Source organism: Flavobacterium sp. ov086 (assembly GCF_900187965.1).
Taxonomy (GTDB): domain Bacteria; phylum Bacteroidota; class Bacteroidia; order Flavobacteriales; family Flavobacteriaceae; genus Flavobacterium.
This window is the reverse complement of the sequence record NZ_FZNL01000002.1, coordinates 1-57,671: the sequence shown is the minus strand read 5'-3', so window position 1 is coordinate 57,671 and position 57,671 is coordinate 1. Positions and strand designations below refer to the sequence as shown.

The window sequence follows — 57,671 nt, the reverse complement described above, 5'->3', positions numbered from 1 at the left end:
AATAGTCGAATAAATACTGTAAACGGTCAAACTCAAAATAATCACAAGGAAAAAACTCAATAAGCGAACCAGATTATTCTGTGAGGCATATTCTCTTTCCTGAACTTTTATTGCTCCTTGCTGTGACTCAATAACGACTTGCTGCTGATCTACTTTATCCATTTGGTTTTCGATAATTTCGGCGTTATTTTGATCGATAACTATCGTATTTAGGATATTATTTTTAGAAATGGGTTCTTTATTATACATTTTCAGAGCCAGTTTCAATGCTTCGTTTCCTCCTGTTGGATACAAAATAGTTCCATTTAAAACACCACTTTTTACTAATTCTATACCACCATTCACAGAATTCAATCCGTCAACTCCTAAAAACTTAATTTTCTTTTCTAACCCTAAGGTTTTCGCAGTTTCCCACGCGCTTAAAGCCATACGGTCATTATGGGCAAAAATATATTCAATGTCTGGGTTTTGTAAAAGAATTGCTTTTAATGGTGCTTTAACTGATTCTCCCTCCCAATCGCCATGAATAGTGTTCTCTACTTTGAAACGTTTGTTTTCATTGATGATCTGATCAAATCCAAGGCTTCTTTCATAAGCAGGTGAAGAGCCGTTTGCTCCGGTAATTTCAATAATTTTACCGGAACCTTTGCTGTGCGAAATAATATAACGAGCTGCAATTCTCCCAATTTCAATATTATCAGCACCTAAATAAGCAGTATAATTTTCGCCTTCAATTTTTCGATCCACAACAAGAACAGGAATTCCGGCTTTAATCGATTTTTCGACCACCGCCGTTAAAGGTTTAGATTGAATTGGAGATACAATAATAACGTCTACTTTATTAGAAATAAATCTTTCGATGTCTTCTATTTGCTTCTCGATATTATTGTTCGCATCCTTAATAGTCAAATCAACTTCTGGTCTTAAGGAAGCTTCAATTTTTATAGAACTGTTCATTTGCTTGCGCCAATCGTCAGTCGTCATAGCCTGCGAAAATCCGACTTTAATTTTATCTCCCTGTTTTTGTTTACAAGAACTTAAACTTAATGATACTAAAATAAGCAGCAAAAAATATTTTACAAATTTGTACATGAAATAGCAAATTTAAATAAATGAAAATGAGTTTAGAAAACGCCTTCCCGAACCGAGTAACTTGCCAAAATAATTAGGAAGGATTATTTTGTAATGACAAGCAAAAAGAAGGATATATAATTGTAAAGATAAAATTAAACTTTTATTTTCAAGAATTTTTACATTGAAAATAAGGCGTTTTTTAGAATTTTAAATGTGTAAACATAATTAAGCCTTAAAACCTCTAAAGCCTTACCAGGATTTAAAAAATTTATAAGCCCTTTTCTCCGCATAAGAATATGTTGAATTACGCAATGGAAAAGCACAATGTCCTCCATATCGCGGAGTTTCAAGATAAACATATTCGCTGTCTTGTGCTATAGCTCTGGGATAACACCTTTCGCCTAAAAAAGGATCATCAAGAGAATTAATAATCAAAACAGGAGTGGTAATGTCTTTAAGTGAAAATTCAGGAGAAACACGCTGGTAGTAGTCATCTCTACTCGCAAATCCGTGTAACGGTGCGGTAAAATAATGATCAACTTCATCAAAAGAAGTAATTTTATCAATCTGATCACTATTTATAAAATCAGGAAACTGTGCTGCTTTGTGTTTCAGCTTTCTTTTAATATCGATTGTAAAATTCTTTAAATAAACTCTGTTAAAGCCCTGTTTTAATACTTCTGCACTTGTAGCAATATGAGTTGGTGCCGAAATCGAGACAGCTGCCTTTATACGTTTATCGATTTTTGTCCATCCTAAATAATTCAAAAGCTGAACACCTCCCATTGAATATCCAATTAAATAAACATCTTCGAATCCTTTTTTTAAAGCAAACTGCACTACTTCATCCAGATCATCAACTGCACCATGATGATAAAGTCTGGGAAGACGGTTCATTTCGCCTCCACAAGTACGATTGTTCCATGCAAAAACCGAAAAACCTTTCTGCTGAAAATAAGCCGCGCAGCTATTATTGTATGTTCTGCGGGAATCTCCTTCTAAACCATGACATAGAATGACTGCTTTTTTGGAGTCGTTTAGAATAAAATCGACATTGATAAAATCTCCGTCACTTAACTCAATTTTTTCTCTTGTGTATCCAGGAGCATCAAACCTTTTAAACAAAGCAGCGTAAATCGTAGAAACATGCCTGTTGCGATAAATAATAGAAGGGAAATCATATTCTGATTGTTCAATTATAGGCATGATAAAAAGGTTTTTGGTGCGTATACAAATTTAAGAAATCAATCAATAAGTAATTTTAAAACTATCTTTTTTATTTCATTTTTATGAATCATTACTAAAAAGAAGTTTACCACAAAGCTTAAGTCATTATAATCGGCATTATTTTGCCTTTTACTAAAATAACAGAAACAAAAAAATCCAAATCCCAATCGTGAAATTGGAATTTGGATTTTTTAATATTGAAATTTATCGGGTATTTAGTCTAAAATAAAACTAACACTTACGTTTGCTGTAACTTCGATTTCACCAATTGCTAAAGTTTCGTTTGAAGCTCCTGCTGAATCCATTGCCATAGATTTCATAGCAGCATACATTGGTTGTGGGTGATAAACCTGAGTATTATCAGAAATTGTATAAGCTTTACCAACTTTTTGTCCCAAAACCGAAACGTAATCTTCTGCTTTTAATTTAGCATCTTTAATAGCCAATTTACGAGCTTCTGTTTCAAGTTGCGCTAATTTAGAAGTTTCAAAAGAAACTCTATCGATACGATTGATTCCTTGTTGAACCAAACCTTCCATTAATTCATCGTACTTAGTTAAATCTTTTAATACAATTTCTACAGTTTGAGTAGCATTGTAACTGGTTTTCTTTTTTTCGTAATCGTATTGTGGATTAAGAGCAACTTGTTTCGTTTTAAAATCTGCTGTTGGAACATTCATTTTTTTAATGAATTTTAAAACAGCATCCATTTTTTCGTCATTTTGCTTTTTGACATCTTTAGCATTATTCCCTTTTGTTTCAACAGTTGCTGAAATACAAACCTGATCAGGTGCTACTTTTACTTTTCCTTCACCATTTACATTGATTTGAGGAATTTGTTTGGTTTCTTGAGCGTAAGACATAGTCATAAACATGATTGTTAAAAATAATACTACTTTCTTCATTTTTGTTATATTTAAGTTATTTGATAATGACTTTTCAAAAGTTGTGCCATTATTTAGAGCTTTCCCAATTTTGCCATTACAAAAAGTATAAAAATAGGAATAGCTAAAAGAATAACCATTAAAGTATGATCAACAAATAATGAAGGTTCTTTTAACAATGTTATCAAATAACCGCCCATAGCACCTCCAAAATGTGCTGTATGTCCAATATTATCATTTTTGGCACGCATTCCGTAAATCGAATATAATAAATATAAAATTCCAAATAAATATGCCGGTATTGGTATCACAAAGAAAATTCCTAGCATCATATCCGGCTGAAGCAATATTGCAGAGTATAAAACTCCTGTAACAGCTCCCGAAGCTCCAACGGCACGATAGCTATAATCATTTTTATGAAATAGCATTGTTAACAGACTTCCAAAGATTAAACTTCCAAAATAAACCAGAACGAAAGAGAAAGTTCCAAGCCATTGTATTACAACCGGCGCAAAAAACCAAAGCGTCATCATATTAAAGATCAAATGTATCATATCTACATGCAAAAACCCCGAAGAAAGCATTCTGATTTGTTCTCCTGAGCGGATACTTCCTACATGAAATTCGTATTTTCTAAAAAAAGAAAGATCGTTAAAACCTTTGTAACTTATCAAAACATTGGCAACTATAATTCCAATTAAAATGGTATTCATAAAAAACATTTATTGTGAATTGTAAATATAGTCATTCTTAAACATATGTTAGCGTCCATCCAAAATATCAGTGGTTATCCATTTTTAATTTATATTTGTAAAAAAAAATTACATGCAATTTCTCGTTTATATACTAGCCTATCCACTTCTATGGCTTATCTCTATACTTCCGTTTCGATTGTTTTATTGGTTTTCTGATTTCGTATATTTTCTAATTTACCGAGTTGTAGGCTACCGCAAAAAAGTGGTTCGCGAAAACTTAACCCTTACTTTACCACATTTAAGCGATGCTGAACGAAAAGAGATCGAAAAGAAATTCTACAAACATATGTGCGATATGTTTCTGGAAATGATTAAAACTATGAGCATGTCGCCTCAGGAAATGGAAAAAAGATTTAAAGTCACCAATCTTGATCTTATAAACGAATATGCCAAAAAAGGGAAAAGTGTTATTCTGGTAGCTTCTCACTATGCGAGTTATGAATGGCTTTTGACTATTAATACGAAAATTGATTTTCAGGGAATTGCTGTTTACAAAAAAGTTGCCAATCCATACTTTGATAAGTTGGTTCGAAAAATTCGTTCAAAATATGATACGGAATTAGTTGAAACTAGAAAAGCAATTCCGACAATGGCTCAAAATCAGCGTGACGGAATTTTAAGCATGTATGGTTTAGCAAGTGATCAATCACCAAAACTAGACCGAATTTTTCATTCGATGAAATTCATGGGAATCGAAGTTCCCGTACATACCGGTGCCGAAATGCTAGCTAAAAAATATGATTTAAGTGTAGTTTTTGTAAAAGTCAAAAAAGTAAGCCGCGGTTACTACGAAGCCACAATTATACCAATTGCAGACAATCCTAAAGAATACGAAAATTTTGACATTACCGAAAAGTATTTAAGAGAAGTTGAAAAACAAATTTACGAAGCTCCTGAATTTTATTTATGGACGCATAAAAGATGGAAACATCGTATTCAATAATAACTCAACTGCAAAAAATAAAGTCCAAAAAAGCAACATTCTTTTTTGGACTTTTTATTTATATTTGGAATAAATTTAGCGTGCCATAGGTACGTAATAGTTACCTTTTTGTTGCATACCTACAGCACGTCAATGAATTTTGAACCTATAATGACTACCTATATTTAGTGTCTAAAGGCACAAATTGCAGACTTTCAACCTTGGATTGCATTTATAATAAAAAACCTCTTCCATTAATTTGAAAGAGGTTCTTTATGTTTGAATTGCTAAAAATTAAATTCCTGCAATTGCTTTTATTTCATCAATAATTCGAAGAGCCAAAACATCTGCTTTTTCCTGAGAAGGAGCTTCAGTATAGATTCGGATAATTGGTTCTGTGTTCGATTTTCTTAAATGTACCCATTCTGTAGCAAAATCAATTTTCACACCGTCAATAGTTGTAATATCTTCGTTTTTATACTTTTCAGTCATTGCTACTAAAATTGCATCAACATCAATTTGTGGTGTTAATTCAATTTTGTTTTTGCTCATATAATATTCAGGATACGAAGCTCTCAATGCCGAAACTGACATTTTTTTATTTGCTAAATGCGTCAAAAATAAAGCAACTCCTACCAAACTATCTCTTCCATAATGAGATTCCGGATAAATAATTCCTCCGTTACCTTCACCACCAATAATAGCGTTGTTTTTTTTCATTAATTCAACAACATTCACTTCTCCAACTGCACTGGCTTCATATTTCCCACCGTGAGCAACAGTTACATCACGCAAAGCACGAGACGATGACATGTTTGAAACTGTGTTTCCTGGAGTTTTACTCAAAACATAATCGGCGCAAGCCACCAAAGTATACTCTTCACCAAACATTTCTCCGTCTTCGCAAATAAAAGCCAAACGATCAACATCCGGATCAACAACAACTCCAAGGTGCGCTTTTTCTTTAACAACCAATTCAGAGATGTCTGTTAAATGTTCTTTTAAAGGTTCTGGATTGTGAGGGAAATGTCCGTTTGGTTCACAATATAATTTTACTACTTCAACGCCCATTAATTCTAATAATCTTGGAATAATAATTCCTCCAGAAGAATTTACACCATCCACAACAACTTTAAATTTCGCCGCCTTTACAGCTTCAACATCTACTAAAGGTAAATTTAAAACCTCGTCGATATGAATATCCATATATGCATCATTTATCGTGATTTCGCCCAAACTATCCACATCTGAGAAATCAAAAGCTTCAGCATCAGCAATTTCAAGGATTTTTGCACCTTCTGCCCCGCTTAAAAACTCTCCTTTTTCATTTAGCAATTTCAAAGCATTCCATTGCTTTGGATTGTGAGAAGCAGTCAAAATAATTCCGCCATCAGCTTTTTCCAAAGGCACAGCAACTTCAACAGTTGGTGTAGTAGAAAGCCCTAGATCAATTACATTAATTCCTAAACCTACTAAAGTATTTACGACAAGATTGTGAATCATTGGTCCTGAGATTCTGGCGTCACGACCAATTACAACAGTTAATTTTTCTTTTGAAGTATTGTTTTTCAGAAAAGTACCATATGCCGATGCAAATTTTACAGCATCAACTGGAGTCAGGTTATCTCCTACTTTTCCACCGATTGTTCCTCGTATACCTGAAATTGATTTTATTAAAGTCATTTTTGTGAGTTATAGTTACCAGTTACAAATATAAAAAAGTTACTGAGGTTCTAAGTTGCTAAGTTGCTAAGAATTTTTAAAAAAGTTGCTGAGTCACTAAGTTACTATCCCGAGGCTTCGGGACTAAGATTCTATAATGTCTTATAAACAAGTGGTTAAGTGGCTAAAAGACTAAGCTCATGGGATTTAATAACATTAACTTTAGAAGCCATATCATTCAATAAAACGATATGAAAAAGTTTTCATACTTTTACAAGAGAGAACTTAGTCCCGAAGCCTCGGGGTAGTCCCAAAGCTTAGGCATAATAACTAAAAAACTTAACAACATAGTATCTCAGATACTTAGCACCTCTAAAAAAAGAACCCTAGAACCTCACAAAAAATGAACTTCCTAGCCCATATATATCTTTCTGGTGAAAATGATCTGATTAAAATTGGCAATTTTATGGCCGATGGAATTCGGGGAAAACAATTTGAGCATTTTCCTGAGGATGTCCAAAAAGGAATCATTCTTCATCGTTTTATTGATACTTATACAGATTCACATGATGTTTTTAGACAAAGTACCAAGCGTTTACATGACAAATACCATCATTATGCCGGTGTAATTGTAGATATTCTCTACGATCACTTTTTAGCCAAAAACTGGGAAAAATATTCTGATGAAAAACTGGATCGTTTCGTTAACCGATTTTACAGAGCTTTGCATGAAAATTATCCAATTCTAACAGAAAGAACACAGGATTTAATGCCAACTATGATTCGCGAAAACTGGCTTTGGAGTTATCATAGTGTAGACGGCATTCAGCATATTTTAACTCAAATGGACCGAAGATCAAAAAATCAATCCAAAATGCAGTTTGCAACTCAGGAACTCAAAGAGTTTTATTCGGAATTTGAAAGTGAGTTTGGTCTTTTCTTTGAAGATATAAAACAGCAAGCCAATCAAAAATTACTTTCTCTATAAAATCTGTAAGATTCTATACCTTAAAATACCACATTACTTTTTATGAAAAAAATCACCCTTTTATTCAGCTTTATTTCTCTTTATTGTTCTGCTCAGGAAGTTGTTAAACCAACAGGTTTAGTCGCAACAAAAGCGATGGTCGTTTCTGCACGTCAGGAAGCTTCAAAAATTGGCGCTGACATTATGAAGAAAGGCGGAAATGCTTTTGACGCTATGGTTGCCACCGAATTGGCTTTGGCAGTTGCTTATCCGTATGCCGGAAATATTGGCGGCGGCGGATTTATGGTCTACCGAAAAGCAAATGGCGAAGTTGGTTCATTAGATTATCGCGAAAAAGCTCCATTGGCAGCAACAAAAGATATGTTTCTGGATAAAGACGGAAATGTAATAAAAGGAAAAAGCACCGAAACTGCGTTAGCAATTGGTATTCCCGGAACTGTAGCCGGAGTTTTTGCGGTTCATAAAAAATTAGGTTCCTTACCAATGTCCGAAATTTTGAAACCTGTTATCGCTCTTGCCGAAAGAGGTGTAATTGTAACTCAAAAACAACAAAAACAACTCGAAAATTATTATGATGCTATTGTCAAAGCAAATGGGCCAAACACGCTTATGGCGGGGAAATTCAAGGAAAATGACACGATTAAATATCCCGCTTTGGCAAGCACTTTGAAACGCATTCTAAAAAACGGAAAAGATGAATTCTATAAGGGTAAAACGGCTAAAATTTTAGTTGATTATCTGCAAAAAAGAGGTGGAATTATCACGCTTAAAGATTTAGCAACTTATGAAGCGAAATGGAGAAAACCGCTACAATTTAATTATAAAGATTTAAAAATAACTTCAATGTCGCCTCCAAGCAGCGGTGGAATCTGTCTGGCACAAATCATGAAAATGATTGCTCCTTATGATTTATCAAAAATGGGACATAATTCTGAAGAATCGATCCAGGTAATTGTTGAAGCAGAAAGAAGAGCTTATGCCGACAGAAGTCAGTTTCTAGGTGATCCTGATTTTGTAAAAATTCCGATCAACGCTCTATTAACCGATTCCTATTTAAAAGACAGAATGTCAAGTTTTGATGTAAACAAAGCCAGTTTATCATCGGATATAAAAGAAGGAAAAGTAACGTATAACGAAAGCACCGAAACTACACATTATTCGATTGTAGATGCACAAGGAAATGCTGTTGCGGCAACAACGACAATAAATGACGGTTTTGGGTCTAAATATTATTGTGATGAATTGGGTTTCTTTTTAAACAACGAAATGGATGATTTTAGTGCAAAACCAGGATCTCCAAATATGTTTGGTTTAGTAGGAAATGAGGCTAACAGTATTGCTCCAAAAAAGAGAATGTTAAGTTCAATGACTCCAACGATTGTAGAGAAAAACGGAAATCTGTTTATGGTTGTTGGTTCTCCCGGAGGTTCTACTATTATTACTTCTGTTTTACAGGCAATTCTAAATGTTTACGAGTACAATTTAAGCATGCAGGAAGCCGTAAATGCACCACGTTTTCACCATCAATGGCTCCCGGATTTAATTACTTTTGAGCCAAATGCTTTTGACACTACTACTATTGATAAACTAAAAGCAAAAGGATATTTAATCAACGAAAAAACAACTCCTGTAATTGGAAAATTGGATTGTATTTTGGTTTTACCAAACAAAAGTCTTGAAGGTGGCGCCGATTTTCGCGGAGACGATACAGCAGTTGGTTTTTAAATTAAAAACAGATTTTTCTGTAAAAACAACACAAAATTAAATGCTATGAGCTAAATTTGTAGTTTCCCTAACTCTTTACAAACAGAATGCTAAAAAAATATTTTAGAAAACTAGAAAGCATCATCGCTTTAGGACAGTCATTGATGACGCCAAAGCAATTTATTTTTTTATCAAGTGTTTTAATTGGTATTTCTTGTTCTTTGGCAGTAATCGTTTTAAAAACTTTTGCCCATAGTGTTTTCTCTTTTGCGACGTACATCAACGGAATCTTAAAATTAAGTTTCATCAACAGTATTTTGCCAATTATTGGTATTGTACTTACTGTTTTTGTTGTAAAAAGGGTCCTAAACGGAACTATAGAAAAAGGAACTTCACAAATTCTTTATGCCGTTGCTAAAAAAGCAAGTATCATCCCGAAAAAACAAATGTACGCGCAAATCGTAACGAGTTCCTTAACCGTTGGCCTGGGAGGTTCTGCAGGTCTTGAAAGCCCTATTGTAGTTACAGGAGCCGCTTTTGGATCCAATTTTGCTCAAAATTATAAATTACCATATAAAGACAGAACTTTGTTGATTGGCTGTGGTGTTGCAGCAGGAATTTCAGCCGCTTTTAACGCTCCAATTGCCGGAGTTCTATTTGCTATTGAAGTTTTGTTGGTCGATGTAAGTATCTCGGCATTTACTCCAATCATGATTTCAGCAGCAACCGGAGCTTTGGTTTCTGCAATTGTTCTGGATGAAACGATTTTATTATCCTTCAAAAAACAAGAAGCTTTTAATTATCATAACATTCCATTTTATGTTCTTCTGGGAATTTTGACCGGATTTATAGCCGTATATTATGCAAGAAACTTTCAAAGAGTTGAGCATTATTTTGCTAATCTGAAAATGGGAGCCTACAAAAAAGCCTTAATTGGTTCTTCATTATTAGCATTGCTGATTTTCATTTTTCCAACGCTTTTTGGGGAAGGTTACGAAAGCATCAAAACACTATCTGAATCAGATCCGGGAAAAATCTTAGACAATACTTTGTTTGGAGATTTCAGAAACAATCAATGGGTTTTATTACTCTTTGTGGGTTGTACTATGATGGTAAAAGTATTTGCTTCGGGGCTAACTATCGGAAGTGGCGGAAACGGAGGTAACTTTGCTCCTTCCCTATTTTTAGGATCTTATTTGGGATACTTCTTCTCGAAATTTATCACACTAATTGGTTTAGCAAAATTGCCCATAAGTAACTTTACAATGGTAGGAATGGCTGGAATTTTGAGCGGATTATTTCACGCGCCGCTAACAGCAATCTTCTTAATTGCCGAAATCACTGGCGGTTACAGTTTGATGATTCCGCTTATGATTGTATCTTCAATAAGTTTTGCGATTTCTAAACGTTTCGAAAAATATTCTCTGGATGTAAAAGGTCTGGCTAAAAAAGGACATGCTTTTACAAGCAATAAAGATTCAAACATTCTGTCTACATTAGATATTGATACTATCATTCAATGCGATTATTTAACGGTACACCCTGATGATAATTTAAGCAAATTAGTTGATTTGATTTCACATTCTAATCAAGTCGTTTTTGCGGTTGTAAACAACGAAAAAGAACTGGTTGGTATCGTTCATTTTAATGATATCCGCGAAATTATTTTCAACTCTTATCGTGTAAAATATACTATAATCAAAGATGTCATGAAAGCTCCGGCTGCCACTATTTCTTCTTTTGACAGTATGGAAATTGTAATGAGCAAATTCGAAAAATCAAAAACGGCTTTTCTTCCGGTTATCCGAAATGATAAATATTACGGTTTCATTTCCAAATCTATAGCACTTGAAGCCTATAGAACCAAACTGCGTTCTATGACAATTGAGTAAGCTTAATATCGGATAAGTTAAAAATTAGAGTTATCCGATATTAAGAAGTATCTTTGTGGGATTATGTGGAATATAGACCTAACATACAGAGAAGAATTTCAATCGACATTTGATCGATTGTACCAAAAAAGGCTTGATTTGCAAAATAGCAGACCATTGCCCAATATCGCTTTACACAAAATTCGCGAGAGCTTATCTTTAGAATGGACCTACAATTCAAACAGTATCGAAGGAAATACCATGAGTTTACGTGAAACCCAAATGGTTATTCAGGAAGGAATTACGATTAAAGGAAAATCGCTTCGGGAACATTTTGAAACGCACAATCACGACAAAGCAATTGATTATTTGTATTCGATTGTTGATACTAATTATAGCCTGAGAAGTATCGATATTTTATCGATTCACGGATTGGTTTTACGTTCTATCGAAGATGATTTTGCAGGACGTTTACGAAACGGTGGCGTACGTATTTCAGGCGCTAATTTTATGCCTCCAAATGCCAATAAAGTTTCAGATTATCTCGATGAATTAATTGAGTTTATCAATACAAATCCGTTAGGTTTAAACGATATTGAACTGGCAACAATTTACCATCATAAACTAGTTTGGATTCATCCTTTTTTTGACGGAAACGGTCGTACGGTTCGTTTAAGCATGAATTTAATTTTGATGCGTTGTGGTTTTCCTCCGGCTATAATCCTTAAAAATGATAGAAAAAAGTATTATGAAGCACTCAATCAGGCTAATAATGGTAATTATCAAAAGTTAACGCTTTTGATGTGTCAGGCTTTAGAACGAACGCTCAATATTTACTTAAATGCAATGCCGGGAAGCAGTTATGATTTCCAACCTATTATAGATATTGTAAGTGAACCTAGTGCTCCATACGGTCAGGAATATGTTAGTTTACTTGCCAGAACAGGTAAAATAGACGCTTATAAAGAAGGTCGAAACTGGTATACAACCAAAGAAGCAATTGAAGAATATATGGCAACAAGAAAAAGAAAACGCTAACTTAGGTTAGCGTTTTTTGTTACTATTTGTAACATAAAGTTTTGTTCTCTAGTACTAAAAGAACAAATCAAAGTGGTAACTTTGCGTTTTGCTCAAATTATGTTAGAAAAAGACAATACTATTGAAGTTCTTGGTGCAAGGGTTCATAATCTGAAAAATATCGATATTTCCATTCCTCGTGAAAAACTGGTTGTAATTACCGGTCTTTCGGGTTCGGGGAAATCATCTTTGGCGTTTGATACCATTTATGCCGAAGGACAGCGTCGTTATGTGGAAACTTTCTCTGCTTATGCGAGACAGTTTCTTGGCGGTTTAGAACGTCCTGATGTCGACAAAATTGACGGACTTTCGCCTGTTATCGCAATTGAACAAAAAACAACCAGTAAAAGTCCGCGTTCTACCGTTGGGACTATTACTGAAATATATGATTTCCTAAGACTTCTTTACGCTCGTGGTGCCGATGCTTACAGTTACAACACCGGCGAGAAAATGGTTTCTTATTCTGATGATCAGATTAAAGATTTGATCATACAGGATTTTAACGGAAAACGAATCAATATTCTCGCTCCGATTATTAGAGCCAGAAAAGGTCATTATGCCGAGTTATTCCAACAAATTACCAAGCAAGGTTTCCTGAAAGTTCGTGTAAATGGCGAAGTTCAGGATTTGGTTTCGGGAATGAAACTCGATCGTTACAAAACTCACGACATCGAAATTGTAGTTGACCGAATGCTGATTGAAAATACCGAAGACAATCAAAAACGATTGGCAGAAAGTATTAATACAGCAATGCATCATGGCGAAAATGTCTTGATGATTTTAGATCAGGATACCAATGAAGTACGTTATTTCAGTAGAAATTTAATGTGTCCTACAACCGGAATTTCATATCAAAATCCGGAACCTAATTTATTCTCTTTCAACTCCCCAAAAGGAGCTTGCCCGCATTGTAATGGATTAGGAACAGTTCACGAAATCAATGTCAAAAAGATCATTCCGAATCCCAAATTATCGATTAAAGCCGGAGGTTTTGCTCCGCTTGGTGAATATAAATCGTCTTGGATTTTTAAACAATTAGAAGTTATTGGAGAAAAATTCAGTTTCAAACTGACAGATCCAATCGAGAAGATTCCGGAAGAAGCCATGAACATGATTTTGCATGGCGGAAAAGAAAAATTCACCGTAAACTCAAAAGATTTAGGCGTTACGCGCGATTATAAAATTGATTTTGAAGGAATTTCGCATTTCATCAAAAATCAATATGACGAAAGTGCATCAACAACTATAAAACGTTGGGCAAAAGACTTCATGGACGAAATTAATTGTCCGGTTTGTGAAGGTTCTCGTTTGAAAAAAGAAGCGCAGTTTTTTAGAGTTAATGGAAAAAATATCACTGAATTGTGTGATATGGATATTTCAGATCTAACGACTTGGTTTCAGGATTTAAATGCACATTTAACAGACAAACAACTTTTGATTGCATCAGAAGTCGTAAAAGAAATAAAAGACCGTTTGAACTTCCTGATGAATGTTGGTTTGAATTATTTGGCTTTAAGCCGAAGTTCAAAATCACTTTCGGGAGGTGAAGCACAGCGTATTCGATTGGCAACCCAAATAGGTTCACAATTGGTGGGTGTTTTATATATCCTTGATGAACCAAGTATTGGTTTGCACCAAAGAGATAACGAAAAACTGATTCATTCTTTGGAACAATTACGTGATATAGGGAACTCGGTTATCGTGGTAGAACATGATAAAGATATGATCGAGCGTGCCGATTATGTTATTGATATTGGTCCGAAAGCAGGTAAATATGGCGGAGAAATCATTAGTATTGGAACTCCGGCAGAAACTCTAAAATCGAACACCATTACCGCTCAATATTTGAATGGTACAATGAAATTAGAGATTCCGAAAGAGCGTCGTAAAGGAAACGGAAAGTTCTTAAAGCTGTCTGGAGCAACTGGAAACAACTTAAAAAATGTTTCGATCGAATTGCCTTTAGGACAATTGATTTGCGTTACGGGAGTTTCAGGAAGTGGAAAATCGACTTTGATCAACGAAACCCTCTATCCTATTTTGAACGCTTATTATTTTAATGGCGTAAAAAAACCACAGCCTTATAAAAAGATTGAAGGTCTGGAACATATTGACAAAGTAATTGATATCGACCAAAGCCCGATTGGAAGAACGCCACGTTCGAATCCAGCAACTTATACAGAAGTTTTTACCGAAATAAGAAACTTGTTTACGATGACTTCTGAAAGTATGATTCGTGGTTACAAAGCAGGACGTTTTAGCTTCAATGTAAAAGGCGGACGTTGCGAAACCTGTGAAGGTTCTGGTGTTAGAACTATCGAAATGAACTTTTTACCGGATGTTTATGTTGAATGCGAAACGTGTCAGGGAAAACGTTTTAACAGAGAAACTTTAGAGATTCGTTACAAAGGAAAATCAATTTCGGATGTATTGAATATGACGGTTGATGAAGCGGTTCCGTTTTTTGAAATGATTCCGAAGATTTATAGAAAAGTAAAAACGATTCAGGATGTTGGCTTAGGATATATCACACTTGGGCAGCAAAGTACAACGCTTTCCGGTGGTGAAGCGCAACGTATAAAACTTGCCGGAGAATTATCTAAAAAAGATACCGGAAATACGTTTTATATCTTAGATGAACCTACAACCGGATTGCATTTTGAAGACATTCGTGTTTTAATGGATGTGATTAATAAATTGGTAGATAAAGGAAATACAATCCTGGTTATCGAACATAATATGGACGTGATTAAACTAGCTGATTATATTATAGATATTGGTCCCGAAGGCGGAAAAGGCGGCGGACAATTAATCGCCAAAGGAACTCCTGAAGAAGTAGCTAAAAATAAAAAAAGCTATACAGCGAAGTTTTTGAAAAAAGAATTAGAGAATTAGAATCATGATATCTTTGCCAAAGTTTTAAAACTTTGACAAAGATTTACTTAATTTCTAAGTAGTCAAATATCCATGTTTGATTAAATCATTTTTCTCATTAATCTTAATTTTTATACCATCTTTTATTAAGAAAATTTTGTCTGCAATTTCCATCGCATCTTGATAATAATGATCCGTCAGAATTATTCCTTTTGCATCTTTTAAAGTATTTAAAAAATCTTTAATTATTTCTACAAATAATGGCTCAACCATTGAGAAAGGTTCATCTAATAATAAAAACTTGTGATTTAAATTGCCTAGTAAAATAATTTCTAGATACCTTCTTTCACCCATAGACAAATGCCCAATTTTTCGATTCTGAATGGAGTTTATTCGAGGAGCATAAAATACTTTATCTTGTTTATTAGCATCGCTAAAATACATCAAGATTATTTCTGAAACTTTAAGATTCTTGGGTAAAAAATTATTTTGCGGCAAGTACCCAATTCTATTATCTAAAATAACATTATTATCTTTAATTAATTCTCCATCAATTCTAACTTCAATGCTGTCGGGAATTATAGTTCCATAAATAAGTTTTAGAAAAGTTGATTTACCACTCCCGTTTCTTCCAAAAATAACATTTATCTCACCTGTACTAATTTCTAAAGACAAATCTTTCAGAATTTGCTTTCCTCTAAAAGATTTATTTAAATTTTTAATTTCTAAAAAGCTCATGTTATTTCACTAAATAATAAATTGCAAAAACAAAAATTGATATAAAAACATTAAAAAATAAAACCGTCATATTCAATCTTAGCTCAGTAAATCCTAAATTATGATAGAAATAATATTCATTGCTATAAAAATATTTAAAACTTAAAATCCCAAAAAAAGTACCAATAGTTGCAAAAATAAAAGGTATATAGATATAATTAAAAAATAAAATACCTAAAACGAAAGAGTAAATAAAATTGAATAAATTAACATCCCAAAAATATTTAAATATAACTTTCAGCATTTATTTTACTCTATTAAAAATATACAATTGACTTTGCGAATTGCTAATCAAGGAAAAAGAACTCGGATGCTCCTTTAAGTTCCCATAGAAAAGCTCCATCTTTATTTTATCAGAATTAATAAAATCTAGTAATCCTAAGATCTTTACTTCATGACCATTTTTAACAACTGTCATATCAATCCATACAGGTTGTTTATTAAAATCTGTAATAAAACTAAACGTTGGAGAAGCGTTAGCATTTTGAAACATTACTGCCAAATTATCTTCACTAAATTCTATAGAATTAATACTAGCAAACTCTTCACTATTTATCCATCGTCCTACCAATTTTATTTCTTGTGAATAGATATAGCAATCACAAAATACGAAGATCATACTTAAAAAGAAAATTTCCTTTATTTTAATTTTCATAATAACTCATTTTATAACAGAAGCACAACTATAAATAAATCTATAGTTGTGCTAAATTACTTTTTACAAATTAAATCGGTTGACAGCGCATGCTAAACAACCAACAAACAAACCCGGCAAAATCACTGTCCACATTACTAGGGCCAACAGCAGATTCTAAATCTATAGTTTCACTTTTATCAAAAGCAATTAATTCAGTCTGAACTGTTTTACTTTCTTCAGAAACAAGATATTGAACATTTTCTTTAGTATTTGCATTTGATACACTTACAAATGCCATCAATGCAATAGCAGAATAAATTATTTTTTTCATTTTGGATTATTTAAAGATTAATAATTAAAAACTACATAAAATATCACGACAATTTTAACGTAAGACAAATATTACTTATTTTCTTGAAATTAAAAATGTGAATATAAAGCACATTATGTGTTTTTGCGAATATTAACAAAATAAAACTTATATTTATTTAAATTTAATGCAATCATAAAAGCCTAAAATATATCATGATAAAACTAAAATTAAAAGCCAAACGAAAGGAAAAAAAATTATCTCAAGAAGAATTTGCTGAACTATTATTTATGGATCAATCACAATATAATAGGAGAGAAAACGGACAAATTAAAATATCAGATGACGAATGGAAAAGAATGGCAATTATATTAAACGTTAAGATCGATCAAATTTTTGAATCCGATAATACGACATATAGCAATAATCACGAACACAAGGAAAAAGATAATTCTAAAGCTACTACATTGAAAATCAAAATTAAAATAAATCCAAATCAAGTAAATGAGATCTCTAATAAATTGAATCAATTATTAAAACTTTTTGAAAAAAAAGGCACATAAAATTATCTAGTATTAATATGCAATGATTTTGCAACAGTTGATTGACTATTAATAAAAATATAAATTTCTTGAAAAGTCAAGCTTTAATAATTGACTTAGTGAATTTCTAGAAAATACCGTTAGTCATTCCAATTTACCAATCTCCTGATAATGAATCTCAAACCAAAAACATCGCTAAAGAAATGTTACATTTAAATTAATAAATCCTCATTTCGGTAACAATTCTCAAAAAAAGCAGTAATTTAGTACGCCCTTTTTGTCAAAGTTTTTGATTTTGACAAATTTTTCAGGGGATAAAAACAAAAGTTCAATTGAAAACTGGTACCTAGCCCTGAAGTGTCGGGAAACATCATTTTGTGGCGGTCCCGAGGCTTCGGAAGCAAAAAATATAGCGGACAGCAGGACACGAGCGATAGCGAACTGACGAAGTAAATAGCTCCTTCAACTACGCTCAGGATTACAATAATAAAAACGACACAGCTAGAAATAAAAATATAAATAATTAAAATACCTAAAATGAGATTAGAAGATTTTGATAATGATGAGGACAAAGTAATTCAGGACCGTTTGAAACAAAAAACGTGGAATGAAATTAGAACAAATGACAGCTGGGCGATTTTTAAAATCATGGCTGAATTTGTAAATGGATATGAAAGCATGGGACGTATTGGTCCGTGTGTATCGATTTTTGGTTCGGCGAGAACAAAACCAGATGATAAATATTATTTATTAGCTGAAAAAATTGCCTATAAAATCAGTAAGGCAGGTTACGGTGTAATCACAGGAGGTGGTCCCGGAATTATGGAAGCTGGAAATAAAGGTGCACATTTAGGCGGCGGAACTTCGGTTGGATTAAATATCGAATTGCCATTTGAACAACATTTTAACCCTTATATTGATCACGATAAAAACCTGAATTTCGATTATTTCTTTGTGAGAAAAGTAATGTTCGTTAAGTATTCGCAAGGTTTTGTGGTTATGCCTGGAGGTTTTGGAACCTTAGATGAAATGTTTGAGGCAATTACTTTGATTCAGACTAAGAAAATTGGGAAATTCCCAATTATTCTGGTTGGTGTTGAATTTTGGTCTGGATTAATTGACTGGGTAAAAACGGTTTTGGTTGAAAAAATGCACACGGTAAGCCCTGAAGATTTGAACTTATTTAAAATAGTAGACACTGAAGATGAAGTAGTTGACGTTCTAGATAAATTCTATAAAAAATACGATTTAAGTCCAAATTTCTAACTTTTAAGTTATATCGTAATTTAAGTTAATGTAACTTTAATAAAAAGGAAAATAATTGCTTAAATGAATAAATAACGTTAAGTATCACAAAAATTGAAAGCTGTTTTTTAAAACAGCTTTTTTTATGCTATTTTTACATAAAACCAAAACAATTATATGCTCGTAATTTAAGTTATATTCACAAATATCCGAACTATCCTTGAAACCAATTTATAGAATTACATTATTTGTTTTAGTTTTATTAAGCCCGATAAAACAGTACGCACAACACCAGTCTAAGATGGAGGTGGCGGTTAATCTCGAACTTAAAACGCTGAATGTAAAACAGGATATTACGTATTACAATACTTCAAACGATACCTTGAGTTCGATCGTTCTAAACGATTGGAATAATGCTTTCTCAGACAAAAACACACCGCTTGCAAAACGCTTTTCGGATGAATTTTACAGGGGTTTTCATCTGGCTAAACCCGCAGAAAGAGGAAATACTACGATTATAAATCTGATGGATGCCGATAATATGGCACTCGAATGGGAAAGAACTACAAAAAATCCTGATTTTATCGTGGTGAAACTAAGTCATAAATTGCGTCCGGGCGAAAAAATAGATTTACACATTACCTATATTTCTAAAATTCCGAGTAATAAATTCACCCGTTATGGCTTTGATCAAAATGGCGGAATGAATTTAAAAAACTGGTTTTTAAGTCCTGCGAGATTTGAAAACCATAGTTTTATAAAAAACAACAATTTCAATTTAGAGGATATTGCCAATGCAGCTACTAATTATGAGGTCGAAGTAAAAATTCCAACAAATTATTCTATTACAACCGATTTAAATTCGGTTTCAAAAGATACTTCGAATACTACTTTTAGCTCTTATCTCTTTACCGGAAACAACAGAACAGATTTTAACTTTTTTATCGAAAAACAAAACAGTTTCAGAAGTTATACTAATGGCATTGTAGAAGTCCTTTCGGATTTAAAAACAAAAAAACTCGACGAGATTCAAAGAGCACTTATCATTAATAGAGTTTCTAATTTTGCAGATGAGTTTATTGGGAAATATCCTCACGAGAGAATAATGGTTTCTCAGGCTGATTATGACAGGAATCCTTTTTATGGATTAAACCAATTACCGTCGTTTATAAGTCCGTTTTCTGATGATTTTATATTCGAGATTACTTTTTTGAAAACATATCTGAACAATTATCTAAAGAATAGTTTGCGTCTTGATCCCCGAAAAGACAATTGGGTTTATGACGGAATCCAGATTTATGCCATGATGAAATACATGGAAGAAAATCATTTGGATCAAAAGATGCTTGGTCGTCTTTCTGAGATGAAACTCTTTGACAGTTATAACATTACAAATCTGACTTTTAACGAGCAATACAGCTATTACTATATGTTAATGGCGAGAAAAAATCTGGATCAACCGCTTGGTGATCCAAAAAATACTTTAATAAAATTCAACGAACAAATTGCAAGTAAATATCGCGCAGGTTTAAGTTTAAGCTATCTGGACGATTATTTAAATCATAATATAGTTCCTAAAAGTGTGCAGGAATTCTATAATCTGAACAAAAATGAGCAAACGAATCGATATGACTTTGAAAAAATATTAACCAAAAATAGCGCAAAAGACATTAGTTGGTTTTTTAATACGATTATAGATTCTCGCGATATTATCGATTATAAATTTACGAATGTCTCGAGAACTAAAGACAGCGTACAGTTTAAGATAAAAAATAAAACAGATAATTTTGTTCCGATACCGATTTATGGACTTAAAAAAAATGATGTTGTATTTAAAAAATGGATTGAACCTAAAAACAATGATTCGATTTATGAATTTGATCGAAAAAATGCAGATAAAATAGTTATAAACTACGATAATGAAGTTCCGGAATACAACCAGAGAAACAACTGGAAATCATTGAAAAGCTTAGTCATAACGAATCGTCCGATAAAATTTAATTTTGCCAAAGATTTAGAAGATCCATATTACAATCAGATTTTATACATTCCTACGCTTACTTATAACTTATACGATGGTTTGACGCCTGGGGTTCGTTTTCATAATAAAACGATTCTGGACAAACCGTTTACATTTGATATAAATCCGGCTTATTCTATAAATGCGGGAACATTTTCTGGTTCTTCGGCATTTTCGTGGAGTGAATATTATAGAAATAGCACCTTGTATAATGTGAGATATTCGATAAGTCAAAATTATTTTCACTACGCACCAGATGCTACTTATTTGAGATTAAACCCAATGGTTCAGTTTCGAATTCGTGAAGAAAACTTTAGAGACAATAGAAAACAGTTGATTATGTTTCGTCAGGTTATTGTAAATCGTGAAGCGAGTAAATATATAACGGATAATTCTAAACCAAATTATTCTATTTTCAATGCACGTTATTCTAATACAAAAACCGAATTAATTAATCATTTTAGTTTTATGACAGACTTTCAGTTTGCCGGAGATTTTGGGAAACTGGCCGGCGAAATTGAATACCGAAGATTATTCGAAAACAATCATAAATTAAATTTAAGATTCTACGCCGGAAGCTTTTTATACAATACGACGAACTCAGATTATTTTAGTTTTGGTTTAGACAGACCAACAGATTATTTATTTGATTATAATTTTTATGGAAGATCTGAAAGTACTGGTTTCTTTAGTCAGCAATTTGTGATGGCTGAAGGTGGTTTTAAGTCAAAAATTGTTCCCGGATATGCCGATCAATGGATGACAACTTTGAATGCCAGTTATTCGATCTGGAATTGGATTGAATTGTATGGCGATATAGGTTTTATGAAAAATAAACATCAAAGCGAGCGCTTTGTTTATGATAGCGGCTTACGTTTAAATCTGGTTCCTGACTACTTTGAACTCTATTTTCCGGTTTATTCGAATAACGGTTGGGAGATTTCGCAAAAAAATTACGACGAAAAAATACGGTTTGTGATCACTTTATCACCAAAAACATTAGTCAATCTTTTCACCAGAAAATGGTTCTAATCAAATGAATTTTAAATAAAAACCTGCATAATTATCATTAAAAACAATTTATACATAAAAATATCTCAAAAAAAGTACGTAGTTTTTTGATTTTAAATACAGATAATTAAATTATATTTATTTTAAAGAATTATGATTATTGATTGTTTTTAAGTAATTTCGCAGTCTAAACATGACCCTCCAAGATTATGATAAAAGAAAAAAGCAATACTACATTAACATTTGAAGATTTCAAAACTGAGGTATTGAGCGATTACAGAATTGCAGTAACCAGCCGCGAATGTAGTCTATTAGGTCGTAAAGAAGTATTAACCGGAAAAGCCAAGTTTGGAATATTTGGAGACGGAAAAGAGGTGCCACAGCTTGCTATGGCAAAGGCCTTTAAAAACGGAGATTTCCGTTCCGGATACTATCGCGATCAAACTTTTATGATGGCAATTGGCGAATTGACTCCAAAGCAATTTTTCGCAGGTTTATACGGTCATACTGATTTAGATTTTGATCCAATGTCTGCCGGAAGACAAATGGGCGGGCACTTTGTAACGCACAGTTTAAACGAAGACGGGTCTTGGAAAGACTTAACAAAACAAAAAAATTCAAGCGCAGATATATCTCCAACAGCAGGACAAATGCCAAGATTATTGGGATTGGCTCAGGCTTCAAAAATTTACAGAAATGTTGATGGTATTACAACCAAAGACAAATTTACTGTAAACGGAAATGAGGTTGCCTGGGGAACTATAGGAAACGCAAGTACCTCTGAAGGCTTGTTTTTTGAAACTATAAATGCTGCCGGAGTTTTACAAGTTCCGATGGTAATGAGTGTTTGGGATGATGAATACGGAATTTCGGTTCACGCTAAACATCAAACTACCAAAGAAAATATCTCTGAAATTCTAAAAGGGTACCAACGCGACGAAGACGCTAAAGGTTACGATATTTTTAGAGTTAAAGGCTGGGATTATGCTGAGCTGGTTTCTACTTATGAAAGAGCCGGTGCAATCGCGCGTGAAGAACATATTCCTGTTTTAATTCACGTAAACGAATTAACACAACCACAAGGACACTCAACATCAGGTTCTCACGAACGTTACAAAAATGCAGAAAGACTTGCTTGGGAAAAAGATTTCGACTGTATTCGTCAGATGCGTTTATGGATGATCGCCATCAATATTGCATCGCCTGAGGAATTAGCTGAAATTGATTTTGAATTGAAAAAAGAAGTTCTTGAAGCTAAAAAAGAAGCGTGGAACTCGTTCATAGACCCAATTATCGAAGATCAAAAAAATCTTTTAGTATTATTGGAGCAAATTGCTGCGGCAAGTATCAATCATAAAGAAAGAATCCAAAAATATATTTCGGAATTAAGCGCTATAAAATCACCTCTAAAAAAGGAAATGCTTGTTATCGCAAGAAAAATTTTACGCTTTATCGAAGTTCCAAATAGTAAAGTTTTATTATCAAACTGGATTACCAATTATATTGGAATTACACAAGGAAGATTCAGCAGTAACTTATACTCCGATTCTGACAAAAATGTATTCTCTGTACAAAAAGTACTTCCTCAATATGCTGAAAATGCAAAACCGGATTCAGACGGACGTATGATTCTACGTGACAATTTTGACGCTTTGTTTACCAAATATCCAGAAACTTTAATTTTTGGTGAAGACGTAGGAAATATTGGTGACGTAAACCAAGGCCTTGAAGGTATGCAGGAAAAATACGGTGAACTTCGTGTTGCCGATGTTGGTATTCGTGAAGCAACTATTCTTGGACAAGGTATTGGGATGGCTTTAAGAGGTTTACGCCCAATTGCTGAGATTCAGTATTTAGATTATTTATTGTACGCGATTCAAATCATGAGTGATGATTTGGCTACACTTCAATATAGAACTGTTGGAAAACAAAAAGCACCATTAATTATCAGAACCCGTGGTCACCGTCTTGAAGGTATCTGGCATTCTGGTTCTCCAATGGGAATGATTATTAACGCTATTCGCGGAATTCACGTTCTGGTTCCTAGAAACATGACGCAAGCTGCAGGATTCTACAATGCTCTTTTAGAGACTGATGAACCAGCTTTAGTAATCGAATGTTTGAATGGATACCGTTTAAAAGAAAAAACACCACTTAATTTTGGAGAATTCAAAACACCAATTGGTGTAGTTGAAACCCTAAAAGAAGGTTCAGATATTACTTTAGTTTCTTACGGATCGACTTTAAGATTAGTAGAACAAGCTGCAATTGAATTATTGGATTTAGGAATTGATTGCGAAGTAATCGATATTCAGTCCCTACTTCCATTTGATGTTAATAAAGATATTGTAAAAAGTATCGCCAAAACAAATCGTCTTTTAGTAATCGACGAAGATGTTCCCGGAGGAGCTTCAGCATTTATTTTGCAACAAATTCTGGAAGAGCAAAACGCTTATAATTATTTAGATAGCAAACCACAAACTCTTGCTGCAAAAGAACACAGACCAGCTTATGGAACTGATGGAGACTATTTTTCTAAACCTTCTGCCGAAGATATTTTCGAGAAAGTTTATTCAATGATGCATGAAGTTAATCCATCTAAATACCCAAGTTTATACTAAGAATTTAGTTCGGTTTCAATATAAAAAAAGCTCCAAATTATAATAATCTGGAGCTTTTCATTTATACTTGTAAAATCTTTTTTATTTCTTCATAATTAAGCTTCTCTTTAAAAAAAGTAAATGGAGCTCTTCCGGCAGGCAAAGTATTAATCAATATTTTTTCTTTTGCAACTTTAATTATTGTGACCTTTTGACCATCAGAAAATAGAGAAGAATTTGTATAAAAACTCAAAGTTCCATCTCCTTGATCAGTCAAAATCCATTTATTTCTTTGCAACAATTTTCCAATTTCATTTGTAGACAAATCTTTTGTTATAATTAATTCCTTAAATCTACGTTCGGATTCAATTCTAAAAACGATATAAATCAAGAAAATCATTCCAACTGATATCAAAAACGGTCCGTCATTATCTCTTTCGTAATTAGTTATACCAGCATAAATCAATAATAAAGGCATAAATAAAACAAAATAATTTCCAACATAATCAAAATAACCAATAGGCCATTTCAATTTTTGAATTACATATTCTTTAGTTTTTCTATCCATAATATAATCCGTGTTTTCGCATTAGTAAATCTGTATCATCCGCATGCCATCACGCAATCTAAGATTTCCCTCAGTCTGATAAAAATAAGCATAAAAAAAACGCTTAAAATCCGCGTCTTCGCGATAGCGAATCCGTGTCATCCGCGTACCATTCCCCACAAACTAAGACTTCAAAATAGCCCTAGCCTTCTCTAAATCCTCAACAGTATCAATTCCGATTCCTACATGAGTTGTTTCGACCATTTTAATACGTTTCCCGAATTCTAAATAACGTAGTTGCTCCAACTTCTCCGAAGCTTCCAAAGACTTCATTGGTAAGCTATAAAAGTCTAACAAAGCCTGTTTTCTAAAAGCATAGATTCCGATATGCTGAAAATAACGCACACCAACATCCTTATCTCTAGGATATGGAATTACTGAACGAGAAAAATATAAAGCAAACTGTGATTGATCAACCACCACTTTTACATTATTAGGATTGTTGATTTCGTCTTCATTCGTGATTTCACGCATTAACGAAGCCAAATCAATCTTGCGATCTTCATCATTTTTAAAAACAGATAAAACCTGTTCTAAAGGTCCAGCTTCTGTAAAAGGTTCATCGCCTTGCACATTTACAACAATATCAACATCTAAATTTGCAATAGCTTCAGCAATTCTATCACTTCCTGATTCGTGTTCTTTGATGCTCATAATGGCTTTTCCGCCGTGATTTACAATTTCATCAAATATTAAATCAGAATCAGTTACCACAAAAACATCATCAAATAGTTTTGTTGCAACAGTTGCTTCATAAGTTCTTAAAATCACGGTTTTTCCACTCAAATCCTGCATCAATTTAGCAGGAAAACGTGTTGATGCATATCTCGCCGGAATTACAGCTATTATTTTCATTTTTAATTATTTTTTCAATTTGAATTTATCAGATAAAACTAAACTTTTTTATCCTGTATTTTTTGAATATCATTTTCTATTAATTGTACCGTCTTTTTAGAAAACCCTCCAGTAGAATATTCATCTGTATAATGAACGTCAGTATAATACAGCTCTCCACCTTTATAACTGGTATCTCTAAACGAAAAAAAATAATGTTTACCACTTCTATAAGATGTTCTGGAAGTAATTTTAAAATGATATCGATTCAATAAGTAAACTTTTGTTTCCAATAAATTACCAAGAAAATTTGTTTTTTCTATAGTTACAAGCTTCTTATTTGAATCAATTGTAATTTTTAAAGTTCCCGACACCAGAAACGCAATTGTTCCGATAATTGCAATACCTCCAAACCAAATGAGAATTATTTCTACAGATGCAAGAGTGGCAGCAAGAATTATTATCAATAACCCCCAAAGGGCCAATGGTTTTAAAAAAACTTTTCCAGATGTTTTATAAACTTTAATTTGCTTCTCTACTATTTCCATATTAAACAAATATACCAATTCATGATCAAGTTAAAAAAAGATATTTATAACATATTTTTTAAACAACTAAAGTCTAATGCATTACAAAATAATTATATTTATAAGAAAAAACATCATGAAAAAACCGTCGATTCTGATACTGCTTTTATTGAATTTATTTTTTCTTAATTCTGCTTTAAGCCAAAAAAATAATCCTAAAATAATTAATGCATTTTCGAATCCCATTTTTGATGGAAAAGGATATCAGCCACTTGGCGACTTAAAGTGGAAATTTAAAACCGATGGTAAAATTTTTGCTTCGCCACTGGTAAAAAACGGCGTAGTTTATATTGGCAGTGAAGACGGATTTCTTTATGCTATTGATGAAAAATCAGGAGAAACAAAATGGAAATTCAAAACTGACGGAGCGATTCACAGTTCGTTAAGTACTTTTGAAAACATCCTTTATTTTAGCAGTTTCGACGGAAATTATTACGCCATAAATACTGAAAACGGAAAATTAATCTGGAAATTCAAAACCGGTGGAGAACACTGGCTTGGCGCAACCGGTATAGACGGAATGAAACCAGAAACACAATATATGGATGATCTATGGGATTTTTACTTATCATCTCCTGTTGTGTATGAAAAAGGAAAATCAGCAGTAGTTTTATTCGGAAGCAGTGATGGAAATGTTTATTCAGTTGATGCCAAAACAGGCGCTTTAAAATGGAAATTCAAAACCAACGGACCAATTCACGGAACTCCTGTAATCGATCAGGATAAAGTTTATATTGGAGGTTGGGATGCAACATTATATGCTTTGAACATTGAAACAGGTAAAGAACTATGGAATTTCCCAACAGGAACAAAAACGGGTTTTAAAGGCATTCAATCGTCTGTAGCGGTTTCTGATGGAAAAGTTTATTTTGGAGCCAGAGAACCGTTCTTTTTTGCTTTAGATGCCAAAACCGGAAAACTAATCTGGAAATATGACGCTCAAAGTTCCTGGATATTAAGTTCTGCAGTTATTAAGGATAATACGGTTTATGTAGGAACATCAGATACTTATGCTTTATTGGCGCTGGATGCCAAAACCGGAGCCGAAAAATACCGTTTCAAAGCCAATGGTTATGTTTATACTTCTCCAGCAATTGCAGGGAACACGATATATTTTGGTGATTTTACAGGTAATTTCTTCTCTTTGGATTTACGTTCTAATGGCAAAAAATCTAATTTTATAAGTACTGATAATCGCAAGCAATTTGCTTCTTCTACATTAAAAAATGATTTTTTAGATTTTGGATATACAGGACAAAACGAAGATCTTTCGCTATATGATAACAACAAAAAAGTAATGGATCAATTTTACCAATTAGGATCAATTGTTTCATCGCCCTTTATAAACAACAACACGATCTTTTTTGGAAGTGCTGACGGATATTTATATGCTTATAATCTAGAGAATGGCAAATAAAAAAACGTCGTGAATCTTTGTGAAACCTTTACCGCAAAGCACGCAAAGTTTTTTCATCTGCAAGGTTTAAAAAAACACAAAGTTCGCAAAGCTTTGTGGATAACCTTACTTTGCGAACTTTGTGTTTTATCAACCTAATACGAGATCAAATCTTAGCGTGCTTTGCGGTAGAATTTTTAAGCAAAGTTGCACAAAGATTCGCGAAGTTATATTACATGATTTTTACTGATGTCATACTCAAAGAACCGGCTAGTAATTTATCGTTGAACAAAGTCAAATCTTCTGATTTTTCTTTTAAACCTAAAGTGTACAGCAAAGGCAAATAGTGATCCGGAGTTGGAATCGCCAATTGAATCGCTTTATTCATTTTTTCAAAATCTATTAGAGGCTGAAAATTTTCGTCTAATATATAATTATTGATCGTTTCTCGTGCTTCAATTGCCCAATCAAAACCGTAATTATCTTTATCGAAATTTCTGAAGTCAACCAAACGTAAGTTGTGAACGATATTTCCGCTTCCGATAATTAAAACTCCTTTGTGACGCAGCGATTGTAACTTCTGAGCCAGCTCAAAATGATATTGTCCTGATTTGGTATAATCAATACTCAACTGAATTACCGGAACATTTGCTTCCGGATATAAATGCTTGATCACACTCCAGGCGCCGTGGTCTAGACCCCAATGCTCGTCTAAATCAACGTGAACAGGTTCTAATATTTTTTTAGTTACTGCGGCCAATTCCGGACTTCCTTTTGCGGGATATTGAACATCAAATAATGCTTGCGGAAATCCTCCAAAATCATGAATAGTTCTTGGCATTTGCATTGCAGTAACTTTGGTTCCATTCGTAAACCAATGCGCCGAAATACACAAAATAGCATTCGGCTGTGGCAATGTTTTAGCCAGATTTCGGAAACCAGCCACAAACTGATTTTCTTCAATCGCGTTCATCGGGCTTCCGTGTCCTAAAAACAGAACCGGCATTTTATCTGTATTCGAAAACGTAGACGAAATCGAATGTAAATCGTTTAGTGTTGTCATTATATTTAGATTTTTTTGCCACGAATTTCACTAATTTTCACTAATTAATTCTCTGTGGCAATTTTTCTAGTTATGCATATTTATTAAAAGTAATTCAATGAATATAATTCATATTACTTTAAAAAAAAATTCGTGCTCATTCGTGAAATTCGTGGCAAAAAAACTATTCTATAAAACTCTCGTCTTTAAATCCTATCAAATATAACTTATTTTTGGCACGTGTCATAGCGGTATAAAGCCAGCGTATGTAATCGCGATCGATTCCGTTTGGTAAATACGGCTGTTCAATAAAAACCGTGTTCCACTGCCCTCCTTGCGATTTGTGACACGTAATTGCATAAGAGAATTTTACTTGTAAACCATTAAAATACTCGTTCTCTTTTACCTTCTGGAACTTCTTATATTTTGTAGTTTCATTTTCATAATCCTTCATTACTTCCTCATACAAACGATTTGATTCTTCGTAGGTTAATGATGGAGATTCACTTTTTATGGTATCCAAAAGTAAAACGGTTTCAAAAGGCTTTTGCTCCGGATAATCGACCATTCTGATTTTTACTTTCGCAAAATTAAAACCGTATAATTCTTTGATTCCGAATAATTCTAAAACTTCAATAATATCACCATTGGCAATAAATCCGGCTTCGTCAGTTTCTTTTAACCAGAAATAATTATTCTTAACCACCATCAGAAAATCGCCCACAGAAAGTTCACTTTCTTTAAACAAAATCCTCGTTCTGATTTGCTCATTATATTGATTTGCTCTTTTATTCGAACGCACTATAAACGCTGTATCTTCAATACTATAATTGCTGTATGCCGAATTAATCGCATCCTGAATATCGTAACCATCCGTTAAACGAACAATGTCTTTGAACTTTTTGACATTGAATTTAAACTCGGTAATAAAACTTTCTTTTAGTAATTCACGAAGTTCGGTCGCGTTAAACAAAATCCCCGAACTTTCCTCCTGACGCATTACTTCATCAAGTTCTATATGCTCGATTTCTTTGTTATAATGAATTGCTAAAGTCTGTGTATCAAGCGCTGGACTAATATCTAAATTTACTGGAGGCAACTGTGCAGTATCTCCCAAAAGAATCATTTTGCAATTGGTTCCGGAATATACATACTGAATCAAATCATCGAGAAGTGATCCGTTATCATACAATTTAGAGTCCGAATTACTATCTGAAATCATCGATGCCTCATCGACGATAAAAATGGTGTTTTTATGTTTGTTCAATTGCTTGGTAAAAGCTACGCCTCCGCCAGCCGATTTTTTAGGGAAATATATTTTTTTATGGATCGTAAAAGCTGGCGTATTCGAATAATTGGCAATTACTTTTGCCGCACGTCCGGTTGGTGCCAGCAAAACAAATTTTTTATTGATATCTCCCAAATTATTTACGATAGTCGAAATCACGGTTGTTTTTCCCGTTCCCGCATATCCTTTTAATACAAAAATGGTATCGTTATGTGTATCCGTTAAGAAAATAGCGATTTTCTGAAAAAAAATATCCTGTTTGTAAGTTGGTGCAAATGGAAACTTTTTTTGTAAAACGCCGTAAAACAGTGATGAATTCATAAGGTAAAATTGAAATACAAAGTACGGGCTTTTAAACATCAATATCAATTTATAAAATTCCAATTTTTTAATCCCGAAGCCCAATGTCATTAAGTTAAGCTTTTAAAAAATACAATTATTGCAAAGCAAATCCGTTTTTATCCGCATTTTTACGAAGTAAATCAGTTTTATCTGCGTCAAAATTAGACGCTGATTTTACTGATTCGCTAAAGCGAATCCGTTTAATTCACATCAATTTAAAGAACTTATACTACTTATATGGTAAAAGAACAGGTCCTAAACTTTTTCTTAACTCTATTTTAAAGCCTAATTAAAATTGTTTTTCGAAATTGCAATTATAATTGTTGCTTTTTAATTTGTAAGTTTGTGGTCGCCTTAAATTCATTCTTGTAAAACAGGTAACGAATTGTAAATCAATATGTCATTGCAAAATACTAATATTACTTCAAAAAAATACAAAAAGCTTTCTATCCAGGTTTCCCTGACCGGATTGTCATTTTGTTGTTTTGATACTTTAAATAATACAATAACTTCTCTAAAAGAAATTCAGTTTGATCCTTTTCATAAAGCGACCAAAATTGAAGAGCTTTTTGGCGATGCTTTCAAAAATAATCCGGAGTTAAAAGATACGTACGACGAAGTTTTGGTCATTCACAACAATAATCTTTCGACATTTGTACCAACGCCTTTGTTTGACGAAGACTATCTTGGAAGTTACCTACAATACAACACAAAGGTTTTTGAAACTGATTTTTTTGCATACGATCAGATTTCAAATTATCATATGAATTCGGTTTATATTCCGTACGTGAATATTAACAACTTTTTTATTGATCAGTTTGGTACTTTCGATTACAAACATGCTAATAGTATTTTGGTCGAAAAAATATTAGACGCTTCGCGAAACCATGATGAGAAAAAAATGGTTATTAATTTCAATCCTGGCCATTTTGAAATTATCATAGTACAAAATCAGAAATTACTGTTATTCAATTCGTTTGAATATCAAACACCCGAGGATTTTATCTATTATATTCTATTTACTGCCGAGCAATTGAACTTAAATCCAGAAATTTTCCCTCTTGAGTTATTAGGTACAATAGACGAGAACGACCCATTTTATGCCATTGCGTATAAGTACATTCGCTATATATCATTTATGAATGTCGACACTTTACAGCAAAGAAATAGCTTTTCAACTGCACAAAATCAAAAACATTATATCTTATTTCAATCATGAGAATCATTTCAGGAAAATACAAAGGACGCCGAATTTTCCCGCCAAAAAACCTTCCTGTAAGACCAACGACTGACATGAGTAAAGAAGCATTATTTAATGTTTTGAATAATCATTTTAGTTTTGAAGGCTTAAAGGTTTTAGACTTATTTGCAGGAACGGGTAATATCAGTTACGAATTCGCTTCACGCGGAAGTGCGCCAATTACCTCTGTTGACGGAGATTTTGGATGCGTAAAATTTGTCAAACAAGTAGCTTCAGAATATGACTTTAATATTGCTGCTACAAAAAGTGATGTGTACAAGTTTCTTGAAAACTGTAAAACATCATACGATATTATTTTTGCCGATCCTCCTTACGGATTAGATCAGAATGCTTTTGAAAAAATTGTTCTAACGGTTTTCGAAAGAGAATTACTTCACGAAGACGGAATGATGATCATCGAGCATTCAAAATATACTAAAATGGAGCATTTAAGTAATTTTTCTTTCCAGAAAAACTACGGTGGATCTTTCTTTAGTTTCTTCGAATTGAACTCAACAGATGACGATGAAGAACTTCCGGATAATTCTATAAAAGTAACAGAAGAAGACGAAGGATAATTTCGTTTTTAAACATAAAAAAAATCCCTTGAAAATTTCAAGGGATTTTTTGTTTTATCTAATTAATTCAAGTTGGTATTTTAATCCAGATTATAAATTAAAGATTTTAGAAAAACACAACAAATTGATTTTAAAATGTTTTTGTTCCATCGGAACATTTCGTTGGTAACCCAATAAATACGGCTTTTTTTACGTTCCGTAGGAACGTTTGATTCGTAAACAATCGACATACAATATCTCAAACATCCCTACGGAATGATATAAAATCGCAAACATTTTTTTCTACCAATGAAATGTTCCGATGGAACAAAAAAACAAAAAACAATTACTTGTTTTTGGTAAATCTCTAATTCGTAATCTGATTAAAATACCAACTTGATTTAATTAACCCTATTTTGATTTTCATCGTTATTTTTCTCTTTAAATTCGGTTTCTTTTACCTTTCCAAAAGAGTATTTTATGGCAATTGAAATCAAATGATTATCGACAACATATCTCGCTTTAGAATTTACATTATTGATTGTGAATTTTTCGGTTTCAATATTATTTTTAAAAATATTATTGCAGCTTAAAGTACAATTCCAATTCTTCAAGAAAGTTTTTGAAACCGCCGCATCAACAATAAATCTGGGATTTGTCTCAAAAACCCCAGTATATTGTTTTGTTAATCCCCAAAAATTTAAAACAAATGAATATTCTTTTGGAAGCTTAAAATCGTTATTTGAACTATAATAAGAATAAGGTTTTGAGGCCAGAAATTCTGCAGATTTATCTTCAACTTTTTCTAAAATAAAAATCAAAGAATTTGTCGTAGTCCAAAATTTATAAGTAAACGGCAGCGTAAAATCAACTGAAAACCCAGAACTTTTATCAAAATTGATATCTTTAAAAGTCATTATATTAGTTTGATCATCAAAAGAAAAACTATTGTAAACAGGATCTTTAGTTTCGTAATAACTAAATTTAACTGACTTGTCATGATATTGAAAAGCGGTAGCAATTTCGTTGTTAAATGTTGGACCTAAATTAATATTTCGGGCATATAAAAAATAAGGATTTATATACGTTGCACCCTGACTTAATGAGGAATAATTAGGTCTTGAAATACTTCTTGCATAATTTACAGAAATACTTTTTGTACTATCTATTGGAAATGTAAACTGTGCTTTTGGGAAAAAATTGGTGTAATTTATTTCGAGCAATGGTACGGCATCAGTTCTAAACTTCCCAATTATGTTTGAGTTCTCAACTCTGAAACCAAGTGAAAAATCGACTTTTTTAATCTTGCCTGACAATTGCGAATATCCGGATAAATTCTCCTCTTTAAAATCATAATTGCTTAATTCATCTTGACCAGTTTCGGTATAAAAAATAGCCACATCAGATTTAGAATTTGCAGCTGAATATAATCCTCCAAACTCAAATTTCATTTCATTCTTAAACTTTTTCTCTACATCAATTCTTCCTGAAAAATAATTGATTTTAAATTTTTGATCTCTGATTTGTGCTTGTTCAAATTGGGTATCATTAAAATTATTATTTACATCGGTATACAATGACTGATCAAAATTAGAATATTGTAAGCCTGCAAAAACCTGTGCGTCAATTGGTTTTATTTTCTTCTGATAATTTAAAAAGGAGTTTACAAAATTCTTTTTACTATCATTATCTGTAAAAGTCACCACATTATTAACAACATCTTTATTCTTATTATTTGTTATTGTATTAATCGGAAAAGTATCCGATTGCAATTTACTATTGACACTAAACGAAAAATAATCGTCTTCATTTATTTTGTAAAACAAACCTGCACCAAAAACATATTGATTTCGTGTGGTTTCGGCCGAGACATCATATTTAGACGCAATGTCAGCCGTTGGAATTTGATAATCGATACTATGACTTTCCCACGGATTCAGTCGATTGTAATTAAAATTAGCTTTCAATTCCAGTTTATTCTTCTTGAAAGTAGAATTAAATCCCAGATAATTATTATAGTTCTTTTTGAATGAACCCACCTCAGAAATCTCGGTTTTGAAACTATCTTTTTTACTAAATTTTCTTGTAATTAAAATTACAGAACGTCCTTCGGCTTCATATTTAGAAGAAGGATTCTGAATGATTTCGATGGTTTTAATATCGGCAACAGCCAAAGCATTCAAATCATTCATTCCTACTTTTTGATTGTCGATATAAATCAACGGACTTCCTTTTCCAACAACTGTAATACTTTCTTTGTCTGAGCTTATTTGAACCGTTGGTAATTTTGCCAATAAATCAACTGAATTAGGGATTGAACTGTAAATAGAATTGGCAACATCTACTTTTATATTTCCGTTTGTATTGGTAAAAGTTTTTTTATTCTGAGAGATTACAACTTCATTCAATTTATTGGAAATACTGTCTTTCGGAGTTTCCGTTTGAGCATTTCCAATAAGAGAAAAACAAAATAAGAGTACAATTAGAATAAGTTTTAAAGGCAAATAAACATTCATTTTTTGATTGATTTTAGATTGAAACACTGCAAAAGTGCTTCGAAAAAAGAGTTCTGTAGGTTAATTGAAGGTTAATGCGGAGTTAACGTGCTTTTTGTTCTATAAAAGCATTATTTTTGACTTGAAAATTTGCCCACGGATTTTACGGATTAAAAGGATTTGCACAGATTCAATTATTGTAGAAATCTGCAAAGTCTCTTAATCCTGCCTAGCATAAAATTCCATGTAAACCCGTTTAATCCGCGTCATCCGCGAGCCATAAAAAGTAATGAAACAAAGAATCAATTTATTAATCGCATTTTCTGTCATCGCTTTGATCGTTCTTTCAACGGTTCAATGTTATTTGGTAAAAACAACTTACGATTATAAAGTGGCACAGTTTCATACCGAAATCAAAAATGAAATCGCTCAGATCTCAAATAATTACAGCGATATCGACTCGGTAATTGTTTCTAAAAAAGAAGCTCTTTATAAAAGTTTATCTGAGAATTATATCAAAGGAAAAAAGACCAAACTTGATATTAAAAACGGTATTCTTGGCAATGAATTTCAGGATGTATTGACACAGAAAATCAAACGCAAATTTGAAAGAGACTTACCTAATCTTAACATTGATTTTGCCATAGTACTGAATAAATTTATTCTGTATCAAAACACAAAAAAAGCAGACACTATTTTCTCTGAAAAGCCTTTTATCCAAAACAAGTTATACGGAAATCTGGTTTCTTTAAATCATGCTTTTCTAGTTCGAAGTTACGTTGGAACCACAAACGGAACCTTTGAAAATCAGGATTATAAATTATTGACAGAAGATTCGATGTATGTTTCTGTAATCGACTGGGAAATGATTATTCTAAGACGAATGATGTTTGTTTTGATTTTGTCTTTATTATCGATTTTAACGCTTATAACGCTTTTTGTAATTGCGATTAAAGCTTTAATCAAACAGAAAAAAGTAAGCGATGTAAAAACCGATTTCATCAATAATATTACACATGAACTTAAAACGCCTTTGGCAACTTTAGGAATTTCAACCAAAATTCTGGAGCAAAAAAATATTCGTGATAATGATGATAATTTCAATTCGATTGTCAATACAATTTCACGTCAGAACAATCGTTTACAGCATTTAATCGATCAGGTTATGGCAAATTCGCTTGCAGAAAACGAAATTGAATTGCAAAAAGAAAGAATAGAAACCGAAGATTTTCTGCTTTCGATTATAAATGATTTTAAAATTACATTTCCAAAAATCAATCTTAAAACTGATTTTCAAACACAGAAAACAATTTTAGTTTTAGATAAATTCCATTTGACAACGGCTTTTTTAAATGTTTTGGAAAATGCTGTAAAATATGGTTCAAATACGATTACGATAAAAACAAGAATAGTCCAAAATCAATTTTCAATTAGTATTGAGGATGATGGAATTGGAATCGAAAAGAACAAACAATCCCTTCTTTTTGAAAAATTCTATCGCGTAGAACAAGGAAATCTTCATAACACAAAAGGACTAGGTTTAGGGTTGTATTATGTCAATCAAATTATAAAAGCGCATCAGGGTTCTGTTAGCGTTGTGAGTGATTTGGGAAAAGGAACTCAGTTTACTATTTTATTAAAAGTTTAATTACCATATTTTGAAAAAACTACTTTTAGCCGAAGACGATTTTGATTTTGCTGCCATTTTAAAACAGTATTTAGAACTGCATCAATTTGAAGTAATCTGGGCAGAAAATGGAGAAATAGCTTTAGACTATTTTAAAAACCAAACTTTTGATATTTGTATTTTTGACGTCATGATGCCAAAAATGGACGGATTTTCATTGGCCGAAAAAATAATTACAATCAATCCTGAGATTCCTTTTATTTTTCTAACGGCAAGAAAGTTAAAAGAAGACAAAATCATTGGCTTAAAACTAGGTGCAGACGACTATATCATAAAACCCTTTGAAGTTGACGAACTGGTTCTGCGGTTGCAAAATATTCTAAAGAGAATTGAACAAAAGAGAACTCTCAACGGAAATAATATAATCGAAATTGGTTCTTATATCTTTGATAATGAAAGATTAACTCTCAATAATAAAAATCATGTCCAGCAGCTCACAGAAATGGAAGCTTCTCTTATTGAGTATTTATATCTGAACCATAATCAGTTATTAAAAAGGGACCAAATTTTAATGTCTATCTGGAAAAAAGATGATTATTTCTCCGGACGAAGTATGGATGTTTTTATCAGCAGGCTTAGAAAATATTTTAATTCAGATCCTAAAATCAAAATTGAAAGTGTTCGTAATATTGGCTTAGAATTTAAAATAGAAAAACCTTCATCTTAACTCTATTTAGAACGTTTTAGACCAAAATAATATTTAAATTCTAATCCATAAACACCAACATTATCAGTTTTTCCTGTATCTGGATTTAATTGATTAAAAGGTTCGGATACGTTAATTGTATTGTAACATAAATTAATTGCCAAAGAATTTGAATACCAAGAATCAAAATTAACCACAAGCCCAATACCCAATCCAAAATTTTGTTTCCATACTGATAAAGTTCTTTCAGTTATAGATGAACCTAATGTATTATTGCCTTTAGTTTCTGTAACATCAATTAATGAAACCATATATTTAGGAAGTATTTGCAGATAAATACAAGAAGATGATTGCTCACAGCCTCCCAAAAGTATCTTAGGAGTAAAACTAAAATTTACAGTCGAAAAAGATCTATCAGAAGTATTTGTGCTATTTGTTATTTTATTTGAATCGATCCTATCTTTAAAGTTACCAAACATATAATTGACCTCTATTTCTGGCGATAAAAAACTAGTCGCTCTATATTCTGAACCTGTAGAAAAACTAATAGCTGGTGATGATTGTAAATCTTTTTCAAACGAATACAAATGCATAAAAGCCCCAGCTCCCACAAAAGGGCGAATTTTTTGTGCATTACTATTTGAAGCTGTAATCAAAATAAAAAGAACGAATAATTTTTTTAATCTCCTGTATAGTTGTGGCATAAATATTAAGTTGACTTTATTTTATCAAACTTACTTAAAATTTAAATCAAGACAGCTTTTTTGTAATAGCTTTTGCTTTACAATATAGTACTGCAAATCATATAAATCTCATAAACAATTGTATAACAGCTAAAAATGTTTATCTAATACATTTGTAATGAACATTAAAAACTAGAAATCATGAACCTAAAAAGATTTTTTGGAGGCTTGTTAACCATTCTTGGTATAGTTGGTCTTATTTACACCGCTGTAATATTCGCTGGCACATCCGGAGAAACAAGAGATATTAAATCACTGATTATTTACGGCATTCTTGGTATCGTATTCTTTATGTCCGGAATCAGTTTAGTACGTACCACAAAAGATGAGTCATAATTTATTCTGACAACAAAACACTTGCAATCTTTTTATAAAAAGGTGTTTCAACATTGTATTTAGCACCTTCTTTTACCACAAATTGTGTCAACGAAATTGCCTCTGTATTTTTACCCGCCAATAAGTCTCTGTGCATAGACGAAGTCGCTTCTTTTGGCGATTTTTCTAATTTTAAAATGGTTTGCGCTACAATATCATCTGGCAATTTCAGCCCTTTAGCTTTCGCAACAGCGGCAATTTCATGCAGTAATTTGGCATAAAGTTTTTTAGAAGCTTTGTTACTCAAAATCTCGCCAATATTCTCATTCAAATAAGAAGTTGCAGATGCCAATGCCGAAATAAAAATGAATTTCTCCCAAACCGTTTCTTCAATATTTTCAACACAATAACTTTCAATTTTTGCTTTTTGAAAGATACTTTGCAATTCTTCTAATTTTGATTTTGAAGCGGTTTTAGAACCAAAAAACAACTTTTCAAAAAATCCTATTTTCCGAATCGTTCCAGGCGAAAAAATCATCGAAACAATATAAACACAACCTTCCAAAACTACATTTTCAGGAAATAATTTCTGAATACGTTCCGGTGCATCAACGCCATTATATAGTGGAAGAATAACCGTTTTAGGAACAATGCTTTTTTTTAGCGAAAGAAGGCTTTCTTCAATATCATAAGTTTTCGTGGCACAGATTAAATAGTCTAATTCACCAATTTCATCCGGATTATTCGAAACCAATTTTGGACGAACAATAATTTCACTTTCATCTGTAACGATTTTTAATCCGTCCTGAGCAATCACCTTTTGAGTTTCTCCACGCGCAATAAAAACAATTTCAACCGCATCCGATTCTAAATAAGCTTTTGCCAAAAGTCCGCCAAAATAACCCCCAACTCCGCCAAGTCCTAAAATTCCTATTCTTGTTTTCATAAATTCCAAATTTTAAATTCCAATAAATTGCGGAGCTACTTGCGTTCCTTCGACTTCGTTCAGGATGACAAAAATGAGAATAAAAAAATCCGCCTAAATCCGTGCTTTAGCGAAAGCGAATCCGTGTCACCCGCATGCCATCACGCAAACCAAATTATTCCTCCAAAACAGGTTCCAGATTCAACTCTGTAAAATCACGTTCTGATTTCGAAATTATAATTGTCGCGACTGTATTTCCTATCAAATTTGTTATGGCTCGGGCTTCACTCATAAATTTATCAACGCCCAGTAAAAAGGCCAAACCTTCGACCGGAATTTTATGCAAAGCCGTCAAAGTCGACGCCAGAACTATAAATCCGCTTCCGGTAACACCCGCAGCACCTTTTGAAGTCACCATCAGGATTCCGATTACGCTCAGTATTTCGAAAAAACTCAAATGTACATCATACAATTGCGCCAAAAATATCACCGACATTGACAAGTAAATCGAAGTTCCGTCGAGATTAAATGAATAACCTGTTGGAATCACCAAACCTACCACAGATTTACTGCAGCCCATTTGTTCTAATTTCACCATAATACTTGGCAAAGCGGCTTCAGAAGATGAAGTTCCAAGAACCAATAAAAGTTCTTCCTTAATGTATTTTAAAATCGAAAGAATACTAATTTTATAATATCTCAAGATACTTCCTAAAACTAAAAACACAAACAGCGCCATCGTCAGGTAAACACATAACATCAATTTTCCAAGCGGAATCAACGTTTGTAACCCAAATTTACCAATCGTAAAAGCCATTCCGCCAAAAGCACCAATTGGAGCGAGATACATGACATATTTCAAACCTGTGAAAACGACTTTAGAGAAGCGTTCTAAAACCAGAATTGTCTGTTCTCTCTTTTTATAAAAATTTAATGCAATACCACAAACAATTGCAGCCAAAAGAACTTGTAATGTAAAATTTGAAAAGAAAAACTGAAGCCACGAAAAATGTTCTGCCGCACCTTTTGTATATTGACTGGCATCTCCAAGAGTCAATGCCGATTTATCAATTTTTCCGGGTTTAAAAAGATAAGCAACGCCAACACCAATTGCCAACGCTACTGTCGAAACTACTTCAAAATATCCAAGTGCTTTTACACCAATTCGGCCTACTTTTTTAAGATTTCCCATTCCCGAAATTCCCAAAACAATGGTCAGAAAAATAATTGGTCCGATAAAAAGTTTGATCAGTGCAATAAATTTTGCTCCTAAGATTTCCATTTTCACACCATTTTCAGGTGAAAAATGTCCGAGTAATATCCCGGCAATAATAGCAATTAAAACCCAAAAAGTAAGGTTTGTAATTACAGTTTTAAAAAGACTTTGCTTGGTTTTCCCAACAGAATCAGGAGTAGTTATATTCATGAAAATAGATTAGAGACTATCACAAATATATAAAAAATGCAGACCTATAAGCCGGATTCTGTCTCTGATAAATCAGAGCCTTATCATTTATCTAGATCCCGCATTACTACGGGACTCAAGCTACCTACCCTTCAACAACGGACGAGAAGCCCTTAAATGCTGATATACTTGGTATTTCACCGCATAGAGTTTACCTGGTTTCACTACAGCATTACCTGTACATACTTTCTGTTGCACTTGTCCTTGTCCCGATGAATCGGGACCGACGGGCGTTACCCGCTATGCTTCTCTCTGGTGTCCGGACTTTCCTCCCCCCAACGAATTGAGCGACGATAAGGCGGTCTGCGGCGCAAAAGTAACGATTTATCAACTAAGAATAATGATTTTAAATTTTAGATTTTACCCTCATTTTCATAACTTTTTAATTTTAAATTAGTTATCTTTAAAATCCATAATTTTAAAATTCAATTATTATGATTAGAATGTATCATTACGCAACTGTTTCAAAAGCTTTAGATCAATTGAATGAAAAAGGATTTACATGTGATTTTAATCTAAACTCGGATCTGATTAAAAAAAATCCTGAAAAATTTGAAATTGTTCATGTGTATCGATACGAGGGGGATTCGGACCCAGGCGATGAGGCAGTTGTATACGGAATTAAATCGAGTTCAGGCAAAAAGGGCGTTTATGTAGCAGGTTTCTCCGCCGACTCTGATCAGGAAACCGCAAAATTTTTATTCGATCTGAGTATAAAGGGCAGGTGATTTTTAAGTAGCTATTCCTGCTCCCGAAGCTTCGGGACGCTTCAATCTTTTATGGCTCCCGAAGCCTCGGGACCGCCATAAAAGGATTTTCGCTTCTATCAGGGCTAGGGCTTTAAGTTTCATTAGAAAATTATGCTTTCAAAGTAATTAACCACAATCTAAGTCATTGTGAGGAACAAAGCAACCTCACTATTACATACACTAAGTGATTCAGCAAATAAGATTGCTTCGTTCCTCGCAATGACATAAAAAACCGGCGAAAACCCCTTTAAATCTACGTCATCCGTGCACCAATCCCAAACCAAGACAAAAAAGTCCATCATAAAATGACAGACTTTTAAAAACAGTACATAAACTAAATTATGCTGTTGGTATTTTTAACTTCCAACCCGGTTGAATCAAGTCAGGGTTTTTAATAATATCTTTATTGGCTTCAAAAATTGCCTGCCATGAAACCCCGTGTGCTTTTCCTATTTTTGATAGAGAATCACCACCTACAACAGTATAATCTACCGTTGTACCCTCGGCAACTGCAATATTCATTACTACATCAGCAGCTCTAAATTCAGGATCAATCTTTCCGTAAGCATCCCAAAGTCTCTCTTTATCCTCTGCCGATTTTGCTGTACCATCAACATATAGCACATTATCCTGCTCTCTTACCTGCAAATTAGCCGTTCCTAAATTAGTAGCTAAATCTGTCAACTCTTTGTATTTATCCAGTAAACTCATAACATTCTTATTTTATAGTTAACTTATTTTCAACTTTTTTAGGTTTCAATTCCTGTACGCTTTTGATCAAATTTGGCAATTGCTCTTTTTTAATCGTTCCTGTAAGTGTCACAACACCATTTGCAACTGCAACAGTTACGCCGCTGTAAGTTTTTACGACTTCATTTACCGAAGTAGTTAAAACAGCATCAGGGTTAATTTCAACTGGAGCCGGAGTAGCAGCCACAGGTTCCGGAGCAGCAATCTCGCAATTATTCACTACAGACTTTACACCTTTAATTCCTTTAGCAATACTCTCACAGCTTTCTTTGCAAGCAGCATCTTTACAAACACCAGAGATAGTTGCAACACCATCTTTTACAGTAACTTCCATTCCGGGCATATCACCCATTTTTGCAGCGATTTCTTTTTGAATATCTGCATCTTTAGGACCACAGGCTACTAATGAAAAAGCAAGACACAGACCTAATAAAATTGATTTAACTTTCATAATGATATTTTTTAAATTAATTAATCTTCTAAGTTAACGAATAAATCAATAAAATATTACAAAATAATCCTACAATTTTAAATCTTGTTAATTTCTTAAAATTAGCACATAAAAAAAGTCCTGAATTTTATTATTCAGGACTTTTATATTTTTATTAATTATAAGATATTATTTATCAAAACATTATCTTTAATCTAAATAATTTTCAGAGTAAAGTTTCTGTCCGTATTTTTTAAAAATATTGTCTATATTTTCTTTTTTCTCCGTTTCAGAATTTAGCGAACTATTTTCTAAATAATTTGCCATTTCCTCAAATAAATCATCAAGTCCGGCTGGAGTTACTGTACATAAAAGTTTAGCAGGTTTATCACTCAGATTTTTAAAACCGTGAACGATTCCGCCTTTCGGAATATTGACAAAAGAATTTTTCTTAGCTACATAACTTCCTAATTCCGATTTAAAAGAAACTTCGCCTTCTAAAACAAAAAAAGTCTCGGCAAAATCAGGATGCTCATGCGGATTTGGTCCCGCTCCCGGAGGAACTGACATTTCGATCACAGCATATTCTCCATCAGTTTGTTTTCCCGAAATTATGATTCGGTAATTACCTCCGGCTATTTTTAATTTATGACCTTCGGTTTCGTTTACAGTTGTTATTGGAATTTTCATTTTTAGATTGCTTTATTACCAGATAATCTATTAATATTTACTATTGCTAAAACATGAATTTCATAATCGTGCCAATGTGAACCACCAGCATGATTGCTCTTTTCGACAATTGCTAAAAAATCTAATATTTTTTCAATTCCAACAATACTATCTTCCTCGCTTTCAATTATACTATTTATAATTTTTGAAGTCTCAAACTCTATAACATACAAATCATCATATTTTGATTTTTCTTCAAAATATCTGCACATCATTTGCATATTTTCAAAATGTTGAATCGAATGTATCTCCATATAACTTAATTTTGGTTTATGTTTTAGGGATTGAAATTTTATTTTGAAATTATCTTATTGAATTTTATTTGCATCGCTTTCAAAGTATCAAATTGTTTGTTTTCATTAATATGGAACAAAACTTTATCATTCTTAATCAGCATCTTTCCGGAATTGATGTATTTTTCCATCTCATCTCTTTCTTCTTTAACTTCATTGGGTTCCTTTTTAATTATAATCGTATCGCCTGAAATATAATATTGCCTAAAAACCAAATGATCAACTCCATGATCTCCAACATAAAGCATGATATTGGTATTGTCTCTCAAAGTAATTTCACACACTTCAGTTGCACTAAAATACCTTGCCGACAAAAGTTCTCTTTTCCTTGCCTCTACATTTCTTTTTACTGTTTCCGGATCCTTATGACCTACGAAATCAAGATTCATAAAGTAGATTGTAATAGCTCCGAAAAAGAGAACAAAAATTCCAATCAGGATTGCCGCTGCAACCATTGTTTTTTTCATTATAATTAAATTTATTTTTGATTTAGATACTACATACAAACTGGATTTGCATTTACTCTAATCATCATTATATTAAAATTTTGACTTTATTTTATTCCAAAAAGATTTATTGGCTTTTATCTGTTTATTCTCATTTTCATCATCCTCTTTGGTCAGGTCGAAACTTAATGATACTACTTCTCCATCAATATATTCGACATGATCTGCCATTTCAGCTCCTGCATTCAAAAACTCCTGTGTGAGGTTTTCAGATGATTCTCTTAATCCTTCCCAATGCTCAGAATCAAAAACTAAATCTTTGGCTTCTGATAAATCTATATTTAGGTTTCTGTTCAAAAAAAGAATTGTTTCGATTGGAGAACATCCTAATGTTTTTAAGTCATTCATAAGATTTGAAGTATCAGAATGATCCAATTTTAATGTTCCTTCTATAATTTTGTCTTTGAGGTATTTTTTAGAAGTTTCTTCCGCTTTATTTCTTGCTGTTTTGCCTCCAACACATCTTTCTTCATATTCATTTGAGCTGTCAATTTGTTTTTCTTCATCCAGCATATCATAAACACACCACCACCAATTGCCTTCTTCGTCTATCAACTCGGTACGAAGCATTAATCCGGCCCATCTCGCAAGACAATCATCATCTAAATCATCTTCCCAGATAATAGGTGCATGAAAATTTCTTTCTTGTAAATATGATTTCATAGACTTTTAATAAATTATTACGTTTGAGTTCTACTTTATTGTTTCACCATTTACAGGTTCTAGAATCCATAGTAATTCTTCTAATACTGAAACAGGAATTTTTACAACAGATTCCAATTCGGATACTCCATCACTAATAACCAATACGCCCTCATTGTCTTCTTCATAACCAACAGATTTAAATGAATATTTTGGAACTGCTATTGCAATTTCCTTTTTGCCATCTTTAAACCAGCCATAATTTGCTTCGTAAATAACTTTGTTCTTTAATATTTCAATGTTTTCTTCTCCATAAGTATTCCATAATGAAACTCGCATAAGATAAAATCCCATCAGCCCAAATATTCCAATTCCTATTAAATAGCCAAACTGCATTCCTCCTCCAGTTAAAATACCTACAATAGTGCCGAGCACCGGAAAAATAAAAAAAGCAAAGGCAAAAAAGAACATTACAATCCTAACTACGAATGGCGATTTTTTAACTTTTAGATTTAAGATGTTATTTTTAAAGTTGAATTGTTGCATAGATTAAAGTAATTATTTTTTAGTTTATTAAAATTCAACAGAAGGCGCCTTATTTTCACCATGAATTTCGAATATCAATTCTTTTTTATTTTGTTTTACACAAGATTGATTGTGTTTTTTAATTGCCGCCAAAATTTGAATTTCACTATTCGATAACTGGTCGTATAACGACATAACTGAGTCATCATTCGTGAGTTTAAAATCAGATTCTAAACCAACTAGTATCCTTACCAAATGAGTATTTAACTCATTATTCTTTTTTCTAATTTCACTGACTGTTGCCTGATTAAGTATCTTATTTTCTAATACTTTTTTTAACTCGGTATTATAAATCTCCGTTTGCTTTAATTCCGATTGATCTATGATTTTTGATTTTTTTACTTTACCTGTAAATTTCAAGATCACTTCAGTTTTAAGTTCTAACTGAGTTTTAACATTAGACCAATTTTGATTAATTTCACGATCTTCCTGTGAAAATACATTTAGACTTTGAAAAAGAAAAAGGATTGTTATTGTAATTATTTTTCTCATATTTATAGAATTCTGATAGCTTTAAAAGAAATCACTACTCTTCCATAATTATTTACTTTAACAATGCTAAAGTAAACTTTTTCGCTATAAAATAACAATGTAAAATATTTATCAATTTGGTGAATAATCAACTTTTGCCAAAACCCGATCTTCGACATTTCCAACTACATCGCCATATTTTGCGGTATATTGTTTTTTAATTTCGATCCATTCTTTATCAGCTTTAAAATCTGCCCAGGCTTTTTTCATTACAGTTTCATTTGGCCATTCTAAAAAATAAACAAATTCTGTTTTCTTATCTGATTTCGATTCATAAATAGACATTATTTTGAAATTGTATTTCTCCATAATACGCATCGCATGATCACGAAATCGTTCATGAAATATTTTTTTGTTGTTTTCGAAAATTTCATAAATACGCAACTGATAAACTGGGCTTGTTTGTGTGGTATTTTGCGATTTTACAATTGAAGTTGTGATTAATAATAAAGTCAAGAAAAATAGTTTCATATAGGATGGCTAATTAAGGTTTTTTAATCTTTTTTTTTGTTTATCACTTGACAACAAAAGGTTTACATTCTAACAAAAATATAAATTAAAATTATAGGTTTTTAACGGAAATCATACAGAACATTTATTTTTTCTACAAACAGTCAGATAAAGCATTACTCACAATCTTGTCATTTCTAACCGAAGAGAGAAATCACACATACAGCTCGACAAAGCTTTTCTATTTCTTTGCGTCCCGAAGCTTCGGGATCGGGACGCTCAGGAAGACAATACAAAGAAAAAAATCCGTTAAAATCCGTGTTTTCGCTTTAGCGAATCTGTTTTATCAGCGTATAATTTCAGAAAGCGAATACTAAAATTGTTAATTAAATCGTCTTACTTTCTCATATTCAAACCACTCGAAAAACTCTTGATTTTTTATGAATTTCAGATTTGTGATTTGGCAATTTTCAGACTATATTTGCTATCGAATAAAATAGTATATGGAACAATTTGTAGTATCGGCTCGTAAGTATCGCCCGCAGACCTTTAAGGATGTTGTGGGACAAAAAGCCATTACCAACACTTTGCTGAATGCCATTGACAGCAATCACCTTGCTTCTGCCCTTTTATTTACAGGACCTCGTGGAGTTGGAAAAACAACTTGTGCGCGTATTTTGGCTCGAAAAATAAATCAGCCCGGATATGACGATCCTAACGAAGATTTTGCTTTTAACGTTTTTGAGTTAGATGCGGCTTCAAACAACTCGGTTGATGATATCCGTAACCTTATTGATCAGGTTCGAATCCCGCCACAAACCGGACAATACAAAGTGTATATTATTGACGAGGTTCATATGTTGTCTTCGGCTGCTTTTAATGCTTTTTTGAAAACATTAGAAGAACCGCCAAAACATGCTATTTTTATTTTAGCAACAACAGAGAAACACAAAATTATTCCAACGATTTTATCTCGTTGTCAGATATTTGATTTCAAAAGAATTACGGTAAAAGATGCTAAAGAACATTTAGCAGAAGTTGCAACAAGTCAGGGAATCAACTTTGAAGACGATGCATTGCACATTATTGCTCAAAAGGCTGACGGCGCAATGCGTGACGCTTTATCTATTTTTGACCGTGTCGTTTCGTATTGCGGAACTAATTTAACACGTCAGGCTGTAACCGAAAACTTAAACGTTTTAGATTACGAAACTTATATTAGCATTACTGATTTACTTCTGGAAAATAAGATTCCGGATCTTTTATTGGCATACAATGATATTCTTGCAAAAGGTTTTGACGGACATCATTTTATTGCTGGTCTGGCTTCGCATTTTAGGGATTTATTGGTAAGTAAAACTCCTGCCACAATTGCTTTACTTGAAGTTGGAGAACAAGCGCAGCAAATGTATGGTGTGCAAGCTCAAAAATGTTCGCAGGACTTTTTATTAAAAGGAATCGATATTGCAAATGACTGTGATTTGAAATACAAACTAAGTCAAAACCAACGCCTTTTAGTCGAATTATGCTTGATGCAGTTGGCCTCTATCAACTTTGATGGAGAAAAAAAAAAGTTGAGCAATTCATAATTCCGCCTACTTATTATAAAAATGGCGGTTATTCTATAGTTGAAGTTCAAAATCCAAAATCTCAGACCCAAAGTGCTGAAACCGCAAATCCAACTTCTAAAGTTGAAAACGCAGTAAGTTCAACAGAAACTGCAAAAACTTCAAAAGAAGAAACTCCTCAAGCTCCAAAACCTGAAACAAGTAACGAACCTAAAATTTCGGCTTTTTCTTTATCCAGTATTCGCAAGAAAAAAGAACTGGAAGCGAACACTAAAGCTTATGTAAAACCCACTTCTGTATTACCTACGGAAGAATTTACAGAGACTGAAATGTTAGTGCAATGGAATAAATATGCACAACGTTTGGGCGATAAAGGTTTCAAAATTATGGAGGCGTTGTTACTAATTAACGACCCAACTCTTAACGGAACTACCATTACTCTTGAATTACCTAATGAAGGTTCTAAATTAGATTTTGAAAGTCAGATTCATGGTCTTTTAGGGCATTTAAAAGGACATTTACACAATCACGATATCACAATTCAAGTTAATGTAAATGAAGCGGTCGAAATCAAACGAAGCCTAAACGATCAGGATCGATACAATCGTTTAATGGAAATCAACCCAAATCTAGACCTTTTGCGTTCTACATTTGGATTGGATTTAACTTCATAAAATATTTTTTTTTTGCCACGAATTTCACTAATTTTCACTAATTAGTATGTAAAACATTGTACATAAAAAATTCGTGTAGATTCGGGAAATTCGTGGCTGAACTTTTCTATTTGTTTTTCAATCCAAATTCATAGACTTTCTGTAGCCATTTTTTTCTTTGAGAATCATCCGAAGTTTTTATAATTCCAATATAGGTGACTTTTACGGGTTTTACTCCGCAAAATCCTAAAGTAGATTTCGTTAATTGATTAACGCTTGGCCGCCCATAGAATAATCTGTAATACCAGCCTGGCTGATCTAAAGTTGTAATAATATGAGCCGTTTTTCCTATTAGTAATTTATCCCACCAAACCGAATTTTCACGATATTGAAATGCCATTCCAGGCAAAAACAAACGATCTATAAATCCTTTTGTGATTGCAGGAAGTCCGCCCCACCAAACGGGATGAATCCAAACGAGATGATCTGCTTTTTTAATTTTCTCCCACGATTCTAATAAATCAGGTTCTAATTCAGTTCGTTTTTGATAACCAAATTGCAAATTGGGATTAAACTTTAAATCGGCAATCGTTATTGTATCTACTTCTGCTCCGGAAGCAATTGCTCCTTTTAAGTAAGAATCGGCTATTCCAAAATTAAAGCTTAACGGATTTGGGTGCCCGTTTATAATCAGTATTTTCTTCATCTTCAACTAGTTTCTTTTAATATTAATTGTATGATAACTTTCTAATGCTTCGTAAACTTCCTGAGATGAATGCATTTGATGACTAAAATAAATTCCACCTAACACTGTTTTACTTAACATTTTCTCTATATGCAAAACTGTCGATAATGCTGTTAATTCGGCTTGACCTTTCACACTTTGCAAACTAATTTTCTTTGTTTTTTGCTGAGTTTTAATAACAATTTCAAAAATGGTCTGATCACCATTTCCACTTGAACCAAACAATAGCTGCCTTTCTTTTAAAGACATGATATTAAAAATTTTAAAGGATTGAAAATACCCCATTAAACGGGTAACAAATTTAGAATTATAAGTCATTTTAACCCAAACGGTTGGTATTTTCTCCACCTGGTTTAAAATGAATAAATCCGGAACATCTAAATTATAAACTTGTCTCTTTCCTATTCCGAACGAAAAATCAAATTTTTCTGAATTCAAAAAATGCTTGACATTTTTAGCTTTATTATTCTCATAAACAATAAAAGGTTTACATATATTTTGTGCCAAAAAATTTGCTGAGCTTTTCCCTGCCAAATCTTTTACCGAATAATAAATATAAAGATTTATTTCCTGAATTTTAGACTTATCACTTTCTACGAAATCAACCAAACTACCAACAATGCCACCCATCCAGCCAGAACTAAAAACAATTCGGCTATTAATATTTTGTTTATGCGCTTTAGCCAAATCATATGCAACAGTCAAATCGGGAGTTGGTTTTGTAATATCAACATAGTCAATATTATTTTGTATTGCAAATTGCAGAATTTCATTGGTATCATCTTTTGTAGACATTACAATCAAACCGATTTCATTTTCTAAGATAGCATTAAAAGTCTTAGGATTAGCAACATCAACAACCAAACTATTTCTTTGATTACTTAACTTACGACTCCCAACAAATAAGTTATAATCAGGATTTCTTTCCTTAAGAATACGCAATATGACTTTACCGACTAATCCTGTTCCTCCAATTATTAAAATATTTTTTCTCATTATTGTAATATTATTTTCAGCAAAAATAATGAGCAAATATTTCTCAGAAACCAGACAAATGTCCTATAAAATTGCTTTTCTGATTCGGCTTAAATGCCTTGGTGTAACACCTAAATAGGATGCCAAGTATTGAAGCGGGATTAATTGAAGGTATTTTTTATGATTTTGATAAAGCTCTTCATAACGCTGTGTTCCGGATAGTTTCTGAAAAGAAATCATTCGTTTTTGAAGTGTTACATATTCCATTTCAGTTAATTTACGTCCGATTTCCTGCCAATGATTTCCTAAGGTATACAGTTTCTCCAAACTTTCCCGACTTAAAACCTGTAGTTCTGTATCGGCTAAAGCCTGAATATTTTCTTCGGCAGCATTTTGAGTTATAAAACTGGAAAAGGACGCCATAAATTCATTTTCGAATGCAAAACAATTCGTGATTTCATCGCCTTGATGATTGAAAAAATAGGATCTTAAAATTCCTTTTTTGATAAAATAGATTTCATTGCAAACCTGATTTTCCATCAATAAAGGTTCGCCTTTTTTGAGTTTTCGAACAGTAATTAATGCATCTAATTGCTCTAATTCTTCCTGAGGTAAAACTTGAATAGATTGAAAAACGGTTTTCATTAAGGAACAAAATTATTTATTATATTATATTATATTATATTATTATATCCCTTTGGCTGGGATCTGATCTTCTTTTATAAAAATATAATGCTCCGTTGGAGCTTTTAATAATAGAGAAACTAAACCATTAAAATGAAATTAATTTTTAGAGGCAAAAGCGCGTTCTATTCTTTTATCTGGAATTAGCCATAATAAAGCCACTATAAAGTAAGCTGCGCCGGCAATCCATTCATTGTAAAACGAAGAAATTATTCCGATTACATACAAAATAGAAGATGCTTTTCCTTTTACATCTTTGCCAATTGCTTTTGCTAATATGGAGTTTTCTCCTTCGTTCTTAATGACAATTTTCTGCAAAATGAAATAAGCTACTGAAGATAAAAACAACACTCCGCCATACAATGCCATTGAAGCTTTGGCGAAATTGTGTTCTCCCATCCAACCCGTTGAAACGGGGATTAATGACAGCCAGAAAAGTAAATGTAAATTGCTCCACAATACTTTTCCGTTTACTTTTGATAATCCGTGAAATAAATAATGGTGATTGTTCCAGTAAATTCCAACATAAATAAAACTCAAAATATAACTTAGAAACTTAGGAATCAGCGGTTTTAAATCTGCGAATTCGTGTCCTTCCGGCACTTTAATTTCTAAAATCATAATGGTTATAATAATGGCTAATACACCATCACTAAAGGCTTCGAGTCTTGTTTTGTTCATTTATTTTATAAGATATTATATATTTTTTAGAGCAGTAAATATTAAAAAAAGTTCGCCACGACCCAACCGAAGGGAACAGGCGAAGCAATTTCACAAATTTTCACTAATTGTTTGTGCTCAATGTGTAAATATTAATTCGCGAAAGTTCGTGATATTTGTGGCGAAAAATCTTCCTTCTTGCATCTTTTATCTAACTCTTATATTTTACCGTAATACATTGCTTTTACGATTCCGTCAGAAAGTCCTATTTTAGGAACGTAAATCTGGCGTGCTCCACTCCATTTCATGGCATTCAGATAAATTCTGGTTGCGTGGATAATTACATCGGCACGGTCAGAATTCAAACCTAATTCAGCAATTCTTTGTTCGTAACTCAATGAATTTAAAAAAGCATATTGCGAATTGATATAAATGTATGAAAGCGGTTTTTCCTGCTGTTTTCCAGACATTTTAAACAATTTATTGATATTTCCTCCAGAACCAATCAAGGTTACTTCTTCATAATCTGCGGTATTGGCTTTTATCCATTTTTCGATTTCATCCCAAACTACATCATGAACCATGTTGTTTAACAAACGAACGGTTCCGGCTTTGAAAGATCTTGAATTAATCATTTTTCCGTCAGAGAACAAAGTAAATTCTGTACTTCCTCCACCAACATCGACAAAAAGATAGGTTTCGTCAGATTTTATTAAATGATGCAAATCTGTTGAGGCAATAATGGCAGCCTCTTTTTTACCGTCAATGATTTCGATTTTAATGTCGGCTTTTTTCTTAATCAAAGCGACAACTTCTTTGGCATTATACGCTTCACGCATTGCCGAAGTGGCAAAAGCCATGTAACGCTCTACTTTATGCACTTTCATCAAGAGATTAAATGCTTTCATAGCATCAACCATTCGATCTATATTTTCTTCAGAAATCTCTCCTACAGTAAAGGCATCTTGTCCCAAACGGATTGGCACACGAACAAGTGAACTTTTATTAAATTGCGGTTCTTTGCCATCTTGTTCTACAACATTTGATATCAGTAGCCTCATGGCATTTGAACCAATATCTATTGCTGCATATTTCCTTATATTAATCATGCTCACTTTATGATTTTGAAATTTTGTTATTTATATTAATTTGTTCGCTGCACAACTTCCTCGATTACCTCGATTTTATTTTGATAATACTTGTAGGTTTCAAGCTGCGCTCTAAATGGGGCATGATGATTACGTGGCTTATATTTATTATCTAGTTTATAGGAATGATATCTCACTTTTACATTCCCTTTCCATGCTATATTGAAATTATCAATTAGTTCTTTTTTAATTTCAAGATCATAAATTGGACAAGTTACTTCAACTCTTCCGTCAAGGTTTCTGGTCATGAAATCGGCTGATGAGATGTAAACTTCGGTTAAACCGGCATTTCCAAAAATATAAACCCTTGAATGTTCCAGATAATTATCTACAATACTAATGGCTTCAATGTTTTCGCTCATTCCGGGAATTCCGGGAATCAGTGAGCAAATTCCTCTTACCTGAAGCTGTATTTTTACTCCTGCATTACTGGCTTCGTATAGTTTATCGATCATTTTAAAATCAGACAAACTATTCATTTTTAACTTAATATGTGTTTTTCTACCTGCTAATGCATGCAAAATTTCACGATCTATTAATTTAATAAATTTTGTTCGTGTATAATGTGGCGATACTATTAAATGCTTGTACCTGTGCACTCTATAATTGATATCGAAAAATTCGAATATTTTTGAGATGTCTTTCAAAATTCCCTGATGACAGGTAAAAAGCGTAACATCTGTATAAATCTTAGCGGTTGATTCGTTGAAATTTCCGGTTGAAATAAATCCGTAACGACGTGTTTTTCCATCTTCGATTCTTTCAATTACACATATTTTGCTGTGAACTTTTAAACCTTTTATTCCAAAAATAAGATCAATTCCTTCGGTTTGCATTTGCTCTGCGTAGGATATATTTGAAGCTTCATCAAAACGTGCCTGAAGCTCGATTTGAACCGTTACTTTTTTTCCGTTTTTTGCAGCATTAATCAAAGAACTAATAATTTGTGAGTTCTTCGCCAAACGATATAAAGTAATTTTTATACTTGTCACTTTTGGATCTAAAGCCGCTTCACGCAAAAACTTTGTCAAATATGAGAATGACTGATATGGAGCGTGTAATAAATAATCTTTTTTACTGATTTTTTCCAGAATACTTCCGCCTAAACTCAAACCCGGAATTGGTAATGGCTCATTTGGTTTATACAGCAAATCATATCTTCCCAGATTTGGAAAACTCATATAATCACGACGATTGTGATATCTTCCGCCGGGAATTATACTGTCTGTTTCTACGATTTTCATTTTATCCAGGAAAAAATGAAGGGTATCTTCTTCTATTAAATTATCATAAATAAAACGAACAGGCTCTCCTATTCTTCGATCTTTTACTGATGTTGCAATTTTTTCGAGCATACTTTTGCTCAAATCACTATCGATATCTAACTGTGCATCACGTGTGATCTTGATCATGTGTGCAGAGACACTTTTATAGTCAAAAATATTGAAAATATTCCCCAGATTATAACGTATTACATCATCTATAAGGATAACATATTGTTTTTCATCATTTGATGGAAGAACTACAAATCTGTTTATTGTTTTAGGAATTTCGATAACGGCATAACGAATTTCATTGTTCACATTCATTTCTAAACGAACTGCCAAATATCCCAATGTATCTTTAAGAACCGGAAATTCGGCTAAATCATTCAAAATAATGGTCACCAATTCGGGACTTAGTTTTTGAACGAAAAAGTCTTTTAAATAACTTTCCTGATCTTTTGTAATTTGATCTTCGTTTATGATAAATATATTTTCGGCTTCAAGTTCTGCTTCGATATTACTCAAAATACGTAAACTTTCTGATTGCTGCTGAATAACAATCTCTGTAATATCTTTGATTAATTGATGGGCAGAAACTCCTCCTAAATATTTTTCGCCAGAAATTCCGGAGAGACTTAATCTTCTGATTGCAGCATAACGAACTCTAAAAAATTCATCTAAATTATTGGAAAAAATTCCAACAAAACGCAACCTGTCTAAAAGCGGAACTGTATTATCTGCAGCTTCCTGAAGTACTCTTGCATTAAACGCTAACCAACTTTTTTCTCTATCGATATATTTCTGTTCGTACACTGGTATTTTATTTTAAATCTTTGGGGAAAATTGTTTTATGGGTTTTACCTTTATTGATGTTGTCCCAACTTTCTGCATCGAATTGTAACGATACAAAACCTGAAGTAGGAACGTTTTCTATAAAAACATCCCCAAATTTATTAACAAAATTTGTAATAGCCTCGTTATGTCCAAAAAGAATAACGCTATCGAAACTATTATCACATGATTTAATAACCTTCTCAAGTTGTCTTTCATCAAAGGTATAAAGGTCGTCTTTATAAACGATACTTTCAATAGGATATGAAATATTTTGAGCAAAAATAAGAGCTGTTTCTGTGGCACGAGCGGCAGTACTGCTCCATATTATATATGTCTTTGGCAGAAATTTCGAAATAGTCGCTGATACATCATGTGCATCTAAAATACCTTTTTTCATTAATGGTCTGTCAAAATCTTTTAAAGGAGCTTCCCAACTTGATTTTGCATGCCGTATTAAAATTAAATTTTTCATAAGCCGAAGGTTTAGAAACCTCTTCAAGGAGGTTAATCTTTTATTTAAGTTCTAATTTACAAAAGAAATTCTAATACTACTTCATTTTTTATTTCTGTTAACATTAATGAGAAATTTTAACAAGAATATAGAATCCTCAAAATTTTAACAATACCAAAATTCTACTTCTAACTTTTAATCAAAAGTGTACTTCATCTGCGAAAACAAACAGTTCATCGATATTATTCATATCACTAAAAAATTAACTAAATAATTGATTATTAGATATTTATACTATTTTAAAAATCGACTTTTTCATCAAAAATTAAAAAAAATACACTAGTTTTTTTCCAAAAAAATGACACAAAAATTACTTTTTAGAGGTATATTTTAACAAAAAAAGAACATTTCAACGAGTTTTTAGGTTAGTTACAGACAAAAAATATCAAAGTTAAACAGACTATATAACTTTGATTATGTTAATTTTTTAAAAATTCAACAAATCTAAACCTTAAGTTATGAAAACTAAATCTACTCTTGAAAAGGCAGTAAAATTTGTTAGCAATTGTAAGTTTATTTTTTCGTTCAAAAAAAATATCTTCAAAAAAAACATTTTTTCTATACTGTTTTGTTTGATTAAAATTATTTCATCTCAACAAGCCTGGGCTCTCAATCTTAATCTAAAGATTGATCGCAGCAGAAATAATTTTTCTCCCTTAGAGGTCAACAGCAATTCAAATACTCCAAACATTGTATTTATCCCACCTTATACAGATTCTTTTAAAAATCGTGTAATAGGACTTAATCTTGCTTATGAGTATAAAATGAATCATCCTTTTAAATCAAAAAATCGCATCAATACTTAATCATTTACTTAAAAGTATTTAAAGGAATAGCTCCAATCTAAAACAGGAAAATCTATTAAAATATTAATTTCTTGTTATTACCGATCGATAATTTTTAATCAAAACAAAACTGATTAAAAAAAATATAAGTCTCACAATAAAAGTATTAAAGTTTAAAAATTAGAGATTATGAAAAACATTACTTCTTCTTTTAAAAATATTAATATTAAAAGCGTTTTGATAGCGTTACTTTTAATATTTATTACAAATAGCTATTCTCAAAATACATATGATGGAGATTACTGCCCAGGACCCGGTGCAGTTGGTGATGAATATGCAACTGAAACTGTTTATAGCAAACTATTATTAGCTAGTCCTTCTTCAACTTGTCAAATTGGAACGATTCACGCTAAAGTTGATACTCAAAATCAAGTATTAAGATTAGGTATGGACATTGGTAATGGTGGTTCGGCACTCTTTAGATTGTACTTAGATACCAATAATGATCCTTTAACCGGATTAACATCGGATTCATTTGGAGGTACCATTAGTGTAGCTGGTGCTGAATATATCTTAGAAATTAATTCTAACGGAAGTGGTTTTACTTTATATACAGGAAATGGAAGTGTTAAAACACAAACTAACGTTATCCCTCCCGGTCTTGCCGCACAATCTGGTAATGCAAATTGTAATTCTGGTAGTTCATTCTTAGAGTTTAATATTCCTTTTGGAAGTTTGGGAATTAACATTTGTGATCCAAATAACCCTGGTATAATCAATATTACAAAATTAGCTTCTGTTAGTGGTAACTCACCTAATTCAAGTCAATGTATTAATACCCCGCTTACTTTTGGAATTCCACTAAAAGGAACAGTTGGACCAAGCTCGACTATTTGTTCAGGGGCTAGTACTATTTTAACAGTAAGTGGCCTTACTGGTAGTTCTACAGTTACTAAATGGCAATCAACTGTTGCTCCTTTCACTACATGGGTAGATATACCTAGCACTGCTGGTCTAACCACTTATACCACAACTAATTTAACGCAAACCACAAAATTTAGAGTAATATTTTCAAATTCAGGTTTATGCTCTGGAAATGATATTGCTACAACTGAAGCAACCGTAACGGTAAATCCCTCTCCGAATTGTTTAATTACTGGTACATCCGGTCCTGTATGTTTGTCTTCTTCTAATGTTTATACGGCTTCAGCCAATATGACTACTTATACGTGGTCTTTGCCTGCAGCAACTGCAAATGGCGCCACAATAACATCTGCTTCAAATGCACAAAGCGTAACTGTTTTAGCTGGTTCTACTTGTAATACAACGTTTAAATTATTATTAACTACTACTTTAAATGAATGCAGTTCTACTTGTGAAAAAATAGTTACTGTTAACGACACAACGGCACCAATCTGGACAACTCAAGAAGGAACACTTAATACAACTTTGCAATGTAGTGATACTGCCGGTCTGGCAACTGCTCAAGCTAATGCTCCTGTGGCAACCGATAATTGTAGCGGAACAGTAACGTATACTAAAGTAAGTGGAACTTTTGCGCAAGGCAACTGTGTGAACTCTGGAACTTATACCAATACCTGGACTGTAAAAGACGATTGTGGAAATACTTCTGAAACTTTCACGCAAGTAATTACAATCGAAGATACTACAGCGCCAACCTGGTCTACTGAAGTTAATTCGCTTAACGCAAAAATAGAATGTAGCAATCTGGAAGCTTTAGCAACAGCACAAGCCTTATTCCCTGTTGCAACTGATGCTTGTGATACTGATGTTTCGAATATCGTAAAAGTATCCGGTCAGTTTGTAGC

The 57,671-nt window shown here is 32.8% G+C and carries 54 protein-coding genes and 1 other RNA gene (1 of these 55 running past the window's edge); 21 read left to right on the top strand and 34 right to left on the bottom strand.

Annotation, left to right across the window (positions count from 1 at the left end):
- The 4 genes from CHB81_RS02540 to CHB81_RS02525 form a co-directional block, all read right to left on the bottom strand.
- On the bottom strand, positions 1 to 1,092 hold the 5' end (the start) of the coding sequence (locus CHB81_RS02540; protein ID WP_089350326.1) for a substrate-binding domain-containing protein. 1,647 nt of this gene lie to the left of the window's left edge; the window shows 1,092 of its 2,739 coding nt (coding positions 1-1,092); its start codon is at positions 1,090 to 1,092; its stop codon lies off the left edge, out of view.
- A gap of 231 nt (positions 1,093 to 1,323) precedes the next feature.
- Complete coding sequence (locus tag CHB81_RS02535) at positions 1,324 to 2,280, bottom strand: YheT family hydrolase (RefSeq protein ID WP_089350325.1); 957 nt, start codon at positions 2,278 to 2,280, stop codon at positions 1,324 to 1,326.
- Positions 2,281 to 2,516: 236 nt separating this feature from the next.
- On the bottom strand, positions 2,517 to 3,206 hold the full coding sequence (locus tag CHB81_RS02530) for an SIMPL domain-containing protein (RefSeq protein ID WP_089350324.1): 690 nt from the start codon (positions 3,204 to 3,206) through the stop codon (positions 2,517 to 2,519).
- A gap of 53 nt (positions 3,207 to 3,259) precedes the next feature.
- The gene (locus CHB81_RS02525) at positions 3,260 to 3,898 is read right to left on the bottom strand and encodes a rhomboid family intramembrane serine protease (RefSeq protein WP_089350323.1); all 639 of its coding nucleotides are present in this window, start codon (positions 3,896 to 3,898) and stop codon (positions 3,260 to 3,262) included.
- A gap of 112 nt (positions 3,899 to 4,010) precedes the next feature.
- Here CHB81_RS02525 and CHB81_RS02520 point away from each other — a divergent pair, with 112 nt between their 5' ends.
- Positions 4,011 to 4,883 (top strand): lysophospholipid acyltransferase family protein, encoded by an 873-nt coding sequence (locus CHB81_RS02520; protein WP_089350322.1) that lies wholly within the window; start codon positions 4,011 to 4,013, stop codon positions 4,881 to 4,883.
- A 273-nt stretch (positions 4,884 to 5,156) separates the two neighbouring features.
- Here CHB81_RS02520 and glmM read toward each other — a convergent pair whose 3' ends face one another.
- Complete coding sequence (gene glmM / locus CHB81_RS02515) at positions 5,157 to 6,545, bottom strand: phosphoglucosamine mutase (RefSeq protein WP_089350321.1); 1,389 nt, start codon at positions 6,543 to 6,545, stop codon at positions 5,157 to 5,159.
- 382 nt (positions 6,546 to 6,927) lie between these two features.
- On the opposite strand from glmM, the gene CHB81_RS02510 reads away from it, so the two are divergent.
- From CHB81_RS02510 to uvrA, 5 genes are all read left to right on the top strand, one after another.
- Positions 6,928 to 7,512: an ACP phosphodiesterase gene (locus CHB81_RS02510; RefSeq protein ID WP_089350320.1), complete on the top strand. Its 585-nt coding sequence runs from the start codon at positions 6,928 to 6,930 to the stop codon at positions 7,510 to 7,512.
- Between the two features lie 42 nt (positions 7,513 to 7,554).
- Positions 7,555 to 9,237: a gamma-glutamyltransferase gene (ggt, locus tag CHB81_RS02505; RefSeq protein ID WP_089350319.1), complete on the top strand. Its 1,683-nt coding sequence runs from the start codon at positions 7,555 to 7,557 to the stop codon at positions 9,235 to 9,237.
- An 86-nt stretch (positions 9,238 to 9,323) separates the two neighbouring features.
- Entirely contained in the window at positions 9,324 to 11,108 is a 1,785-nt protein-coding gene (locus CHB81_RS02500; protein WP_089350318.1) for a chloride channel protein, read from the top strand.
- Positions 11,109 to 11,171: 63 nt separating this feature from the next.
- The gene (locus CHB81_RS02495; RefSeq protein ID WP_089350317.1) at positions 11,172 to 12,125 is read left to right on the top strand and encodes a Fic family protein; all 954 of its coding nucleotides are present in this window, start codon (positions 11,172 to 11,174) and stop codon (positions 12,123 to 12,125) included.
- Positions 12,126 to 12,224: 99 nt separating this feature from the next.
- On the top strand, positions 12,225 to 15,059 hold the full coding sequence (gene uvrA / locus CHB81_RS02490) for an excinuclease ABC subunit UvrA (RefSeq protein WP_089350316.1): 2,835 nt from the start codon (positions 12,225 to 12,227) through the stop codon (positions 15,057 to 15,059).
- Between the two features lie 54 nt (positions 15,060 to 15,113).
- Here the strand turns inward: uvrA and CHB81_RS02485 are convergent, their stop codons facing one another.
- The 3 genes from CHB81_RS02485 to CHB81_RS02470 form a co-directional block, all read right to left on the bottom strand.
- Positions 15,114 to 15,776 (bottom strand): ATP-binding cassette domain-containing protein, encoded by a 663-nt coding sequence (locus tag CHB81_RS02485; protein WP_089350315.1) that lies wholly within the window; start codon positions 15,774 to 15,776, stop codon positions 15,114 to 15,116.
- 283 nt (positions 15,777 to 16,059) lie between these two features.
- Positions 16,060 to 16,470 carry a hypothetical protein gene (locus CHB81_RS02475; protein WP_089350313.1) on the bottom strand — a complete coding sequence of 137 codons (411 nt, stop codon included), beginning with the start codon at positions 16,468 to 16,470 and terminating at the stop codon, positions 16,060 to 16,062.
- A gap of 70 nt (positions 16,471 to 16,540) precedes the next feature.
- The gene (locus CHB81_RS02470; protein ID WP_089350312.1) at positions 16,541 to 16,783 is read right to left on the bottom strand and encodes a hypothetical protein; all 243 of its coding nucleotides are present in this window, start codon (positions 16,781 to 16,783) and stop codon (positions 16,541 to 16,543) included.
- Positions 16,784 to 16,977: 194 nt separating this feature from the next.
- Between CHB81_RS02470 and CHB81_RS02465 the strand changes: the two genes are divergently transcribed.
- The 4 genes from CHB81_RS02465 (at position 16,978) to CHB81_RS02450 (ending at position 24,201) form a co-directional block, all read left to right on the top strand.
- Positions 16,978 to 17,325 carry a helix-turn-helix transcriptional regulator gene (locus tag CHB81_RS02465; protein WP_089350311.1) on the top strand — a complete coding sequence of 116 codons (348 nt, stop codon included), beginning with the start codon at positions 16,978 to 16,980 and terminating at the stop codon, positions 17,323 to 17,325.
- A 516-nt stretch (positions 17,326 to 17,841) separates the two neighbouring features.
- Entirely contained in the window at positions 17,842 to 18,570 is a 729-nt protein-coding gene (locus CHB81_RS02460; protein WP_089054389.1) for a TIGR00730 family Rossman fold protein, read from the top strand.
- Between the two features lie 280 nt (positions 18,571 to 18,850).
- Entirely contained in the window at positions 18,851 to 21,601 is a 2,751-nt protein-coding gene (locus CHB81_RS02455) for an aminopeptidase (protein ID WP_089350310.1), read from the top strand.
- A gap of 188 nt (positions 21,602 to 21,789) precedes the next feature.
- Positions 21,790 to 24,201 (top strand): thiamine pyrophosphate-dependent enzyme, encoded by a 2,412-nt coding sequence (locus CHB81_RS02450; RefSeq protein WP_089350309.1) that lies wholly within the window; start codon positions 21,790 to 21,792, stop codon positions 24,199 to 24,201.
- A gap of 61 nt (positions 24,202 to 24,262) precedes the next feature.
- Here CHB81_RS02450 and CHB81_RS02445 read toward each other — a convergent pair whose 3' ends face one another.
- The 3 genes from CHB81_RS02445 to CHB81_RS02435 all read right to left on the bottom strand — a co-directional run bounded on the left by CHB81_RS02445 (position 24,263) and on the right by CHB81_RS02435 (position 26,169).
- Positions 24,263 to 24,748: a hypothetical protein gene (locus tag CHB81_RS02445; RefSeq protein WP_089350308.1), complete on the bottom strand. Its 486-nt coding sequence runs from the start codon at positions 24,746 to 24,748 to the stop codon at positions 24,263 to 24,265.
- A gap of 162 nt (positions 24,749 to 24,910) precedes the next feature.
- Positions 24,911 to 25,642: a 3-deoxy-manno-octulosonate cytidylyltransferase gene (gene kdsB / locus CHB81_RS02440; RefSeq protein WP_089350307.1), complete on the bottom strand. Its 732-nt coding sequence runs from the start codon at positions 25,640 to 25,642 to the stop codon at positions 24,911 to 24,913.
- Between the two features lie 38 nt (positions 25,643 to 25,680).
- A complete protein-coding gene (locus CHB81_RS02435) occupies positions 25,681 to 26,169 on the bottom strand; it encodes a hypothetical protein (RefSeq protein WP_089350306.1) in 489 nt (162 codons plus the stop codon).
- A gap of 115 nt (positions 26,170 to 26,284) precedes the next feature.
- Between CHB81_RS02435 and CHB81_RS02430 the strand changes: the two genes are divergently transcribed.
- Complete coding sequence (locus CHB81_RS02430) at positions 26,285 to 27,625, top strand: PQQ-binding-like beta-propeller repeat protein (RefSeq protein ID WP_089350305.1); 1,341 nt, start codon at positions 26,285 to 26,287, stop codon at positions 27,623 to 27,625.
- Between the two features lie 211 nt (positions 27,626 to 27,836).
- Here CHB81_RS02430 and ygiD read toward each other — a convergent pair whose 3' ends face one another.
- Both ygiD and CHB81_RS02420 read right to left on the bottom strand, forming a co-directional pair.
- Positions 27,837 to 28,667 (bottom strand): 4,5-DOPA dioxygenase extradiol, encoded by an 831-nt coding sequence (gene ygiD, locus CHB81_RS02425; RefSeq protein WP_089350304.1) that lies wholly within the window; start codon positions 28,665 to 28,667, stop codon positions 27,837 to 27,839.
- A 163-nt stretch (positions 28,668 to 28,830) separates the two neighbouring features.
- Complete coding sequence (locus tag CHB81_RS02420) at positions 28,831 to 30,255, bottom strand: ATP-dependent RecD-like DNA helicase (RefSeq protein ID WP_089350528.1); 1,425 nt, start codon at positions 30,253 to 30,255, stop codon at positions 28,831 to 28,833.
- A 418-nt stretch (positions 30,256 to 30,673) separates the two neighbouring features.
- Here CHB81_RS02420 and CHB81_RS02415 point away from each other — a divergent pair, with 418 nt between their 5' ends.
- Positions 30,674 to 31,495 (top strand): DUF3822 family protein, encoded by an 822-nt coding sequence (locus CHB81_RS02415; RefSeq protein WP_089350303.1) that lies wholly within the window; start codon positions 30,674 to 30,676, stop codon positions 31,493 to 31,495.
- Complete coding sequence (locus CHB81_RS02410) at positions 31,492 to 32,094, top strand: RsmD family RNA methyltransferase (protein ID WP_089350302.1); 603 nt, start codon at positions 31,492 to 31,494, stop codon at positions 32,092 to 32,094. Before CHB81_RS02415 ends, CHB81_RS02410 begins: the two co-directional genes overlap by 4 nt.
- Positions 32,095 to 32,474: 380 nt before the next feature.
- On the opposite strand, the gene CHB81_RS02405 is transcribed toward CHB81_RS02410, so the two are convergent.
- On the bottom strand, positions 32,475 to 34,589 hold the full coding sequence (locus CHB81_RS02405) for an outer membrane beta-barrel family protein (RefSeq protein WP_089350301.1): 2,115 nt from the start codon (positions 34,587 to 34,589) through the stop codon (positions 32,475 to 32,477).
- 268 nt (positions 34,590 to 34,857) lie between these two features.
- On the opposite strand from CHB81_RS02405, the gene CHB81_RS02400 reads away from it, so the two are divergent.
- Both CHB81_RS02400 and CHB81_RS02395 read left to right on the top strand, forming a co-directional pair.
- Positions 34,858 to 36,216 carry a sensor histidine kinase KdpD gene (locus tag CHB81_RS02400; protein ID WP_089350300.1) on the top strand — a complete coding sequence of 453 codons (1,359 nt, stop codon included), beginning with the start codon at positions 34,858 to 34,860 and terminating at the stop codon, positions 36,214 to 36,216.
- Positions 36,217 to 36,226: 10 nt separating this feature from the next.
- Positions 36,227 to 36,922: a response regulator transcription factor gene (locus CHB81_RS02395; protein ID WP_089350299.1), complete on the top strand. Its 696-nt coding sequence runs from the start codon at positions 36,227 to 36,229 to the stop codon at positions 36,920 to 36,922.
- Between the two features lie 2 nt (positions 36,923 to 36,924).
- Here CHB81_RS02395 and CHB81_RS02390 read toward each other — a convergent pair whose 3' ends face one another.
- Positions 36,925 to 37,557 carry a hypothetical protein gene (locus CHB81_RS02390; protein ID WP_217899705.1) on the bottom strand — a complete coding sequence of 211 codons (633 nt, stop codon included), beginning with the start codon at positions 37,555 to 37,557 and terminating at the stop codon, positions 36,925 to 36,927.
- Positions 37,558 to 37,785: 228 nt separating this feature from the next.
- Here CHB81_RS02390 and CHB81_RS02385 point away from each other — a divergent pair, with 228 nt between their 5' ends.
- Positions 37,786 to 37,980: a hypothetical protein gene (locus tag CHB81_RS02385; protein WP_008467912.1), complete on the top strand. Its 195-nt coding sequence runs from the start codon at positions 37,786 to 37,788 to the stop codon at positions 37,978 to 37,980.
- A gap of 1 nt (position 37,981) precedes the next feature.
- On the opposite strand, the gene CHB81_RS02380 is transcribed toward CHB81_RS02385, so the two are convergent.
- The 3 genes from CHB81_RS02380 to rnpB all read right to left on the bottom strand — a co-directional run bounded on the left by CHB81_RS02380 (position 37,982) and on the right by rnpB (position 40,659).
- Positions 37,982 to 38,905, bottom strand: a complete 924-nt coding sequence (locus CHB81_RS02380; RefSeq protein ID WP_089350297.1) for a ketopantoate reductase family protein — start codon at positions 38,903 to 38,905, stop codon at positions 37,982 to 37,984.
- A 154-nt stretch (positions 38,906 to 39,059) separates the two neighbouring features.
- Positions 39,060 to 40,310: a cation:dicarboxylate symporter family transporter gene (locus tag CHB81_RS02375; RefSeq protein WP_089350296.1), complete on the bottom strand. Its 1,251-nt coding sequence runs from the start codon at positions 40,308 to 40,310 to the stop codon at positions 39,060 to 39,062.
- A 31-nt stretch (positions 40,311 to 40,341) separates the two neighbouring features.
- Positions 40,342 to 40,659, bottom strand: an RNA gene (gene rnpB, locus CHB81_RS02370) — RNase P RNA component class A.
- Positions 40,660 to 40,783: 124 nt separating this feature from the next.
- Between rnpB and CHB81_RS02365 the strand changes: the two genes are divergently transcribed.
- Positions 40,784 to 41,077, top strand: a complete 294-nt coding sequence (locus CHB81_RS02365) for a hypothetical protein (protein ID WP_089350295.1) — start codon at positions 40,784 to 40,786, stop codon at positions 41,075 to 41,077.
- A gap of 360 nt (positions 41,078 to 41,437) precedes the next feature.
- Here CHB81_RS02365 and CHB81_RS02360 read toward each other — a convergent pair whose 3' ends face one another.
- The 9 genes from CHB81_RS02360 to CHB81_RS02320 all read right to left on the bottom strand — a co-directional run bounded on the left by CHB81_RS02360 (position 41,438) and on the right by CHB81_RS02320 (position 46,035).
- Positions 41,438 to 41,809 carry a LysM peptidoglycan-binding domain-containing protein gene (locus CHB81_RS02360; protein WP_089350294.1) on the bottom strand — a complete coding sequence of 124 codons (372 nt, stop codon included), beginning with the start codon at positions 41,807 to 41,809 and terminating at the stop codon, positions 41,438 to 41,440.
- Positions 41,810 to 41,816: 7 nt separating this feature from the next.
- Positions 41,817 to 42,299 (bottom strand): BON domain-containing protein, encoded by a 483-nt coding sequence (locus CHB81_RS02355; RefSeq protein ID WP_089350293.1) that lies wholly within the window; start codon positions 42,297 to 42,299, stop codon positions 41,817 to 41,819.
- 189 nt (positions 42,300 to 42,488) lie between these two features.
- Complete coding sequence (locus CHB81_RS02350; protein ID WP_089350292.1) at positions 42,489 to 42,968, bottom strand: cupin domain-containing protein; 480 nt, start codon at positions 42,966 to 42,968, stop codon at positions 42,489 to 42,491.
- Positions 42,969 to 42,970: 2 nt separating this feature from the next.
- On the bottom strand, positions 42,971 to 43,261 hold the full coding sequence (locus tag CHB81_RS02345; RefSeq protein ID WP_141130352.1) for a hypothetical protein: 291 nt from the start codon (positions 43,259 to 43,261) through the stop codon (positions 42,971 to 42,973).
- A 38-nt stretch (positions 43,262 to 43,299) separates the two neighbouring features.
- Positions 43,300 to 43,767: a hypothetical protein gene (locus CHB81_RS02340; protein WP_089350290.1), complete on the bottom strand. Its 468-nt coding sequence runs from the start codon at positions 43,765 to 43,767 to the stop codon at positions 43,300 to 43,302.
- Positions 43,768 to 43,839: 72 nt separating this feature from the next.
- Positions 43,840 to 44,469 carry a hypothetical protein gene (locus tag CHB81_RS02335; protein WP_089350289.1) on the bottom strand — a complete coding sequence of 210 codons (630 nt, stop codon included), beginning with the start codon at positions 44,467 to 44,469 and terminating at the stop codon, positions 43,840 to 43,842.
- Positions 44,470 to 44,499: 30 nt separating this feature from the next.
- Positions 44,500 to 44,994, bottom strand: a complete 495-nt coding sequence (locus CHB81_RS02330; protein ID WP_089350288.1) for a hypothetical protein — start codon at positions 44,992 to 44,994, stop codon at positions 44,500 to 44,502.
- 27 nt (positions 44,995 to 45,021) lie between these two features.
- Entirely contained in the window at positions 45,022 to 45,525 is a 504-nt protein-coding gene (locus CHB81_RS02325; RefSeq protein ID WP_089350287.1) for a LemA family protein, read from the bottom strand.
- Positions 45,526 to 45,636: 111 nt separating this feature from the next.
- Positions 45,637 to 46,035 (bottom strand): NIPSNAP family protein, encoded by a 399-nt coding sequence (locus CHB81_RS02320; RefSeq protein WP_089350286.1) that lies wholly within the window; start codon positions 46,033 to 46,035, stop codon positions 45,637 to 45,639.
- 482 nt (positions 46,036 to 46,517) lie between these two features.
- On the opposite strand from CHB81_RS02320, the gene dnaX reads away from it, so the two are divergent.
- Both dnaX and CHB81_RS02310 read left to right on the top strand, forming a co-directional pair.
- Positions 46,518 to 47,603, top strand: a complete 1,086-nt coding sequence (dnaX, locus tag CHB81_RS02315; protein WP_089350285.1) for a DNA polymerase III subunit gamma/tau — start codon at positions 46,518 to 46,520, stop codon at positions 47,601 to 47,603.
- A gap of 308 nt (positions 47,604 to 47,911) precedes the next feature.
- Positions 47,912 to 48,256 carry a DNA polymerase III gene (locus tag CHB81_RS02310; RefSeq protein WP_089350284.1) on the top strand — a complete coding sequence of 115 codons (345 nt, stop codon included), beginning with the start codon at positions 47,912 to 47,914 and terminating at the stop codon, positions 48,254 to 48,256.
- 106 nt (positions 48,257 to 48,362) lie between these two features.
- On the opposite strand, the gene CHB81_RS02305 is transcribed toward CHB81_RS02310, so the two are convergent.
- From CHB81_RS02305 to CHB81_RS02275, 7 genes are all read right to left on the bottom strand, one after another.
- Positions 48,363 to 48,941, bottom strand: coding sequence for an NAD(P)H-dependent oxidoreductase (locus CHB81_RS02305; protein ID WP_089350283.1), 579 nt, complete (start codon positions 48,939 to 48,941; stop codon positions 48,363 to 48,365).
- Positions 48,942 to 48,947: 6 nt separating this feature from the next.
- Entirely contained in the window at positions 48,948 to 49,976 is a 1,029-nt protein-coding gene (locus tag CHB81_RS02300; protein ID WP_089350282.1) for a saccharopine dehydrogenase, read from the bottom strand.
- A 63-nt stretch (positions 49,977 to 50,039) separates the two neighbouring features.
- Positions 50,040 to 50,600, bottom strand: coding sequence for a Crp/Fnr family transcriptional regulator (locus CHB81_RS02295; RefSeq protein ID WP_089350281.1), 561 nt, complete (start codon positions 50,598 to 50,600; stop codon positions 50,040 to 50,042).
- Between the two features lie 138 nt (positions 50,601 to 50,738).
- Positions 50,739 to 51,320 (bottom strand): TMEM175 family protein, encoded by a 582-nt coding sequence (locus CHB81_RS02290; RefSeq protein ID WP_089350280.1) that lies wholly within the window; start codon positions 51,318 to 51,320, stop codon positions 50,739 to 50,741.
- 197 nt (positions 51,321 to 51,517) lie between these two features.
- Positions 51,518 to 52,408 carry a Ppx/GppA phosphatase family protein gene (locus CHB81_RS02285; protein ID WP_089350279.1) on the bottom strand — a complete coding sequence of 297 codons (891 nt, stop codon included), beginning with the start codon at positions 52,406 to 52,408 and terminating at the stop codon, positions 51,518 to 51,520.
- A 35-nt stretch (positions 52,409 to 52,443) separates the two neighbouring features.
- Entirely contained in the window at positions 52,444 to 54,525 is a 2,082-nt protein-coding gene (ppk1, locus tag CHB81_RS02280) for a polyphosphate kinase 1 (RefSeq protein ID WP_165902267.1), read from the bottom strand.
- Positions 54,526 to 54,532: 7 nt separating this feature from the next.
- Entirely contained in the window at positions 54,533 to 55,018 is a 486-nt protein-coding gene (locus CHB81_RS02275; protein WP_089350277.1) for a histidine phosphatase family protein, read from the bottom strand.
- A gap of 497 nt (positions 55,019 to 55,515) precedes the next feature.
- On the opposite strand from CHB81_RS02275, the gene CHB81_RS02270 reads away from it, so the two are divergent.
- Both CHB81_RS02270 and CHB81_RS02265 read left to right on the top strand, forming a co-directional pair.
- On the top strand, positions 55,516 to 55,863 hold the full coding sequence (locus tag CHB81_RS02270) for a hypothetical protein (RefSeq protein ID WP_089350276.1): 348 nt from the start codon (positions 55,516 to 55,518) through the stop codon (positions 55,861 to 55,863).
- Between the two features lie 168 nt (positions 55,864 to 56,031).
- The coding region (locus tag CHB81_RS02265) for a hypothetical protein (RefSeq protein WP_141130351.1) at positions 56,032 to 57,671 on the top strand (1,640 nt) is incomplete at its 3' end.

What these genes read in the sequence shown, in the direction of transcription:
- CHB81_RS02535 (WP_089350325.1), bottom strand. Translation starts at nt 2,280, where the DNA reads ATGCCTATAATTGAACAATCAGAATATGATTTCCCTTCTATTATTTAT.
- CHB81_RS02530 (WP_089350324.1), bottom strand. Translation starts at nt 3,206, where the DNA reads ATGAAGAAAGTAGTATTATTTTTAACAATCATGTTTATGACTATGTCT.
- CHB81_RS02525 (WP_089350323.1), bottom strand. Translation starts at nt 3,898, where the DNA reads ATGAATACCATTTTAATTGGAATTATAGTTGCCAATGTTTTGATAAGT.
- CHB81_RS02520 (WP_089350322.1), top strand. Translation starts at nt 4,011, where the DNA reads ATGCAATTTCTCGTTTATATACTAGCCTATCCACTTCTATGGCTTATC.
- glmM (WP_089350321.1), bottom strand. Translation starts at nt 6,545, where the DNA reads ATGACTTTAATAAAATCAATTTCAGGTATACGAGGAACAATCGGTGGA.
- CHB81_RS02510 (WP_089350320.1), top strand. Translation starts at nt 6,928, where the DNA reads ATGAACTTCCTAGCCCATATATATCTTTCTGGTGAAAATGATCTGATT.
- ggt (WP_089350319.1), top strand. Translation starts at nt 7,555, where the DNA reads ATGAAAAAAATCACCCTTTTATTCAGCTTTATTTCTCTTTATTGTTCT.
- CHB81_RS02500 (WP_089350318.1), top strand. Translation starts at nt 9,324, where the DNA reads ATGCTAAAAAAATATTTTAGAAAACTAGAAAGCATCATCGCTTTAGGA.
- CHB81_RS02495 (WP_089350317.1), top strand. Translation starts at nt 11,172, where the DNA reads ATGTGGAATATAGACCTAACATACAGAGAAGAATTTCAATCGACATTT.
- uvrA (WP_089350316.1), top strand. Translation starts at nt 12,225, where the DNA reads ATGTTAGAAAAAGACAATACTATTGAAGTTCTTGGTGCAAGGGTTCAT.
- CHB81_RS02485 (WP_089350315.1), bottom strand. Translation starts at nt 15,776, where the DNA reads ATGAGCTTTTTAGAAATTAAAAATTTAAATAAATCTTTTAGAGGAAAG.
- CHB81_RS02475 (WP_089350313.1), bottom strand. Translation starts at nt 16,470, where the DNA reads ATGAAAATTAAAATAAAGGAAATTTTCTTTTTAAGTATGATCTTCGTA.
- CHB81_RS02470 (WP_089350312.1), bottom strand. Translation starts at nt 16,783, where the DNA reads ATGAAAAAAATAATTTATTCTGCTATTGCATTGATGGCATTTGTAAGT.
- CHB81_RS02465 (WP_089350311.1), top strand. Translation starts at nt 16,978, where the DNA reads ATGATAAAACTAAAATTAAAAGCCAAACGAAAGGAAAAAAAATTATCT.
- CHB81_RS02460 (WP_089054389.1), top strand. Translation starts at nt 17,842, where the DNA reads ATGAGATTAGAAGATTTTGATAATGATGAGGACAAAGTAATTCAGGAC.
- CHB81_RS02455 (WP_089350310.1), top strand. Translation starts at nt 18,851, where the DNA reads ATGGAGGTGGCGGTTAATCTCGAACTTAAAACGCTGAATGTAAAACAG.
- CHB81_RS02450 (WP_089350309.1), top strand. Translation starts at nt 21,790, where the DNA reads ATGATAAAAGAAAAAAGCAATACTACATTAACATTTGAAGATTTCAAA.
- CHB81_RS02445 (WP_089350308.1), bottom strand. Translation starts at nt 24,748, where the DNA reads ATGGATAGAAAAACTAAAGAATATGTAATTCAAAAATTGAAATGGCCT.
- kdsB (WP_089350307.1), bottom strand. Translation starts at nt 25,642, where the DNA reads ATGAAAATAATAGCTGTAATTCCGGCGAGATATGCATCAACACGTTTT.
- CHB81_RS02435 (WP_089350306.1), bottom strand. Translation starts at nt 26,169, where the DNA reads ATGGAAATAGTAGAGAAGCAAATTAAAGTTTATAAAACATCTGGAAAA.
- CHB81_RS02430 (WP_089350305.1), top strand. Translation starts at nt 26,285, where the DNA reads ATGAAAAAACCGTCGATTCTGATACTGCTTTTATTGAATTTATTTTTT.
- ygiD (WP_089350304.1), bottom strand. Translation starts at nt 28,667, where the DNA reads ATGACAACACTAAACGATTTACATTCGATTTCGTCTACGTTTTCGAAT.
- CHB81_RS02420 (WP_089350528.1), bottom strand. Translation starts at nt 30,255, where the DNA reads ATGAATTCATCACTGTTTTACGGCGTTTTACAAAAAAAGTTTCCATTT.
- CHB81_RS02415 (WP_089350303.1), top strand. Translation starts at nt 30,674, where the DNA reads ATGTCATTGCAAAATACTAATATTACTTCAAAAAAATACAAAAAGCTT.
- CHB81_RS02410 (WP_089350302.1), top strand. Translation starts at nt 31,492, where the DNA reads ATGAGAATCATTTCAGGAAAATACAAAGGACGCCGAATTTTCCCGCCA.
- CHB81_RS02405 (WP_089350301.1), bottom strand. Translation starts at nt 34,589, where the DNA reads ATGAATGTTTATTTGCCTTTAAAACTTATTCTAATTGTACTCTTATTT.
- CHB81_RS02400 (WP_089350300.1), top strand. Translation starts at nt 34,858, where the DNA reads ATGAAACAAAGAATCAATTTATTAATCGCATTTTCTGTCATCGCTTTG.
- CHB81_RS02385 (WP_008467912.1), top strand. Translation starts at nt 37,786, where the DNA reads ATGAACCTAAAAAGATTTTTTGGAGGCTTGTTAACCATTCTTGGTATA.
- CHB81_RS02380 (WP_089350297.1), bottom strand. Translation starts at nt 38,905, where the DNA reads ATGAAAACAAGAATAGGAATTTTAGGACTTGGCGGAGTTGGGGGTTAT.
- CHB81_RS02375 (WP_089350296.1), bottom strand. Translation starts at nt 40,310, where the DNA reads ATGAATATAACTACTCCTGATTCTGTTGGGAAAACCAAGCAAAGTCTT.
- CHB81_RS02365 (WP_089350295.1), top strand. Translation starts at nt 40,784, where the DNA reads ATGATTAGAATGTATCATTACGCAACTGTTTCAAAAGCTTTAGATCAA.
- CHB81_RS02360 (WP_089350294.1), bottom strand. Translation starts at nt 41,809, where the DNA reads ATGAGTTTACTGGATAAATACAAAGAGTTGACAGATTTAGCTACTAAT.
- CHB81_RS02355 (WP_089350293.1), bottom strand. Translation starts at nt 42,299, where the DNA reads ATGAAAGTTAAATCAATTTTATTAGGTCTGTGTCTTGCTTTTTCATTA.
- CHB81_RS02350 (WP_089350292.1), bottom strand. Translation starts at nt 42,968, where the DNA reads ATGAAAATTCCAATAACAACTGTAAACGAAACCGAAGGTCATAAATTA.
- CHB81_RS02345 (WP_141130352.1), bottom strand. Translation starts at nt 43,261, where the DNA reads ATGGAGATACATTCGATTCAACATTTTGAAAATATGCAAATGATGTGC.
- CHB81_RS02340 (WP_089350290.1), bottom strand. Translation starts at nt 43,767, where the DNA reads ATGAAAAAAACAATGGTTGCAGCGGCAATCCTGATTGGAATTTTTGTT.
- CHB81_RS02335 (WP_089350289.1), bottom strand. Translation starts at nt 44,469, where the DNA reads ATGAAATCATATTTACAAGAAAGAAATTTTCATGCACCTATTATCTGG.
- CHB81_RS02330 (WP_089350288.1), bottom strand. Translation starts at nt 44,994, where the DNA reads ATGCAACAATTCAACTTTAAAAATAACATCTTAAATCTAAAAGTTAAA.
- CHB81_RS02325 (WP_089350287.1), bottom strand. Translation starts at nt 45,525, where the DNA reads ATGAGAAAAATAATTACAATAACAATCCTTTTTCTTTTTCAAAGTCTA.
- CHB81_RS02320 (WP_089350286.1), bottom strand. Translation starts at nt 46,035, where the DNA reads ATGAAACTATTTTTCTTGACTTTATTATTAATCACAACTTCAATTGTA.
- dnaX (WP_089350285.1), top strand. Translation starts at nt 46,518, where the DNA reads ATGGAACAATTTGTAGTATCGGCTCGTAAGTATCGCCCGCAGACCTTT.
- CHB81_RS02310 (WP_089350284.1), top strand. Translation starts at nt 47,912, where the DNA reads ATGTTAGTGCAATGGAATAAATATGCACAACGTTTGGGCGATAAAGGT.
- CHB81_RS02305 (WP_089350283.1), bottom strand. Translation starts at nt 48,941, where the DNA reads ATGAAGAAAATACTGATTATAAACGGGCACCCAAATCCGTTAAGCTTT.
- CHB81_RS02300 (WP_089350282.1), bottom strand. Translation starts at nt 49,976, where the DNA reads ATGAGAAAAAATATTTTAATAATTGGAGGAACAGGATTAGTCGGTAAA.
- CHB81_RS02295 (WP_089350281.1), bottom strand. Translation starts at nt 50,600, where the DNA reads ATGAAAACCGTTTTTCAATCTATTCAAGTTTTACCTCAGGAAGAATTA.
- CHB81_RS02290 (WP_089350280.1), bottom strand. Translation starts at nt 51,320, where the DNA reads ATGAACAAAACAAGACTCGAAGCCTTTAGTGATGGTGTATTAGCCATT.
- CHB81_RS02285 (WP_089350279.1), bottom strand. Translation starts at nt 52,408, where the DNA reads ATGATTAATATAAGGAAATATGCAGCAATAGATATTGGTTCAAATGCC.
- CHB81_RS02275 (WP_089350277.1), bottom strand. Translation starts at nt 55,018, where the DNA reads ATGAAAAATTTAATTTTAATACGGCATGCAAAATCAAGTTGGGAAGCT.
- CHB81_RS02270 (WP_089350276.1), top strand. Translation starts at nt 55,516, where the DNA reads ATGAAAACTAAATCTACTCTTGAAAAGGCAGTAAAATTTGTTAGCAAT.